General features: G+C 62.5%; 54 protein-coding genes, 1 tRNA gene and 1 riboswitch (1 of these 56 running past the window's edge). Of the genes, 21 read left to right on the top strand and 34 right to left on the bottom strand.

Annotation, left to right across the window (positions count from 1 at the left end):
* Positions 1–532: the 3' end of a heme biosynthesis protein HemY gene (locus BM177_RS02760; RefSeq protein ID WP_091677164.1), read on the top strand. 1,034 nt of this gene lie to the left of the window's left edge; 532 of the gene's 1,566 nt are visible here — the last part of the coding sequence; the start codon falls outside the window, past its left edge; it ends in the stop codon at positions 530–532.
* A 279-nt stretch (positions 533–811) separates the two neighbouring features.
* Positions 812–887 (top strand) — tRNA-Thr (locus tag BM177_RS02755).
* A gap of 395 nt (positions 888–1,282) precedes the next feature.
* Here BM177_RS02755 and BM177_RS02750 read toward each other — a convergent pair.
* Positions 1,283–1,612 (bottom strand): DUF1476 domain-containing protein, encoded by a 330-nt coding sequence (locus BM177_RS02750; RefSeq protein WP_091677161.1) that lies wholly within the window; start codon positions 1,610–1,612, stop codon positions 1,283–1,285.
* A 406-nt stretch (positions 1,613–2,018) separates the two neighbouring features.
* On the opposite strand from BM177_RS02750, the gene purC reads away from it, so the two are divergent.
* From purC to grxD, 6 genes are all read left to right on the top strand, one after another.
* Complete coding sequence (gene purC, locus BM177_RS02745; protein WP_091677157.1) at positions 2,019–2,825, top strand: phosphoribosylaminoimidazolesuccinocarboxamide synthase; 807 nt, start codon at positions 2,019–2,021, stop codon at positions 2,823–2,825.
* A 238-nt stretch (positions 2,826–3,063) separates the two neighbouring features.
* Positions 3,064–3,303, top strand: a complete 240-nt coding sequence (purS, locus tag BM177_RS02740; protein WP_091677613.1) for a phosphoribosylformylglycinamidine synthase subunit PurS — start codon at positions 3,064–3,066, stop codon at positions 3,301–3,303.
* Between the two features lie 34 nt (positions 3,304–3,337).
* Entirely contained in the window at positions 3,338–4,027 is a 690-nt protein-coding gene (gene purQ / locus BM177_RS02735) for a phosphoribosylformylglycinamidine synthase subunit PurQ (RefSeq protein ID WP_091677154.1), read from the top strand.
* Positions 4,024–6,222, top strand: coding sequence for a phosphoribosylformylglycinamidine synthase subunit PurL (purL, locus tag BM177_RS02730; RefSeq protein WP_091677149.1), 2,199 nt, complete (start codon positions 4,024–4,026; stop codon positions 6,220–6,222). Before purQ ends, purL begins: the two co-directional genes overlap by 4 nt.
* A gap of 115 nt (positions 6,223–6,337) precedes the next feature.
* A complete protein-coding gene (locus tag BM177_RS02725) occupies positions 6,338–6,571 on the top strand; it encodes a BolA/IbaG family iron-sulfur metabolism protein (RefSeq protein ID WP_091677144.1) in 234 nt (77 codons plus the stop codon).
* A 68-nt stretch (positions 6,572–6,639) separates the two neighbouring features.
* Positions 6,640–6,978 carry a Grx4 family monothiol glutaredoxin gene (gene grxD / locus BM177_RS02720; protein ID WP_091677140.1) on the top strand — a complete coding sequence of 113 codons (339 nt, stop codon included), beginning with the start codon at positions 6,640–6,642 and terminating at the stop codon, positions 6,976–6,978.
* A gap of 113 nt (positions 6,979–7,091) precedes the next feature.
* Here the strand turns inward: grxD and tlpA are convergent, their stop codons facing one another.
* Positions 7,092–7,787, bottom strand: a complete 696-nt coding sequence (gene tlpA, locus BM177_RS02715; protein WP_091677609.1) for a thiol:disulfide interchange protein TlpA — start codon at positions 7,785–7,787, stop codon at positions 7,092–7,094.
* A gap of 26 nt (positions 7,788–7,813) precedes the next feature.
* Here tlpA and argH point away from each other — a divergent pair, with 26 nt between their 5' ends.
* A complete protein-coding gene (gene argH / locus BM177_RS02710) occupies positions 7,814–9,208 on the top strand; it encodes an argininosuccinate lyase (RefSeq protein WP_091677136.1) in 1,395 nt (464 codons plus the stop codon).
* A gap of 282 nt (positions 9,209–9,490) precedes the next feature.
* Here argH and BM177_RS02705 read toward each other — a convergent pair whose 3' ends face one another.
* The 13 genes from BM177_RS02705 to BM177_RS02640 form a co-directional block, all read right to left on the bottom strand.
* Positions 9,491–9,727, bottom strand: coding sequence for a thioredoxin (locus BM177_RS02705; RefSeq protein WP_091677604.1), 237 nt, complete (start codon positions 9,725–9,727; stop codon positions 9,491–9,493).
* A 137-nt stretch (positions 9,728–9,864) separates the two neighbouring features.
* Positions 9,865–10,539 carry a MarR family winged helix-turn-helix transcriptional regulator gene (locus tag BM177_RS02700; protein ID WP_175492473.1) on the bottom strand — a complete coding sequence of 225 codons (675 nt, stop codon included), beginning with the start codon at positions 10,537–10,539 and terminating at the stop codon, positions 9,865–9,867.
* A gap of 195 nt (positions 10,540–10,734) precedes the next feature.
* The gene (locus BM177_RS02695) at positions 10,735–11,553 is read right to left on the bottom strand and encodes a transglutaminase-like domain-containing protein (protein WP_091677133.1); all 819 of its coding nucleotides are present in this window, start codon (positions 11,551–11,553) and stop codon (positions 10,735–10,737) included.
* A 176-nt stretch (positions 11,554–11,729) separates the two neighbouring features.
* Complete coding sequence (fabZ, locus tag BM177_RS02685) at positions 11,730–12,209, bottom strand: 3-hydroxyacyl-ACP dehydratase FabZ (protein WP_091677124.1); 480 nt, start codon at positions 12,207–12,209, stop codon at positions 11,730–11,732.
* A 110-nt stretch (positions 12,210–12,319) separates the two neighbouring features.
* A complete protein-coding gene (locus tag BM177_RS02680; RefSeq protein WP_091677121.1) occupies positions 12,320–13,282 on the bottom strand; it encodes a UDP-3-O-(3-hydroxymyristoyl)glucosamine N-acyltransferase in 963 nt (320 codons plus the stop codon).
* Between the two features lie 103 nt (positions 13,283–13,385).
* Entirely contained in the window at positions 13,386–15,821 is a 2,436-nt protein-coding gene (gene bamA, locus BM177_RS02675) for an outer membrane protein assembly factor BamA (RefSeq protein WP_244532045.1), read from the bottom strand.
* 270 nt (positions 15,822–16,091) lie between these two features.
* Entirely contained in the window at positions 16,092–17,237 is a 1,146-nt protein-coding gene (gene rseP / locus BM177_RS02670; RefSeq protein WP_091677115.1) for an RIP metalloprotease RseP, read from the bottom strand.
* 204 nt (positions 17,238–17,441) lie between these two features.
* Complete coding sequence (gene dxr / locus BM177_RS02665; protein ID WP_091677111.1) at positions 17,442–18,677, bottom strand: 1-deoxy-D-xylulose-5-phosphate reductoisomerase; 1,236 nt, start codon at positions 18,675–18,677, stop codon at positions 17,442–17,444.
* 212 nt (positions 18,678–18,889) lie between these two features.
* Positions 18,890–19,900: a phosphatidate cytidylyltransferase gene (locus tag BM177_RS02660; protein ID WP_244532044.1), complete on the bottom strand. Its 1,011-nt coding sequence runs from the start codon at positions 19,898–19,900 to the stop codon at positions 18,890–18,892.
* Positions 19,897–20,670: an isoprenyl transferase gene (locus BM177_RS02655; RefSeq protein ID WP_091677595.1), complete on the bottom strand. Its 774-nt coding sequence runs from the start codon at positions 20,668–20,670 to the stop codon at positions 19,897–19,899. Before BM177_RS02655 ends, BM177_RS02660 begins: the two co-directional genes overlap by 4 nt.
* Positions 20,671–20,885: 215 nt before the next feature.
* On the bottom strand, positions 20,886–21,446 hold the full coding sequence (frr, locus tag BM177_RS02650) for a ribosome recycling factor (RefSeq protein ID WP_091677591.1): 561 nt from the start codon (positions 21,444–21,446) through the stop codon (positions 20,886–20,888).
* A gap of 220 nt (positions 21,447–21,666) precedes the next feature.
* Positions 21,667–22,401, bottom strand: coding sequence for a UMP kinase (gene pyrH, locus BM177_RS02645; RefSeq protein WP_091677107.1), 735 nt, complete (start codon positions 22,399–22,401; stop codon positions 21,667–21,669).
* Between the two features lie 116 nt (positions 22,402–22,517).
* Positions 22,518–23,315, bottom strand: coding sequence for an invasion associated locus B family protein (locus BM177_RS02640; RefSeq protein ID WP_091677104.1), 798 nt, complete (start codon positions 23,313–23,315; stop codon positions 22,518–22,520).
* Between the two features lie 397 nt (positions 23,316–23,712).
* Between BM177_RS02640 and BM177_RS02635 the strand changes: the two genes are divergently transcribed.
* From BM177_RS02635 to BM177_RS02620, 4 genes are all read left to right on the top strand, one after another.
* Positions 23,713–25,503 (top strand): extracellular solute-binding protein, encoded by a 1,791-nt coding sequence (locus tag BM177_RS02635; RefSeq protein ID WP_091677587.1) that lies wholly within the window; start codon positions 23,713–23,715, stop codon positions 25,501–25,503.
* 269 nt (positions 25,504–25,772) lie between these two features.
* Positions 25,773–26,003: a hypothetical protein gene (locus BM177_RS02630; protein WP_244532042.1), complete on the top strand. Its 231-nt coding sequence runs from the start codon at positions 25,773–25,775 to the stop codon at positions 26,001–26,003.
* Positions 26,004–26,228: 225 nt separating this feature from the next.
* Positions 26,229–26,609 carry a hypothetical protein gene (locus BM177_RS02625; RefSeq protein WP_175492465.1) on the top strand — a complete coding sequence of 127 codons (381 nt, stop codon included), beginning with the start codon at positions 26,229–26,231 and terminating at the stop codon, positions 26,607–26,609.
* A gap of 216 nt (positions 26,610–26,825) precedes the next feature.
* Positions 26,826–27,182, top strand: coding sequence for a redoxin domain-containing protein (locus BM177_RS02620; protein ID WP_091677095.1), 357 nt, complete (start codon positions 26,826–26,828; stop codon positions 27,180–27,182).
* Here BM177_RS02620 and BM177_RS02615 read toward each other — a convergent pair.
* Complete coding sequence (locus BM177_RS02615) at positions 27,157–27,777, bottom strand: DUF502 domain-containing protein (protein WP_091677091.1); 621 nt, start codon at positions 27,775–27,777, stop codon at positions 27,157–27,159. The two genes, BM177_RS02620 and BM177_RS02615, sit on opposite strands and share 26 nt — an antisense overlap.
* Before the next feature lie 814 nt (positions 27,778–28,591).
* Here BM177_RS02615 and BM177_RS02610 point away from each other — a divergent pair.
* Complete coding sequence (locus BM177_RS02610) at positions 28,592–29,146, top strand: thioredoxin family protein (protein ID WP_091677580.1); 555 nt, start codon at positions 28,592–28,594, stop codon at positions 29,144–29,146.
* Positions 29,147–29,179: 33 nt separating this feature from the next.
* Positions 29,180–29,986, top strand: a complete 807-nt coding sequence (locus BM177_RS02605; RefSeq protein ID WP_244532041.1) for an SPFH domain-containing protein — start codon at positions 29,180–29,182, stop codon at positions 29,984–29,986.
* A 194-nt stretch (positions 29,987–30,180) separates the two neighbouring features.
* Here the strand turns inward: BM177_RS02605 and BM177_RS02600 are convergent, their stop codons facing one another.
* The 4 genes from BM177_RS02600 to BM177_RS02585 all read right to left on the bottom strand — a co-directional run bounded on the left by BM177_RS02600 (position 30,181) and on the right by BM177_RS02585 (position 33,352).
* Positions 30,181–30,822: a Spy/CpxP family protein refolding chaperone gene (locus tag BM177_RS02600; protein WP_091677085.1), complete on the bottom strand. Its 642-nt coding sequence runs from the start codon at positions 30,820–30,822 to the stop codon at positions 30,181–30,183.
* Positions 30,823–31,151: 329 nt separating this feature from the next.
* Positions 31,152–32,096 carry an ATP-grasp domain-containing protein gene (locus BM177_RS02595; RefSeq protein WP_091677081.1) on the bottom strand — a complete coding sequence of 315 codons (945 nt, stop codon included), beginning with the start codon at positions 32,094–32,096 and terminating at the stop codon, positions 31,152–31,154.
* Positions 32,093–32,818, bottom strand: a complete 726-nt coding sequence (locus BM177_RS02590) for a hypothetical protein (protein ID WP_091677077.1) — start codon at positions 32,816–32,818, stop codon at positions 32,093–32,095. Before BM177_RS02590 ends, BM177_RS02595 begins: the two co-directional genes overlap by 4 nt.
* Before the next feature lie 6 nt (positions 32,819–32,824).
* Positions 32,825–33,352: a hypothetical protein gene (locus tag BM177_RS02585; RefSeq protein WP_091677072.1), complete on the bottom strand. Its 528-nt coding sequence runs from the start codon at positions 33,350–33,352 to the stop codon at positions 32,825–32,827.
* Between the two features lie 530 nt (positions 33,353–33,882).
* On the opposite strand from BM177_RS02585, the gene smc reads away from it, so the two are divergent.
* The 6 genes from smc (at position 33,883) to BM177_RS02555 (ending at position 40,937) form a co-directional block, all read left to right on the top strand.
* Positions 33,883–37,338: a chromosome segregation protein SMC gene (gene smc / locus BM177_RS02580; protein ID WP_091677068.1), complete on the top strand. Its 3,456-nt coding sequence runs from the start codon at positions 33,883–33,885 to the stop codon at positions 37,336–37,338.
* Positions 37,339–37,582: 244 nt separating this feature from the next.
* Complete coding sequence (locus tag BM177_RS02575; RefSeq protein WP_091677577.1) at positions 37,583–38,017, top strand: AtpZ/AtpI family protein; 435 nt, start codon at positions 37,583–37,585, stop codon at positions 38,015–38,017.
* 242 nt (positions 38,018–38,259) lie between these two features.
* Positions 38,260–39,000, top strand: a complete 741-nt coding sequence (locus BM177_RS02570; RefSeq protein ID WP_091677064.1) for a F0F1 ATP synthase subunit A — start codon at positions 38,260–38,262, stop codon at positions 38,998–39,000.
* A 50-nt stretch (positions 39,001–39,050) separates the two neighbouring features.
* The gene (locus BM177_RS02565) at positions 39,051–39,278 is read left to right on the top strand and encodes a F0F1 ATP synthase subunit C (RefSeq protein ID WP_026607288.1); all 228 of its coding nucleotides are present in this window, start codon (positions 39,051–39,053) and stop codon (positions 39,276–39,278) included.
* A 64-nt stretch (positions 39,279–39,342) separates the two neighbouring features.
* Positions 39,343–40,443, top strand: coding sequence for a F0F1 ATP synthase subunit B family protein (locus BM177_RS02560; protein WP_244532040.1), 1,101 nt, complete (start codon positions 39,343–39,345; stop codon positions 40,441–40,443).
* Between the two features lie 11 nt (positions 40,444–40,454).
* Complete coding sequence (locus BM177_RS02555) at positions 40,455–40,937, top strand: F0F1 ATP synthase subunit B family protein (protein WP_091677058.1); 483 nt, start codon at positions 40,455–40,457, stop codon at positions 40,935–40,937.
* 165 nt (positions 40,938–41,102) lie between these two features.
* Here BM177_RS02555 and gcvPB read toward each other — a convergent pair whose 3' ends face one another.
* The 14 genes from gcvPB to BM177_RS02485 form a co-directional block, all read right to left on the bottom strand.
* Positions 41,103–42,659: an aminomethyl-transferring glycine dehydrogenase subunit GcvPB gene (gcvPB, locus tag BM177_RS02550; protein WP_175492464.1), complete on the bottom strand. Its 1,557-nt coding sequence runs from the start codon at positions 42,657–42,659 to the stop codon at positions 41,103–41,105.
* Entirely contained in the window at positions 42,659–43,999 is a 1,341-nt protein-coding gene (gene gcvPA / locus BM177_RS02545) for an aminomethyl-transferring glycine dehydrogenase subunit GcvPA (RefSeq protein ID WP_091677053.1), read from the bottom strand. The genes gcvPB and gcvPA overlap by 1 nt, the downstream gene beginning before the upstream one ends.
* Positions 44,000–44,067: 68 nt before the next feature.
* The gene (gene gcvH / locus BM177_RS02540; protein WP_091677050.1) at positions 44,068–44,445 is read right to left on the bottom strand and encodes a glycine cleavage system protein GcvH; all 378 of its coding nucleotides are present in this window, start codon (positions 44,443–44,445) and stop codon (positions 44,068–44,070) included.
* Positions 44,445–45,611 carry a glycine cleavage system aminomethyltransferase GcvT gene (gene gcvT / locus BM177_RS02535; protein WP_091677047.1) on the bottom strand — a complete coding sequence of 389 codons (1,167 nt, stop codon included), beginning with the start codon at positions 45,609–45,611 and terminating at the stop codon, positions 44,445–44,447. The genes gcvH and gcvT overlap by 1 nt, the downstream gene beginning before the upstream one ends.
* 186 nt (positions 45,612–45,797) lie before the next feature.
* A riboswitch (glycine riboswitch) is annotated at positions 45,798–45,897 on the bottom strand.
* Positions 45,898–46,009: 112 nt separating this feature from the next.
* Positions 46,010–46,621: a hypothetical protein gene (locus BM177_RS02530; RefSeq protein ID WP_091677044.1), complete on the bottom strand. Its 612-nt coding sequence runs from the start codon at positions 46,619–46,621 to the stop codon at positions 46,010–46,012.
* A gap of 335 nt (positions 46,622–46,956) precedes the next feature.
* Positions 46,957–48,273 (bottom strand): glycosyltransferase, encoded by a 1,317-nt coding sequence (locus BM177_RS02525; RefSeq protein WP_091677040.1) that lies wholly within the window; start codon positions 48,271–48,273, stop codon positions 46,957–46,959.
* A 407-nt stretch (positions 48,274–48,680) separates the two neighbouring features.
* Positions 48,681–49,484, bottom strand: coding sequence for an SDR family NAD(P)-dependent oxidoreductase (locus BM177_RS02520; RefSeq protein WP_091677035.1), 804 nt, complete (start codon positions 49,482–49,484; stop codon positions 48,681–48,683).
* Between the two features lies 1 nt (position 49,485).
* Positions 49,486–49,920 carry a MaoC family dehydratase gene (locus tag BM177_RS02515; protein ID WP_091677031.1) on the bottom strand — a complete coding sequence of 145 codons (435 nt, stop codon included), beginning with the start codon at positions 49,918–49,920 and terminating at the stop codon, positions 49,486–49,488.
* Entirely contained in the window at positions 49,917–50,363 is a 447-nt protein-coding gene (locus tag BM177_RS02510) for a hypothetical protein (protein ID WP_091677027.1), read from the bottom strand. Before BM177_RS02510 ends, BM177_RS02515 begins: the two co-directional genes overlap by 4 nt.
* A complete protein-coding gene (locus BM177_RS02505) occupies positions 50,360–51,583 on the bottom strand; it encodes a beta-ketoacyl-[acyl-carrier-protein] synthase family protein (protein ID WP_091677023.1) in 1,224 nt (407 codons plus the stop codon). Before BM177_RS02505 ends, BM177_RS02510 begins: the two co-directional genes overlap by 4 nt.
* A 1-nt stretch (position 51,584) precedes the next feature.
* On the bottom strand, positions 51,585–51,854 hold the full coding sequence (locus BM177_RS02500; protein ID WP_091677019.1) for a phosphopantetheine-binding protein: 270 nt from the start codon (positions 51,852–51,854) through the stop codon (positions 51,585–51,587).
* A gap of 264 nt (positions 51,855–52,118) precedes the next feature.
* Positions 52,119–52,652 carry a L,D-transpeptidase gene (locus BM177_RS02495; RefSeq protein WP_091677015.1) on the bottom strand — a complete coding sequence of 178 codons (534 nt, stop codon included), beginning with the start codon at positions 52,650–52,652 and terminating at the stop codon, positions 52,119–52,121.
* A gap of 161 nt (positions 52,653–52,813) precedes the next feature.
* The gene (gene acs, locus BM177_RS02490) at positions 52,814–54,751 is read right to left on the bottom strand and encodes an acetate--CoA ligase (protein WP_091677012.1); all 1,938 of its coding nucleotides are present in this window, start codon (positions 54,749–54,751) and stop codon (positions 52,814–52,816) included.
* Between the two features lie 221 nt (positions 54,752–54,972).
* Positions 54,973–55,692 (bottom strand): invasion associated locus B family protein, encoded by a 720-nt coding sequence (locus tag BM177_RS02485; RefSeq protein WP_175492463.1) that lies wholly within the window; start codon positions 55,690–55,692, stop codon positions 54,973–54,975.
* Positions 55,693–55,806: the final 114 nt, after the last annotated feature.

The following is a 55,806-nucleotide window of genomic DNA, read 5'->3' as shown; positions in this document are numbered from 1 at the left end:
GCGCGACGCCATGCAGCCCTTGATCGAGGGGCCGTCGAAGCCGACGATCCGGATGTGCCATATCATGGCGGACCTCGAGGAGGCTGAACATGGTTCGGCGGGCTATGTGCGGGAATGGCTGGCGCGCGGCGCTCGCGCCCCTCATGACCCCGTCTGGGTCGCGGACGGGCTCGCCTCCGATCACTGGCTGCCCGCTTCGCCCGTGACCGGCAAGCTCGACGCGTTCGTCTGGCAGCGGCCTATCGAGCGCTTACGGCCCGATTCGGGGACTGAAGACGCGGTGTTCGCGCCTCTGGCGTCGCCCGAGCCGCGGCTTCAGCTGGAGGAGGCCAAGGGCAAGGTTGCAGGCGCCACACAGGGCGAACCTCCGGCGCCGCCGTCTCAATCCGCTTCCACGAGTCCGGCCGGGAGCGAACCGGGGGCGGCTGACCGGACGATCCCGCATCCCGTGATCTTTCCCCTGCCTGGGGCGCCTGACGATCCGGGGCTGGACGAGCGCTCCGCCTCGAGGGGCGCACCACCCGCTTTGTGACCCTCCGGCCTATTGAATCCGTGGAGGAGGGAGTTTTCATAGGGATTTGGGCGCGGGCCAAAGCGTTCGGCGCCGAGGATGGCGGTTGCGAAACCCTGCTCGTAAGGCTAAGAAGTGCCAGTCTTTTCGCTGCGCGCGCAATAAGGCCGCAATAACTCAGCTCGTAGAGCGCGTCATTCGGCATAAGCGGGGCAGCCGCTGAAAGCGAAGGTGGATCAGGGACTGGCGCGGGCGTGAGTAAAATAGTAGGGGATGAGTAGGGCGCAAGCCCAAACAGACGCCGCCTTAGCTCAGCTGGTAGAGCACCTCATTCGTAATGAGGGGGTCGTAGGTTCGAATCCTATAGGCGGCACCATTTTTTCCTTCGGGGAAGAAAAGCCTGTTTCCCTTCGGGGAAAAAAGCAAAGGGCTTGATCGCCGCTCCATACGACGCCAGGTTCCACAGCAAATCTGGATCAACAGCAAATCCGATGCTCTTTGAAGCCGGCCGATCTAATTAATCTGTCCCCTCGCCAATCCCGCCGTTCAGACGCTGCTCCATTTTGCTCATGGCCTTCATCCGAGCGAAAATCGCCTTTCGTCACCGGATCTTTCAAGCCACTTGAGCTTTCAAGTCACCGGATATTTCCAAGGCGCGGCGGGGCGGCCCGGTTCATCCTTCCATCCACACGGCGTTTCGTGCGGCGGGAGCTGAACCGATCACGTTTCGTACGCTTTACGGCCTCGCCGTAGAAACAGCAGGAAGGGATTCTAGTCGCGGACTCCGGTCTTGACCTCCTCGACGGCCTCGGCGAAAAATTCTTCCATCTTGCGGCGGATCTGGTGATCGGACTGCTCGACTTTGGCCTGATCGAAATCGGCGCGGAGTTTTTTGAAAACGCCGTCGTCCCCGGACGCGGCGACGTCGGCGGAAATCAGCGAGGACGCATATTCCTCGGCCGCGGCTCCTGACTTGGCAAGCTTTCCGGCGGCCCAAAGACCAAGCTTTTTGTCGCGACGCGCGCTGGCCTTGAACTTGAGTTCTTCGTCATGCGCAAGTTTGGCTTCAAAGGCGTTCTCGCGCTCGTCGAAAGTGGTCATAAGTCTCCCCTTTGGCGTGTCCGCGCCCCCGCAATGACGCGAAGGTCGCTATGATAGCGGCGGTTTAGCGGAAACGCCATGGCCGGAACAGCCCCCGCAAGCGCCATTTCTTTACACTGTATCGTGAGGCGAATCTCTGTTAGAATTAATCAAATTGGATCTGATGGGAGGTTCTATTTTCGCCGCTTTTCTAGTTTAGGGCTCTATAAAGAGGGAATTTGGTGTCTTAGCCGCGTTCCGCTGGTTGGGTTGTCTCCCGTTTCGGAATACGCTAGTCCTCGTTGCAATGGCGACCGAGACAGTGGCGACGCCCCCAAGCAAAGCCTACGCCTGCCCCGCCCCATTTCGCAGAAAAGTTGCTTCTTGGTCGCGGGCCCTAGGACGTTCACAGGAGCCACGGCCGCCTATGGATCATCTCAAGCCACGGTTAATCCCCATGAATCGCCGCCGGCGCATATACGAAGGCAAGGCCAAGGTTCTTTACGAAGGCCCGGAGCCGGGGACGCTCATCCAGCATTTCAAGGACGACGCGACCGCCTTCAACGCCAAGAAACACGAGGTCATCGACGGCAAGGGAGTCCTGAACAACCGGATCTCCGAGTTCATCTTCCAGAACCTCAACGACATCGGCGTTCCCACGCATTTCATCCGCCGGCTCAATATGCGCGAGCAATTGATCCGCGAGGTTGAGATTGTTCCGCTTGAAGTCGTCGTCCGCAACGTCGCCGCCGGCTCCCTTTCGACCCGGCTCGGGCTCGAGGAAGGCACCCAGCTGCCGCGCTCGATCATTGAATTCTATTACAAGAACGACGAGCTGAATGACCCGATGGTCTCCGAGGAGCACATCACGGCGTTCGGCTGGGCGAGCCCGCAGGAGATCGACGACATCATGGCCCTCGCCATTCGGGTCAATGATTTTCTGTCCGGCCTTTTTCTCGGCGTCGGCATCCGTCTCGTCGATTTCAAGATGGAATGCGGCCGGTTGTGGGAAGGCGATATGATGCGAATCGCCGTCGCCGACGAAATTTCTCCCGATTCATGCAGGCTTTGGGACATCAAATCCAACGACAAGCTTGACAAAGACCGTTTTCGCCGCGATTTGGGAGGTCTCGTCGAGGCCTACACGGAAGTGGCGCGCAGGCTCGGCATCTTGCAGGATAACGAACAGCCGCGCGCAGCGGGGCCCAAACTCGTTGAGACGGCAAAAGACTGAATTGACCCGCGTAAGCGGCGTCTCCGTTGAACCTTCACGGCCTTACCGCGAAGGCGACCCAAGCGGCCATCGTGCTTCCCCCCCGATGCGCATGGCTTGATCGAAGGGCATGATCTGCGGTCAAACGCCGATCAAACTAGACGGAGGCTTCGGCCTCCGTTTTTATTTGTTCGAATGGGCGCTCTTTTTCGCCCGCGGCGCCCGCAACGTCCGGAGCCCTATCAATCGGGAGCTTAAAATGAAGGCCCGCGTCGTCGTTACGCTTCGCAATGGAATTCTCGACCCCCAGGGCAAGGCCATCGAGGGCGCCCTGAAGTCGCTCGCCATCGAGGGAATCGAAAGCGTGCGTCAGGGCAAGGTCTTCGACATCGAACTCGCCGACGCCGATCGCGCCTCAGCCGAACTTGTCCTGCGCGAGGCCTGCGAAAAGCTGCTGGCGAACCAGGTGGTCGAGAATTTCGCCGTAGAAATTCTGTAAGAGCAAAAGCTCTGGAACGGCAGAGGCGAAACCTTTGAACGCCGCAATCATCCTTTTTCCGGGCTCCAATCGCGAAGGCGACGCGTTCCGCGCGCTCGCGGCGAGTGGCGCTAGGCCCGCCCTCGTCTGGCATCGAGAAACGCATCTGCCGCCGAAGACCGATCTGGTCGTCCTGCCGGGCGGCTTCTCTTATGGCGATTACCTGCGCTGCGGCGCGATCGCCGCGCGAGAGTCCATCATGGACGCTGTCCGCGCTCATGCCGCGCGCGGCGGCCTCGTCCTTGGAATCTGCAACGGCTTCCAGATCCTCGTCGAAAGCGGCCTGTTGCCGGGTGTCCTGATGCGCAACGCCAAACTGCGTTTCATCTGCCGGATGCAGCATCTACGGGTCGAGCGCAACGACACGCCCTTCGCCTCGGCCTATGCCAGGGGGCAGATCATCAAGGTGGCGATCGCCCATGGCGAGGGCAATTACATTGCCGATTCGGAAACCATCGCGCGGATCGAGGGCGACGGCCGCGTCGCGTTCCGCTATTGCGGCGCGAATGGCGAGGCGGATAATCCCAACGGGTCAATCAACGACATCGCCGGGATTTATTCCAAAGGCTTCAACGTCCTCGGCCTGATGCCGCATCCCGAAAATCTCGTTGACGCGCTTGTCGGCGGAACTGACGGGCGGGGCCTGTTCGAGAGCCTGGCGACTTTCGCGAGGCCGGCGGCATGAGCGCGAGCGAGCCTTCCGTCACCCCCGAACTCGCCGCCGCGCATGGTCTCAAGCCGGACGAATATCAGCGCATCCTCGACCTGATCGGACGCGCCCCGACCTTCACCGAGCTCGGGGTGTTCTCCGCGATGTGGAACGAGCACTGCTCCTACAAATCCTCGCGGCTGCATCTGCGCCGTCTGCCGACCAAGGCGCCGTGGGTGATCCAGGGCCCAGGCGAAAACGCGGGAATCATCGACATCGGCGACGGCGACGCCTGCGTCTTCAAGATGGAGAGCCACAACCATCCTTCCTATATCGAGCCGTTTCAGGGCGCCGCGACCGGCGTCGGCGGCATCCTGCGCGACGTGTTCACGATGGGCGCGCGCCCGGTCGCCTGCCTCAACCTGCTGCGGTTCGGCGAGCCGGACCACGCCAAGACGCGCCACCTCGTGGCGGGCGTCGTCGCCGGAATCGGAAGCTACGGCAACAGTTTCGGCGTGCCGACCGTCGCAGGCTCGACCAATTTCGGCAAGGGCTACAACGGCAATATTCTCGTCAACGCCATGGCCGTCGGCATCGCCCGGGCGGACGAGATTTTCTACGCCAAGGCGACCGGAATCGGCAATCCGATCGTCTATCTCGGTTCGAAAACCGGCCGCGACGGCATCCACGGCGCGACGATGGCGTCGGCCTCGTTCGAGGCCGATTCGGAGGACAAACGCCCGACCGTCCAGGTCGGCGACCCGTTCACCGAGAAGCTTCTTCTCGAAGCCTGCCTCGAATTGATGCGCACCGGCGCCGTCATCGCGATCCAGGACATGGGGGCGGCGGGGCTCACCTCCTCGGCGGTGGAGATGGGCGCCAAGGGCGATCTTGGAATCGAACTCGACCTCGATGCCGCGCCCTGCCGCGAACCCGGCATGTCCGCCTACGAAATGCTGCTGTCGGAAAGCCAGGAGCGCATGCTCATGGTGCTCGACCCAGGCAAGGAAGCCGCCGCCGAAGCGGTGTTCCGGAAATGGGGCCTTGATTTCAAGATCATCGGCAAAACGACAGACACGCTGCGTTTCGTCGTCAAGCATGAAGGCGAGATCAAAGCCGATCTGCCGATCAAGGAACTGGGCGATTGCGCGCCGCTTTATGACCGGCCGCACGAAGCCTCGCCGAAGCTTCCGCGCCTTCTCGCCGTGGATGTCGAAGCGCCCGTCCCCGACGCCGAGGCGCTGCTGGCGCTATTGGGAACCCCCGATCTCTGCTCCAGCCGCTGGATCTGGGAGCAATACGATCATCTCATTCTAGGCAATACGATCGAGGCGCCGGGCGGCGATGCGGCGGTCATCCGGATCAAGGACGGTCCCAAAGGTCTGGCGCTGACGGCGGACGTGACCCAGCGCTATTGCGCGGCCGATCCTTACGAGGGAGGCAAACAGGCGGTCGCCGAGGCCTGGCGCAACCTGACCGCCGCCGGCGCGCTGCCTCTTGCCGCGACCGACAATCTGAACTTCGGCAATCCCGAAAAACCCGCCGTCATGGGGCAGTTCGTCGGCTGCATCGATGGGATCGGGGACGCCTGCCGCGCGCTCGACTTCCCCATCGTCTCCGGCAACGTGTCGCTTTACAACGAGAGCAGCGGACAGGCGATTCCGCCGACGCCGTCGATCGGCGGCGTCGGAGTCATCGCGGACGTCAGCCTCGCCGCGTCGATCGCGATCAAGCGGGAGGGCGACGCGATCCTTCTCATCGGCCCGGCCGAGGGCTGGCTTGGACAATCGCTTTACCTCCGCGACGTCTGCGGCCTTGAAGAGGGCGCGCCGCCGCCGGTCGATCTCGCGCTCGAGCGGCGCAATGGCGATTTCGTGCGTCGCCTGATCGCGCAGGGGACCGTGAACGCCGCGCACGACGTTTCGGACGGCGGCCTTGCGGTCGCGCTGGCGGAAATGGCGCTCGCCGGGGCCATCGGCGCCTCGCTCGCGCTGCCGGACACGCTCCCTTCGCATGGATTTCTGTTCGGCGAAGATCAAGCGCGATATATCGTCACCGCCGCTCCCGCCGCCGTCGACGCGATCCTGCGCGAGGCGGAACGCGCCGGCGTCGTGTGCGCGGCCCTTGGCGCGACGGGGGGCGACGCGTTGACCCTTGGCGCCGGGACGCCCATATTCCTGAGCGAGCTGAGGAAAGCCCATGAGACTTGGCTTCCCACGTTCATGGATTGATTTTGTCGCTGCGCTTATGGCTTGATTTTTGTAACTATGCTTGACGCCGTAAGGTTTACGACACGCAGACGCGCGCGGGCGAATTCACAAGACCGGTTGAACAAGGAACGACGATATGCCGATGGAGCAAGCTGAGATCGAGAGGCTGATCAAGACGGGCATACCCGACGCGACGATCGAAGTGAAGGATCTCGTCGGGGATAAGGATCACTGGGCCGCCGTCGTGACCTCCTCGGAGTTCGCCGGCAAGACCAAGCTCCAGCAGCACCAGATCGTATATAAGGCGCTTGGCGAACACATGGGCGGCGCGCTTCACGCGCTGCAACTGACGACCCTCGCCCCCAAATAAGTCGTTTACCCGTCATTCGAAGCTGTCGGAAAACCGCCACGCTCAAAAGCTCCCCGAAAGGATTTGAAATGGCCATCAAGGATGTCATCCAATCGACGATCGACTCGAACGACGTCGTTCTGTTCATGAAAGGCAACCCGACGTTTCCGCAATGTGGTTTCTCCGGCCAGGTGGTCCAGATCCTCGAGCATGTCGGCGTGCCTTACCAATCGGTGAATTGCCTCGAGAGCGACGAGATCCGTCAGGGCATCAAGGAATTCTCCAGCTGGCCGACGATCCCCCAGCTTTATGTCAAGGGCGAGTTCCTCGGCGGCTGCGACATTGTCCGCGAGATGTACCAATCGGGTGAACTGGCCTCGTTCCTCGCCGAAAAGGGTGTCGCCACCAAGCAGGGCGCCAAAGCCTGATCGGCTTTATCCTTCGGAGAGGAAGAGCCGGGACGCCGGCCTGGATAGCCCCAAACTTTTGACTTTGGAGCGATTTCTGACCGATCGCATGACGGCAGGGATCGGAAAGCGCTCTACGTCTTGGCGGCTTTCAAAAGCGCGATGGCTTCCTCCGAATCCCATTGCGCAGGGCCGGCCATGGTTCCAAGTTCGCACCCGTTGCCGTCGATGAGAATCGTCGTCGGCAGGCCGATCACCTTGCCGGCCTGTTTCAAAGCCTGAAACAGATCGCCGCTGCGGTCCGCATAATAACCAAGATTCTTGACCCCGATCTCGGTCAGGAAGGCCTTCGGCTTCTCCAGTCTCGACGTGTCGATATTGACCGCCGCCACCGCGAAGGCGTCGTCGCCGACGAGCCCCTGCAAACGGTCGAGCGCGGGCATTTCCTTGCGGCAGGGCACGCACCATGTCGCCCACAGGTTGAACAGAACGACCTTGCCCCTGAACGCGGCGAGACCGATCGGCGCGCCGTCCGGGGCGGCGAATTTCAGGATCGGGAGCGGCTTTGGCTGCTTCACGAGGTTGAGCGCGGCGATCTCGCCGTGAACGAGACCCTGAAGCCGTGCGGTCTTTTCCGCCGACCCGTAACAATCGCCCGTCGAGGCCGCCCCCTCTGTTCCTTCCTTGCCGCCCGGCGTTCGCGTCGCGTATAGGAGGCCAGCCGCAATCAGGGCGGCGGCCAGACCGAACGGAACCGCAAGACGGCGCGCAAAGCCAAGGACGGCCTTGTCCTTATCCGGGGAGTCCTTTCCAGAAAAGTCCTGCGTCATGGCTTCGACCTCAAAGAGTACGATCAATGAGCAATAAGATGTGGGGCGGCCGGTTCGCAAGCGGCCCCGATGAGATCATGGAAGAAATCAACGCGTCGATCGGCTTTGACCAGAAACTCGCGCTGCAGGACATCGCGGGGTCGAGGGCCCATGCCGCCATGCTGGCGAAAGCCGGCATCGTCGCCGCGGAGGACGCGGCCAGCATCGACCGGGGTCTCGACGCCATCGGCAGGGAAATCGAGAGCGGGGCTTTCGCCTTTTCACGCGCGCTCGAAGACATCCACATGAATATCGAGTCCCGCCTCGCCGAATTGATCGGCCCGGCGGCCGGGCGCCTTCATACGGCGCGCTCGCGCAACGATCAGGTTGCGGTGGATTTCCGGCTCTGGGTCCGCGACGCGATCGACGGGCTCGATGTTCAGCTGCGCGGTCTGCAAACCGCCCTGGCGGAAAAGGCGCTCGCCTATGCGGGCGCCGTCATGCCGGGCTTCACCCATATGCAGGCCGCCCAGCCGGTCACGTTCGGACACCATCTCCTCGCCTATGTCGAAATGCTCGCCCGCGACCGATCACGGCTGCGCGACGCCCGTCATCGCCTCAACGAATCGCCCCTCGGCGCGGCGGCGCTGGCCGGAACCTCGTTTCCGATCGACAGGGATGCGACGGCGAAGGCGCTCGGCTTCGACCGGCCGACCGCAAACTCCCTCGATAGCGTCTCCGACCGCGATTTCGTCCTCGAAACCCTCGGCGCGGCGTCGATCTGCGCCATCCATCTCTCGCGCTTCGCCGAGGAGATCGTCCTTTGGGCGACCCCGCAATTCGGCTTCGCGGCTCTGTCCGACAGGTTTTCGACAGGCTCGTCGATCATGCCGCAAAAGCGCAATCCGGACGCGGCCGAACTGGTGCGCGGCAAGGCGGGCCGGATCATCGGCGCGCTCAACGCGATGTTCATTGTCATGAAAGGCCTGCCGCTGACCTATTCGAAGGACATGCAGGAGGACAAGGAAGGCACGTTCGACGCGCTGCAATCGCTCTCGCTGTGCCTCGCGGCGATGACCGGCATGGTGGGCGACCTCGAACCCAACCTGGAGCGCATGAAGGCGGCGGCGGGGGCCGGCTACGCGACGGCGACCGATCTCGCCGACTGGCTGGTGCGAACGCTGAAAATGCCCTTCCGCGAGGCGCATCACGTCACGGGGCGGCTCGTTGGCCTCGCCTCAGGCAAAGGGATCGGACTGGAGGAACTCTCGCTCGCCGAGATGCAGGGCGTCGCCCCCGGCATCAATTCAGAGGTCTTCGCGGTGCTGGGCGTCGACAAATCGGTCGAGAGCCGGACCAGCTACGGCGGCACGGCCCCCGCCAATGTGCGGACGCAGGCGGAAGGCTGGCTCGCGCGGCTCAAGGCGGAAGCGGCCGGGTGAGGTTTTTGCGCGGCCGCGGCGAAACTCGAACGCACGCCTGTGGCGGTGGAGTCGCGCCATAGAGCATATTCCGATTGGAGTGAATCAATCCAATCGACAAGACTATGCTCAAGCTTTTGACTCTGTAGCGATTTCTGATCGATCGCATGACTTCATGCGATCGGAAAGCGCTCTAGATTTACAGACGTCAGGAAACGAAAAAGGCCTCGCACGGGCGAACCCTGGCGAGGCAAGTTGGAGGGGTCTTCTGACTTTCAGGCGCGCCGGCTTTCGCGGGGGCGGCTATTTCAGAGCCGAGAGATCAGCTCCAAAATTGATGTGGTACGGCTTTCCCGCGAGGACCAGGGCGGGCACCGACTTGACGCCCGCGGCCTCGGCTTCACCGACACGCGTCTTGTTTGCGCCCAGATCCACGATCTCGACGTCAAAAATCTTCGGATCGAGGGACTTCGCCAAATTGGTCTCGGCGTCGACGCAAACCGAGCAACCGGCGTGGTAAAAAGTCGCTTTTTGTGCCATGCTGGAGATCCTTCTTGATCGGAGGGAATTATGAACGGTTCGCCGGCGCCAGCCGGCGAACCGTTTTCTTCGTGCGCGCTCGAACAATCCGGCCCAAACCGTCGCGGATTGCGCCGCCGCCTTGAAGAGGCTCAAAACTATGCGGACATCGGCAAGTCATAGGCGATTCCGCTGAAAGCTTTCCACGCCTGATCGAGGGCGCCCTGATCCGCCTCTCCATGCTCGTTGCAATCGAGACGCAAATGACGGCCGCCGAACGGAGCGTCGACATAGGCGCAATGATGAGGCAGTTCCGCGTCGTCATGAACGTTGGCGCGGAAATAGCGGCACGAAATGCAGACGCGCTGAGGCGGTATCGCTCCAGCGATCTGAAGGGCGCGAATGGTCTTGATGACGAGATGAAGAAGCATTGTCTGCTCCTTCGACGAGAGAGTTTCCAGCGCGCGTTCGGTCGACGTCATCGCCAAACCGATCCCTCGCACGATTTCCTGCCCGGCTCCCGTAATCTGGATGGACGCGGCGCGCGCATCGTCGGGATCGGAGGCTTTCGTCAACAGGCCCTTGCGCACCAAAGCCGCAATCGACTCCGTCGCCGTCGGTTGAGCTACGCCGAGATGTTCCGCTATGGACCGTACGCGCATTCCCTTCGCGCCTCGCCCCGCGACGAAGGCGAGCACATGCGCTTGCGTCGGACTGAGCCCCGAGTCTTCGGCGAGCCCCCATTGGTCCGCGCGCATCGCGGCGCCGATGCGGTCCAATCCTTCGCGCAATCTGCGATAAACCGGCGTGGAGAGAGCGTCGAACGGTGTCATCACATTTAAATAGGACTCCTATATATTTATGTCAAGCCATTTCATCAGCGCACATAAATCTTCCGCGTTTGCGCTGCGCTCGAGCATATTCCGATCGGATTGAATCGATCCAATCGATAAGGATATGCTCAAGCCTTTGATTCTGGAGCGATTTCCGACTGGAGAAGCGAACATTTCGTCCGATTTCTGCCGCCGCTACGCTCTTTCCTCGATGATCTCGTCCGTCCAGACCTTGAAATTCACGAGCGTATTCGGCCCGAAGGTCGTCGTGATCGCGACATCTGCGGCGTCCCGGCCCCGCGCGAGAAGCACCCGGCCGATGCGCGGAATGTTGTTGCGGGCGTCAAACGTGTGCCATTTGCCGCCGAGGTAGACCTCGAACCAGGCGGCGAAATCGCCGGGCGGATAAGGCGCGGGCGTTCCGACGTCGCCGAGATATCCGGTGCAATAGCGCGCCGGAATGTTCAGCGCGCGGCAGAAAGCGACGGCGAGGTGCGCGTAGTCGCGGCAGACGCCCCGCCCCTCCTGGTAGGCCTCGGAGGCGGATCGGGTCACGCTCGCGTGGGCATAGCCGAATTCGATTCGGGAATGGACGTAATCGCAGATCGCCTGCACCCGCGCCCATCCCGGGGGCGTATCCTTGAAGAGGGTCCAGGCCAGATCGAGCAAGCGGTCGCTGTCGCAGAACCGGCTGGCGAGGAGAAAGACGATGGCCTCCTCGGGAAGATCCTGCACCGGAACCTCGGCGGCGTCCGGCGACAATTGATCAGGCAGCCCCGAATCGGAGACGATGGCGTCGGTCGAGAGTCGCACCAGCCCGGCCGGGGCCAGGATGCGGCTGCACCAATTGCCGAAACCATCGCGGTAGCAGGAGATCGGAACCGGCGGGCTGATGACGATATGATCGGGCGCCGCGAGATCGGCGACGCGGGAAAAATGGATATTCAGCATCGCGATCAGCGGCGTCGGCTGAGGGATTTCGTACTGAAGTTCGTAACCGACTCGTAGTTTCATGGCGCATCTCCAGCAGGCCGCCGGAGACTCGCCAAGATGGCGCGGAGGAGCTTTGAAAAATCATACCACGAATAGCCGGCTGGATTGCAGGAAAGTGCGCCAGCCGCGAGGCAGGCGAATCGCCTGGAAAAACCGCGCGATGGAGCCGCTGGCGTCGCCCTTGCCCGCCGCGGCGTTCAGGCTTTCGCCGCGTCATTGACGACCAGCGCGGCGCCGATTTCCGCCTCACAGACAAGAACGCCGTCCACCAGGGCGCGCCCCGAATACCACCACATGTTCTTGCGCTGGTTCACCTTGGTCATATGGAATTCGGCCCGGTCGCCCGGCGTGACCGGCTTGCGGAACCGCGCCTTGTCGATACTCATGAAATAGGTGATCGGCCTCGAGAGCCCGCTGGCCGATGCGCTGATGCCGAGCACCGCCGCCGTTTGCGCCATGCCCTCGATCAAAAGCACCCCGGGCATGATCGGGTGGTCGGGAAAATGACCCTGGAATTGAGGTTCGTTGACGCTGACGTTCTTGATTCCGATCCCGAATTCGTCACCCCTCGCCTCAATGACGCGATCGATCATCAAAAACGGATAGCGGTGCGGCAGAAACTGCAACAAGCGCAAAATGTCGAACGATTCGATGACCGTCTGCGACGCTTCATTCATTCTTCGTCCCCTGCTCCTTGTCAGACGCCGCTTCAACGCGCCGTTTTTTCGGTCGATTCCCGCGAACCGGCCTGTGGCTCATCGGCCATGGGTCGAGAAGCCGCAGCCTCTCAAGGCCTCACTCTTTCGCCGCGCCCGATCCGCAAGCGCCGACCCACTCGCGCTCCGCCCTCGACCACGACGAAATCGCCGAGCCGCGTTTCCGCCGCGATGCTCGTCTGGCAAAGGATCATGCAGCCGCGTCCGACGGTGACGCCGGGAGAGATCTGTACAAGATTGCCAATTCGCGCGCCTTCGCCAATCACCGTATCCTGGCTGGAACCTCTATCAATCGTTGAATTTGCGCCGACCTCGACGCCGTCTTGAAGAATGACCCGCCCAACCTGAGGCGAGGAAAACCGTCTGATTTCGCCGCAATCCCTGAAATCCAACCCGGCCTGCCCGATCTTCGCGCCTTCGTGGATGATGACGCGGTCCCCGATCAGCGCATGGGTGATCGCCGCCTGCGCGCCGATAGAACAGTTGCGTCCGATCCTGACCCCGGATCCGATCACGCTGTTCGCCGCTATCATGGATCCGGATCCGATTTCGCAGCGCGCGCCGATGACGGCCCCAGGATCGACGACGACGCCGGGCTCGAGCCGGGCCTCGGGGTGGACCGAGGCGCCAGGATTAAGGCCCGCCGCGGTGAAGATGGAGGCTGGCCGCAGCGCTTCAGGGAAGATTTGCGCCAGCGCGGCGGCGAAAGCCCGGTGGGGCTCTTCGGTCACAAGCGCAAGCGTGAACCCGGCGACGAGCGCCTCGTAACACGGCTCGACAAAACAGGCGGAGGCGCGGGTGGCTTCAATTCCTTCGGACGATCCTGGAGCGCTTTCCGATGGATTCAATCCGATCGGAATATGCTCTAGATCGTCGAAATAGGTGAGTTCGCCGGCGACGGCCTCGTCAAACGGAGCCGCCCCCCCGATCAGTAAGGAAAGATCCACGCCGCCGCCAGCCCTGACGCCCGTCACGGCGACGATGTCGCCCAGCGTCAGACCGGGCGCGCGCGCAAAGAAAAACGGATCGCTCATGCGGGACTTCGGCGCACCATTGCTTCGGATCCCGGCTCGCTGCGATCGGCCTCGCGTCGGGGCCCGAAGTCCCCTGACGCGAGGTCCGCTGATCGAGCCCGGTCTAGAACGTGGTCCCACCTGTGAACCGGAAGAACTGCGTCTGATCGTATTGGTTCTTGGTGATCGCCTTGGCGAAGTCGAAGCGAATCGGCCCCAAAGGCGACGCCCAGATGATCGAGGCGCCGACGGAGGAACGGATCTGGCTCGTATTCGCGCCGAGAACCAGGCAATTGCCCTGGGTGTACAGGGGCGCGGCGTCGTTGGGCGTGCAGACGCCATTGGAGCTGAAATTGGTCTTGCCGTTGTAGCCGTAAAGCGTGCCCGCATCGGCGAAGAGGGCGCCTTTCAGGCCAAGGTCGCGCGGCAGGCCAAAGATCGGAAACTGAACTTCAAGGCTCGCTCCGAAGTAGGTCGTGCCGCCGAGCGCGTTGCCGGACGAATAACCCGAGCTGATGTCGCGCGGACCGATGCCGTTCGGAGCGAACCCGCGAACAAGGCTCGGACCCAGATTGAAGTTGTCGACGATCCGGAGCTGGTTGCCGCCGAAGCTGAAGATGTCGCCGCCCTGGACCCGTGCGATTCCGACGATCTGATCGTAGATCTCACGGTAATAGCGGATCTCGCCGGTGGTGCGCACGAACTTGGAATCGCCGCCCGCTCCCGCGATGTCCTGACGCAGTTCGGCGAAGAACCCGGCCGTGGGGCTCCTGTTGTTGTCCAGCGTATTATAATTCAGCGTGTAGCCGACCATCGAGGTCAGCGTATTTCCAGCCGCCTCTTTCAAAGCCAGCGACGCCTCGCCATTGGTCAAGCAGCTGTTGTTGTAATAGGGATCGGTTCCGTTGAACCCTGGCGTCGTTCCCCAGATCGGGTTGTTACAATCGTTATAGGGGTGAGCCGTCGTGTTCGGAATGGTGATGTTGGTGTTGTAGATCGAGTAGCGCGGCGAGAACGTCAGTTCCTCGGTGATCGGCAGACCAAGCCTGATCGTGCCGCCCGTCACATTGCTCTGGTAAAACGAATATTGGTTGACGCTCGACTGCTTGGCGTAGGCGTCGAAGCCGGCGGCGATCCTATAGCCGAGGAAATAGGGTTCCGTGAAGTTGAACTCGATGCCGCGGGCGTACTGGCCTTCGGAGACCGCAAGCTTCACATACTGGCCGCGGCCCATGAAATTCGTCTCGGTCACGGACACTTCCGCGATGAACCCGTCCGAGGTCGAGTAACCGCCCGACAGCGACAACGCTCCCGTCGGCTGGTCTTCGACATCGACGATCACGATGATGCGATCGGGCGCGGAGCCTTGCTCGTTGGTGATCTTCACCTTTTTGAAATAGCCGAGGTTATTGAGACGCCGTTCGGCCCGGTCGATCATGACCCGATTGTAGGCGTCGCCCTCTCCGATCTCGAATTCGCGCCGGATGACATAGTCCCGAGTCCGGGTGTTGCCCCGGATGACGATCCGCTCCACATAGGCGCGCGGTCCCTCGTCGATCACAAACGCGATGCTGACCGTCCGGGTCGCGGGATCGCGGTCGCCGCGCGGGCGGACCTGGCTGAACGCATATCCGTGTTTGGCGATTTCCTTCGTCAAAGAGTCGACGGTCTTTTCGACCATTTCGCCATTGTAGATTTCTCCGGTCGAAAGCCGCACCAGGGGACGGAGCGATTCACCGTCGATATCGCGTAGATGCGATTCCACCTCCACGGGGCCAACCGTGTATTGAGGGCCTTCCTCGACCGTAATCGTAATGACGTAGCCGCCGAGAGCCGGGTCAAATTGCGCGTCGGACCCGACGACGCGGAAATCCGCATAGCCGTTCTTGAGATAGAACCGCCTGATCAGTTCCAGATCCGCGGCGATCCGGTCCGGATCGTAGACGTCCGACGTCTTGAAGAACGACATGAAATTCATTTCCGTCGTCTGCATGAGATCGCGCAGTTTGCCGGCGGAATAGGCCTCGTTGCCGACGAAATTGATGGTCTTGACGCCGGTTTTATCGCCCTCGTCGACCGTGAAGACGACGTCAAGGCGCCCATTCGGCAGATCAACGGTGCGAGATGTGACCTTGGCCGCAGCCCGTCCGGAACGGCGATAGACGTCCTTGATCCGCTCGATATCCGCGTCGACCGTCGCCGGGCTGTAGGGTCCGTGCGACTTGGACTGAACCTCGGCGGCGAGCGTCTCGGTCTTGACCTTGCTGTTTCCCTCGAACGCGACCCTGTTGATCGTGTTGTTCTCGGTCACTACGATGACGACGCTTCCGCCGTCCCGGCGGACTTTGATATCGGTAAACAGACCGGTCGCGTAAAGATCCTTCACGCCCTTGTTGACCGCGGCCTGATCGGAGCCGGTGAAATAGGATTGGATGGTCTCGGAATCGACTCGCCGGTTGCCCTGGACGACAACTCCGGCTGCGAAAGCTGACGAGATCCCGTAGGTCAGGATCAAGAAAGCGCAAAGGAACAGGGTGAGCCGGCTGAGTAGAGTACGCATGAACTGCATCGGAAGACCGGTCCCCATATGGCTCAACGCCGGCTGCCCGAACGCCAAAATGCTTGGCTGACGTTCGTTGGGCCTCTGTCGTTGAACAAGCCCTGAGCTTCGCTTCTACAGGGTTTGCCCCCCCCTGCAAATCAAGATTCGGCTATGGCTCCTGATTTTGCGCCGCCGTTGCGAACAAGACACGCTTTGCAGTGAGAAAAGGGTTAACTCTTAGGGTTAACCCTTTGCTTCATCGTGATTTTGTTTTGCCCGGAAAGCCGATCAACCCAATCGCATCAATTGCCGCGTGAGGCGCAAGATGTCGTTGTAGGTGGCGAAAAACATCAACCCCGCCACGAGGCTGATGCCGACCCGAAAACCAAACTGCTGCGCCTTTTCGTTCAGCGCTTTTCCGCGCGCGGCTTCGACGGCGTAATAGAACAAATGGCCGCCATCGAGCAGCGGGATCGGAAGCAGGTTCAGAATTCCCACTGAAATCGACAGAATTGCAGCGAGGTTGAGCAAGGCCGCGAGGCCGATCTTCGCCATTTCCCCCGACACTTCCGCGATCCGGAGCGGTCCGGACAGCTGATCCGTGGATTCCTTGCCCATCACGAGACCGCCGAGATAGGACCCGGTCCGTGAGACGATATACCAGGTCTCCGCATTGGCGCGCAGGAAGGAATCGGCGAGGCTGTAATGTTCGACATGCCAGTTTTCAGGCTTGCCTTTCGCCTCGACGCCCAGAACTCCGACGCGGGTGGTCCCGAACGGCGTGACGACGTCCTTCCGGCGCGGCGTCGCGACGAGGTCCAGCTGTTTTCCCTCACGCTCGACCCTGAATGTCAGCATGGCGTCGCTGGAAGTCTGGACGACGCGCTGCATGTCCTCGAAGCTTTTGATCTTGTTTCCGTCGATCGCCAGGATCAAATCTCCTGGCTCGAAGCCGGCGGCGGAGGCCGCGCTCTCCGGGGCGACGTTTTCCACGACGGGCAGAAGCATGCCCCGGCCGCTGACATAAAAAATGCCGGTGAAGATCACGATCGCCAGGATAAAGTTGGCGACAGGACCGGCGACGACGATCGCGGCGCGTTTCCAGACATTCTGGGCGACGAACGTCGTCGCATGCTCTTCGGCGTTCATTGAAGCCGCCGCCGCTCCGTCAGGCATCGACGCCCCGTTCGCATCGCCGTGGAATTTGACGTAACCGCCCAACGGCAGAGCCGCCAATCTCCATCTCGTGCCGTGCCGGTCATAGAAGCCAAAAATTTCAGGGCCGAAGCCGAGCGAAAACGCGTCAATCCTGACGCCGCACCACCGACCAACGAGGAAATGGCCAAGCTCGTGAAAGAATACGACCAAGCTCAAGACGAAAATAAAAGGTATAATATAACCTGCTAGAGACGCGAAATGCGTTAGAATCGACATCGAAACTCCTATCGAGACCGGAAACTCCTGACCAAACCTTAAAATCCGAAATGAAGAGAAGGATTCTTAGCCATTGCGGACGTTTTAAACTCTCAGCAAACCCCGGGCCATACGGCGCATACGCTGCGCTCGAGGCGTTCCCTCTCGCGAGTGTCCTTCGGCGACAGGCCTGATGGAGCAAACGGCTCCGCCGGCTGCTCGCAACTAATGCCCAGAAAAATGGCGCCCGTAGGACTCCGCCAGAAGGCCCCGCGTTCGCTCCCGCACAATCCGATCGATGGCGAGCGCATCGGCGACGCACTCGGGTTCGCGAGCAACGCCATCGGACAACGCCGAATCGCACGCCTTCTCGACAAGCTTCGCAATATCGTGGAATGAGATCAGCCGATTCAAAAAGGCTTCCACGGCAATCTCATTCGCTGCATTTAAAACAGTGGGGAGGCCCCGCCCGGTTCGCAAGGCCTCCAGCGCGACGCGCAAGGCCGGAAAGCGGCCAAAATCCGGTTTTTCGAATGTCAATTGCCCGACGGTGGCCAGATCGAGACGCCTTGCCGCGGTCTTGATGCGGTCCGGATAGGACAGGCAATGCGCGATCGGCACCTTCATGTCCGGCGCGGCGAGTCCCGCCGAGACCGATCCATCCGTGAACGCGACAAGGCCATGCACGACGGATTGGGCGTGGATCAGAATATCGAGGCGCGCCGCCTCGACTCCGAACAGATAATGAGCCTCGATCACCTCAAGGCCCTTGTTCATCAGCCCGGCCGAATCCACCGTGACTTTGGGACCCATGGCCCAGTTGGGATGATTGAGCGCCTGCTCGGGCGTCGCCCTGGCGATGGCTTCGCTGGTCCAGGTCCTGAACGGGCCGCCGGACGCCGTCAGCGTGATCATTTCGATCGAGTCCAGCGTCGCGTCGCCCATCGCCTGGAAAATGGCGTTGTGCTCGCTATCGACAGGCAGCAGCCTCGCCCCGGAAATCGCGGCCTGGCGCATGAACGCCGGCCCCGCGCAGACGAGGCATTCCTTGTTGGCGAGCGCGACGGTCCGCCCCGCCGAAAGCGCGGCATAAGTCGGCTCCACCCCGGCGCTGCCGGCGATCGCGCCGATCACGACGTCCGCCGGCCGCAACGCCGCCTCGACGACCGCGTCCGCTCCCGCCGCGGCCTCGATCGAGGTCCCTGCCAGAGCGTCCTTGAGATCGCCAAATCCAGCGGGATCGGCGAGCGCCGCGAATTTTGCCCCGAGTTTGCGGGCGACGCGGGCAAGGGCTTGCGGATCGCGGCCTCCGGCGACCGCCTCCACCCGAAAGTCGCCGTCGGCGCCCGCAATGATATCGGCCGTCGAGGTTCCAATGGAGCCGGTGGCGCCGAGGATCACGACGCTGCGCGGCTCACAATCGGACGCCTTCGCGCGCCGGAACTCGAGGACTGTCTCCATAGAGATAAATTCACTTTTCTGTCTTTTGGAGCCATTTCAGCCGACGCCTGCCGGGATCTGGAACGCACCCGGAGACGCGGCGCAGACAATGACGACCAATTGGACGACCAACTGGGACGGCGAACTGGCGGGCGGGCAAGCATGGCGGAGCCACCGCGCCAAGCTATCGCAAAACGCGCCCGACGCAAATCATCCCAATCCAAACATCCCGATCACAGCATATGTCGCGACGCCGCGACCAGGGCCGCGCAGGCGGCCGCCGCGGCGAATCCGTCAAGCCGGTCCATGAATCCGCCATGACCTGGAATAAGGACGCTGGAATCCTTGACGCCGAAGTAACGCTTCACCCACGATTCGAAAAGGTCTCCGCCTTGCGAGACGAGCGCTGTGAGAAGGCCAAGACCAAACAATTGCGGGGTCGCGATCGAATGGCCAATTCCGCCGAACCCGACCGCCGAGCCGATGAGCGCCCCGGCGAACACGCCAAGCAACGTCCCGGACCAGGTTTTGGAGGGGGAGATCTGCGGCCACAATTTCGGTCCGCCAATCATCCGGCCGCCGAAATAGGCGAACACGTCCGTCCCCCAGACGGTGGCGAAGAGCCAAAGGATAAATCCGGCTCCGAAAGCCGCGGAATGATAGAGCGCCGTGACTGAAACCAGCAGGGCGCCCGCATAGGCCAATCCCGCGAAAGCCCAGATCCGACGCCCCTGCCCGGCCGTTGACGCGGCGAACACGCCGCCGAGGGCGATAATGTAGCTCGCGAAGCCAGGCGAACCCTTGCTGGCGAACTGACCCGCAAGAACCAGCGCGAGGCCGGCGATCAGGATGCGCGGAAGCAGCCGGGCCGTGGCGATGATGCTTTGCCATTCGTAAACGATGGCGAAGGCCGCGGCGAGCCATATGACCGAGAAGGCCTCTCCTCCCAGCCAAACCGATCCCAGAGCGAGCGCCATCAGAACCAGGGACGAGGCCGCGCGCGGGAGCAAATCGGACATTTTTTTCGACGTGGAGAGATCCTGCGTCGGAGCATAGTGGGCGGAATATGGCGGAGCCGCTGTCGTCAGCGCCGCATGCAGCTTCTCGGCAGGCGCGTCGCCGGTCTCGTTCCCTGTCTGCGCGGCGGACGTGGCCGTCGGCTTGCCGTTCGGCAAGCTCGCTTTTGCGCCGGACTTGCCGTTCGCGTTGGAGAACCGGACCGGTTTCCCTCGTGCCTTGCTCATGATTTGACTTTATCAGCTTGACCGCGCGCCGTCACCCCGCCGAAGCGGCGCTCGCGCTCTGAAAACACATGAAGCGCGGACGCGAACGCGCGCCGGTCGAAATCGGGCCAATGCATCGGCAGGAACACGAATTCGGAATAGGCCGCCTGCCACATCAGGAAATTCGAAAGACGCTGTTCGCCCGAGGTCCTGATGATGAGGTCGGGATCTGGAAGCCCGGCGGTGTCGAGCCGCTGGGCGAGGAGAGTTTCATCGATGTCGGACGCCTTGACGCGGCCAGCCAGGACGTCTTCGGCCAGAGCCCTGGCCGCCGCCGCGATTTCCTGCCGGCTGCCGTAATTGAAGGCGACGATCAGGGTCAGGCCCGTGTTGGCTCGGGTCATGTCCTCGGCCTCGACCAGCAAGGCCCGGATGTCGGGTTTCAGATTATCGCGCGCGCCGATCACCCTGACCTTCACGCCAGCCTTATGTAAATCCTTGAGATCATTGCGAATAAAGCGCTTCAGGAGGCCCATCAGATCGGTGACTTCCTCAATCGGCCGGTTCCAGTTCTCCATCGAGAAGCTGTAGACCGTCAGATAGTCGAGCCCGAAATCGATTGCTGCCCGAACCGTCTCCCGCAGAGCCTCAAGCCCGCGCCTGTGCCCTTCGATGCGCGGCAGGCCACGGCTCGCCGCCCATCGGCCATTGCCGTCCATGATGACGCCGACATGAGCGGGAATTTCCGAAAGGCGCGGCCGCAGTTCGAGCCCCCCTTCAGCCGTGAGCATGCTTGCTGTCGTGATGGCCCGGTGGCCCGCAGCCGTTGGCATGATTCTCCGCCGCCTCTCTAAATCTTCAACAGACTTTCCCGCGGCCGCTCTCGGTTCGCAGGATGGACTATGATCGTTCGTTTCCGGAGCGCAATGAAATTCAACTGTCGCAGATCGCCAGTCAACATCGGCCCGCAATCGGCGGCGCGATGATTATCGCAAATCTTCATGAATCAAACCTGCATGATTTCCTTTTCTTTTGCCGCCAGCGCCTGGTCGATCTCGTTGACGCTCTGATCGGTCAATTTCTGGACTTCGCCTTCGTGCCGCTTTTCATCGTCTTCGCTGATGATTTTGTCTTTGAGCAGTTTCTTCAACGTGTCGAGTCCGTCGCGGCGGACGTGGCGAACGGAGACGCGGGCGTCCTCGGCGTATTTATGGGCGACCTTGGCCATTTCCTTGCGCCTCTGCTCATTCAGTTCTGGAATGCGAATGCGCAGAACCTGGCCTTCGACGGTGGGAGACAAGCCGAGATTCGCATTGCGGATCGCCTTGTCGACGGGACCGACCATGGCTTTGTCCCAGACCTGTACGGAAAGCATCCGCGGTTCGGGGACGCTGATCGTGGCGACCTGATTGAGCGGCATCGACTGCCCATAGGCGTCGACATGAACCGGTTCGACAAGACTGGCCGTGGCGCGGCCGGTGCGCAGCCCTCCCAGATCATGTTTCAAGGTCGAGATCGCGCCTTGCATGCGCCGCTTCAGGTCGGGAATATCGAATTCTGCGCTCATCATGAAACCCTTATCGAAATCGTGCGGTTCCCGCTGCGCCCAGACTGCCGCAGGCATGTTTCAGCACTTGCGCTTCGGCCGACGCCCGGGCCCCGACAGTCCGCCGCGCCTCTCCCCGGACGTCGCTGCGGCGAAAGGCCGAAGGCAAGACCTCATCTTCCTGAAAAAGCAAGCCCCTGCTCTTGAAAAATCCCTCCTGGGCCCCGCCGCCCCCCGGAATTCAAGGCGAAACGAACGTCGCTCTTCCTTTTCCCTGAAGCGCGGCGCAAATGGCCCCGGCGTCCAGGATGGAGAAAACGAGTATCGGAATTCGGTTCTCCCGCGCAAGCGCGAAAGCGGCCGTGTCCATGACAGCGAGGTTTTTGGCGATCGCCTCGTCGTGGGTCAATTTTTCATAACGGGTTGCGGTCGGATCGCGCTTCGGATCGGCCGAATAGACCCCATCCACTTTCGTCGCCTTCATGATGAGATCGCAGGAGAGCTCGGCGCCGCGCAAGGCGGCCCCTGTGTCGGTCGTGAAGAAAGGGTTTCCGGTCCCTCCGGCAAGAACCACGATCCGGCCCTTGGCGAGATGGTGCAGCGCGGCCTGCCGCGAATAGGCCTCGCAGAGCGAGGGCATCGGCACCGCCGACAGGGCGCGGGCGCTCTGGCCCTGTTTTTCGATGGCGAATTCCAGCGCCAGCGCATTCATCACGGTCGCAAGCATGCCGATGGAATCCGCGCGCGCCCGCTCGATGCCCTTGTCGGCGCCCGCGATCCCCCGGAAGAAATTGCCGCCGCCGACGACGACCGCCACCTCGACCCCGAGCGCGGCGGCGTCGGAAAGATCAATTGCGATCCGGGTCAAAGTCGAGGAATCGAGGCCATGGCTTTCGCCGCCCATCAAGGCCTCGCCCGACAATTTGACGACAATTCGTCGCCAAGGCTCGGCCTTGCTCCGATCGGGTCCGGTCATATTGAGCAGCCTCTGTCCTTAAGCAAGCCGAACATGTCCTCAAGCGTGCCAAACAGGCGAAGCGCGAGCCGCAACGGCGCGCGCCCCGGATTCATGGGGTTCAGGCGCGGCGAAGCTTATGGCTTCGCGGGAGCCGCCGGCGCCGCCGGAGCAGGATTGGCCGCGTCGGGCTTCGCCGCTTCAAGGCGTTTGCGCTCGTCTTCCGCGCGCTTCTGCAATTCGGCCTGAAGTTTCTTTTGCTGCTCTTCAAGCACCTTCGGATCGATCGGCGGCCCGTCGAAAGCCTTGCCGAAACCGGCCAGCGGAACCGTGAAGGTGATCTGGTTGCCGACCTGATTCTTCACAGCGACGCCCAGCAGCGTCCCCTTTTTCAGCTCGTCGATCGTCGGTCCCTTGACTTTTGATTCCGCGAAACAGCCATTGGGAAAGCAGATTTCGAAGGCGCCTTCCTGCGGCTGGCCTTTATCCACGAAGAACCGGAAGCCGGGACGCAGCATCAGACCGACCGGAAGCAGCAAACGGACGACGCGGGTATCGTCGCCTTTGACGTCATAAACCGCAAGAGCGAGAACCGGCTGCTGATCGGCCTGGGCGCTGAAATCGCGCGTCGTGTAGCAAATTTCCTTGTTGGCGGCCTGATCCTTGCCGCAAACCTTCGTCCAATCGTTCTGGGTTGGCTGCAGATCGACCCGGAGGGGACCCTGCGGCGCCTGCCCCTGGGCCGCGTCGCCCTGCGCAGGCTGGCCTTGAGCAGGCTGGGCCTGGGCCGGTTGAGCTGCCGGAGCTTTTGGCGCGGCCGCGGGCGCCGCCGGCTTTTTCGCGGGAGGAGCCGCTTGCGCGAACGCTTCCCCACCGCCAAGAAGGACTACGCCGGCCAGAACAGCCGCGACACCACGCTTCAACGAAAACGGCATACGATATCCTTTCAAACGATCGATCTTGAAAAGGCCGGGCAGGAAATCGACGCCGACCGGCGGAGGTCCTCGTTCAAGAAGCGCCGCAGTAACCGCGAGGAGACAAAGCCGACATTCCAGGCCGCGTCAAGAACGCCATATGCTTCACGCTTTGAAATGTCACAGATTTGACTGCTGGTCTGGGTTACGCCGCTGGAATTGCGCTTGTTCGGCCGGTCGCACGGCGCTTGAGTTCGGGAAAAAAATGCGCAACAGCATTCCAGGATTTCCAATTTGCCCCGGAGCGGCCGCCAAAGGCGACGGCGGCGGCGGCGCAGCGGGCGCTGACCGAGCGATGAACACGCAATTGATTCGGGCCGCCCGCCGCATCTTGCGCGCGATATTCGTTTTCTGCGCGATGTTCGTGGTCTTCGCGGCGGGCGTGAATGGCGCCGGAGCGGAACCCGCCGCCCTCGAGGGCCCCCGTCCGGCGATCGCGATGCATGGCGAACCGGCCCTGCCGGCCGATTTCGATCACCTTCCCTACGCCAACCCGAACGCGCCGAAAGGCGGGCGGCTCGCGATCGGGTTTCTCGGCGCGTTCGACAGCCTCAATCCGTTCAACCTCAAAGCTGGGTCAACGGCTCAAGGGCTCAACGGCAACGTGTTCGAAACCCTGATGACCCGCTCGCTCGACGAGCCTTTCACCCTTTACGGCCTGATTGCGCAATCGATCGAGACCGGCCCCGACCGCTCGTCCGTCACGTTCAGGCTCAACCCGCGCGCCCATTTTTCCGACGGCGCGCCGATCACCTCGGCGGACGTCCGGTTCACATTCGAACTCCTCAAAACGAGGGGGCGCCCGCAGCAGCGCGCGGCCTATTCCCTGGTGAAGTCGATCGACACGCCCGACCCGCAGACGGTGCATTACGAACTCGGCGGGGCGAGAGACCGGGAAATGCCGCTGACGCTCGCGCTGATGCCGGTCCTGGCGCGCCACAAAATCGATCCGGTCAAATTCGACGACGCAAGCCTCGACATCCCGACCGGCTCCGGGCCTTACAAGATCGTCTCCGTCAAGCCGGGCGAACGCCTGATCCTGCGCCGCGATCCTGATTACTGGGCGAAGGATCTGCCGATCCGCCGCGGCCTCTTCAATTTCGACGAGATCGACATCGAATATTTCCGCGACTCGAACAGTCTGTTCGAGGCGTTCCGCACCGGGCTGCTCGATTTTCGCGAGGAGACGAATCCCGGGCGCTGGACGACCGGATACGATTTTCCCGCCATGCGCGATCATCGCATGACGCGCGCCGCCCTGCCGAGCGGCGGCCCCAAGGGCATGGAAGGCTTCGTCTTCAATATGCGCCGGCCCCTTTTCGCCGACGTGCGTGTCCGCGAGGCGCTCGGGCTTCTGTTCGACTTCGAGTGGATCAACGCCAATCTCTACGACGGTCTCTACAGACGGACGAAAAGCTTTTTCGACGAATCCGAACTCGCCTCGACCGGGCGCCCCGCGAGTTCAGCCGAGACCAAGCTTCTTGCGCCTTTTCCAGGAATTGTCCGCGAGGATATTCTCAAAGGCGAGTGGAGTCCCGCGCAAACCAGCGGGTCGGGACAGGACCGAGTGGAGCCACGGCGCGCCCTCGAACTCCTGCAGACGGCCGGATACGCCCTCGACGGCGGACGCCTCGTCAAGGACGGCGAGCCTCTCGCCTTCGAGATCATGGTCAAGGACCGCAATCAGGAGCGCCTCGCGCTGAATTACGCCGATTCGCTCGCCCGCATCGGCGTCGGCGTGAAAGTCCGGCTCGTCGACGAGGTCCAGTACCAGCGGCGGCGCCAGAAATTCGATTTCGACATGATGATCGGCTCCTGGCTGGCCTCGGCCTCGCCCGGCAACGAACAACGCTCGCGCTGGGGCTCGGCCAGCGCGTCCCAGGAAGCCTCGTTCAATCTCGCCGGGGTCAGGTCGCCGGCCGCCGACGCGATGATCGAGGCGATGCTGTCGGCGAACAGCCGGGAGGATTTCATCGCCGCCGTGCGCGCCTACGACCGGGTGCTCCTGTCAGGCTTTTATATCGTGCCTTTGTTCCATTCGCCCGATCAATGGGTGGCCGCGTCGACAGCGCTCGGGCGGCCGGAGCAGCTGCCGCATTACGGGCCGCCCACCGGCGGGGCGACGCTGGATACGTGGTGGCGGAAGTAGGCTGGGGCGTCTCCAGACGCTCCGCGCCCCACTTGGACGGCGAACCGGGGACATGAGTTTCCCTTTTTGAGTATTCCGCCCGGATTGTCACAGATCCTTGTTTCGACGCCCCCGAAGGCGGGTCCAACAGGCCGTCTGGATCATTTTCATCCTGCGACATTCAGCATTCACACGCCGCGGCGCCTTTCATCGGCGAACGCGCAAGCAGGAATAGTTTCGAACCGAAACGCTCGTCGATCGTTAGCTCCACGTTAACTGGAGACGAAAGCATGGCTAACGCGACAATGAACCCAACAGTGAACTCAAAGGAAAACGCAAAGGAAAACGAAGGTGAAGGCAATCGCTCGGCGGCGCGACGATACAACGAGGAAACCGAAAAATTTTCGCATTCCGGCAAAGTGAAACCCGCCGCCGACGAGGCGAAGAGAGCGATCGAAGGCGATGAAAAGGAAGAGTTGAAGCAGGCCGAAAAAATCGGCGAATCCCACGCGAAGCGATGATTTCGCGTTATGAAGAAAAATTTGGCGCAACGAAGTTACGAGCGAGCGGATCACTGAGAGCTCGCCTTATTCCCCTCATGGCGAAACATGTTGTCTCGCATAGCCGGGGTTTCAATTCATTCCGCGCAACAGACCAAATTTCTTATCATAACCAATCTCTCAACCTGGTGATTGATGCAGAACACTATTTCCAAGGCCAATCAGAGAAAAAATAGGGGGTCGATGATGAAGTTTACGCCAATCCTTGCCGCGATTTCGATAAACGCGATGATCGGCTTCGCGCTCATGCAAGGGACAGCGCTTGCGCAAGACAGCTCGAATTCATCGGGGTCTGAAGACAAATCTCTCGCCCCAGAAATCGAAGTGTGCCGGGCGAGCGGCCTGATTGCGCTGAAGGAACGCTCTTCCGCCGTCAAGGATGTGACTCTCGACCTCGATAGTGTGAGACTGATCAAGGTTAATTCGAAGATCGCCAGCACCGACGTCAAGGCGATCGTTCTCGCGGACGTCAACGTCGAAAAAAAGAAATCCGACAAATCCCAGAATTTCATCTGCATCGTCGGTGAAAAGGGAAAAGTTCTGCTGACCGTTTTCAGCGATCAATGATTCCGCGGCGGTAAGCTGATCCTGCGGCGACAGGAATTCTTCTCTCCGCAATAACTCCAAGATACAACCAAGATACAACAATGCGCGCGCCCTGACGCTGGCGCGCGCCTTCCCTGCAACCACACGCTCCCAGTTTGCAACCATCCTACCGGCGATGTAAGCTGCATCTCGCTTGGTGGGTAGGCGAGCCCGCCCGCCGCAGGAGAATGCCGAGCCATGGCTGCGACCGTCACCTCGATTGTTCTCGACACGCCCGCGCCGGATTTCACCCTGCCCGCCACGGACGGAAAATCCTATTCGCTCGCCGACATCGCGGGTAAAAATGGCGCGGTGATCGTCTTCATCTGCAATAATTGCCCTTACGTCAAAGCCGTCATCGACCGGCTTGTGACGGACGCAAGCGCGCTGATCGCGGAAGGAATCGGCTTCGCGGCGATCTGCTCCAATGACGTCGCAAGCCATCCTGAGGATTCCTTCGCCATGCAGGCCTTCGCCAAGGCGCACGGCTTTCCCTTCCCCTATCTGCACGATGAATCAGGGGAGCCTCTCAGTCAATTCTGTTTTTCAAAGTAAGATCTTTTGGCAAGAGATTGGCGAGGCCGCGCCCGGACTGTTCAAGGCAGGCAAGTGCGTCTTGATAAGATATATTGAGCAGGCTGACGTGGTCGGCGCTGACAATCCACACCACTCCTGACAAAGGGTCAGGCGCGCCGGGCATAAACACGGCAACTTGGCCGTCGTTGAAGGCGTCGGCAAGGAACCCAACCTGCCATCCATTCTGCATGCGCACCAGGACCGGCTTGAGGTCTTCATTTGTCTTCGCCTCCAACCCCGCCAAGCGATCAGTGTATTTACGAACCGCGACGTAGGGAGGCAGTTTGTTCAGGACTTTGTCTTCGAGGAACGATACTGCATCCTTTTTAATCGACAAAGATTGCGCCAACAGCCCTGCGGCGAACGCCGCCAGCACCAGCAATGAAGCCCCGATTACATAGACGGCGATAACCGCCTCGCCTTTGGGGAGAGGAAGTTTTTCCGCCAATGGCGCCACACTGTCGACAGCGATCTTGCCAGCCTTGACGACTATGACGAGAACTGCCGCGAAGGGGAGCAAAAAAATAGCTCCTCCGAGCACCGTTGTTTTCACAAAGTCGAAAATTTGCCTCATGACACCTGCGTGTTTGGCGAGGCTTGCTTTCCTTACAACCGCAAAATACCCCGCCGACGGGACCCCACGATGAACTCGAAGGCTGGTCGTTGGAGTGGCTGCGGGCGCTCGCCCGCAACCATCTGATACACTCGACACTCGCTTTGGAAATTGCCGCGTTCGGCAGTTACCATCGTCACGGTTCAGTAGGTGTGGCGACGGACTGTCCGGCGAGCGGTGCGGCGCGCTGCACGACGGGCATACAGCGCTTTCTCAACGAAGCTGGGGGATGCGTCAACTGACGCGACCGCTTCCGTGCAGGCTCGCGAATAGTTGGCGGGGACGACGGCTTGAGCGTGTGTTGCAAACATTCCTACTAGCACTGCTCCTGATGCCGCAAGTGCAAATCTGTAAATGATCAGTTTCTTCATTTCTTATCTCCTCCCTTTCACGACCAATTCCAGAAGAAAGAACCGTGAACTTGGCTTTACTTGGCCATTTTGGCGCGTCGCGCTACACAATTAAGACAGAATTTTGAGTGCATGACCAGTTGTTATTTTTGTCATCACTGTGAGTGAAAATAGATATCGCACGGCTCTAGATATCTGGATGGTTCCGGGATTAAGTTTTCGCAAAGAGCACCTTTGCAGGAGTAATTTTGAATACTGTGCTTTTTCAAGAATTTTGCGCGCGCGACCATATCGATGGAAAAACAGGTAACTCGTGCGGAGATCAGGAAAAATTCCTCGCGGTAATCGCCCTAAAATTCAAGCTGAGCCTTAAGTCGGACGGGAAATATCGGATATATTGGAGACTGACCCAAGGGATCCTCACCATGGCCGCAACCGTTGCCTCGACCATTCTCAACATTCCCGCGCCGGACTTCCGCCTGCCCGCTACGGACGGAAAGACCTACGCCCTCGCCGATATCGCGGGCGAAAAAGGGACCGTGATCGTCTTCATCTGCAACCATTGCCCCTATGTCAAAGCCGTCATCGACCGGCTCGTGGCGGACGCCCGGACATTAATGACTGAGGGAATCGGCTTCGCCGCGATCTGCTCCAACGACGCCACAACGCATCCCGAGGATTCCTTCGCCAACATGCAAAAATTTGCGAAAGCGCATGAGTTTCCGTTTCCCTACCTTCACGATGAATCACAGAAAGTCGCGCATGCCTATGGCGCGGTCTGCACGCCGGATTATTTCGGCTACGGCCGCGACCTGAAACTGAAATATCGCGGCCGTCTCGACGAAGGCCGGATCGACCCGCCTCCCCCTGGCGCCCGCCGCGAACTCGTCGAGGCCATGCGCGCCATCACTCGCGGCGAGGCGGCACCGGATCAGCATGCCTCCATCGGCTGTTCGATCAAATGGAAAGCCCACATGTAGCGCGGCGGCGCAAGGCGAGCCCGGCGGGAGGCGATGATGTTCCACAACGACGGTTTTGCCTCTGCCTATGAGATGGGACCTGGCGTTCCCTTGCAGTGGATCGCGCTGGCCGCGCTCGTCGTGCTTCTCCTGTTCGGCCTGCGCATCGCCAACCAGTACGAGCGGGCGGTTGTCTTCCGGCTTGGCAAATATGTCCGCACCGCGGGGCCGGGTCTGTTCTTTTTGATCCCGTTCATTGAATGGCGCTGGCGGGTGGACCTGCGCACCATGACGACCGAGGTCGCGCAGCAGGAGGCGATCACCCTCGACAATGTTCCGGTCAAGATCAACGCCGTGATCTGGCGCAAGATCGTCGATCCGAGCCGCTCGGTGATCGAGGTCGCCAATGTCGGCGAATCGGTCGTGCTCGTCGCCGTGACCGCGCTGCGCAACGTCATCGGCCAGCATACGCTCGACGACGTGCTGAAGGATCAGGACTCGATTTCAGCCGCTCTCGCCGCCTCGATCGACGCCGTCACCGAACCCTGGGGCGTCAAGGTCGAACGCGTGCAGATGCGCAATGTCGAGATCCCTGATTCGATGCAGCGGGCGATGGCGCAGGAGGCCGAGGCGCAGCGTGAGAAACGCGCGCGCCAGATCAAGGCGCAGGCCGAGGTCGAGGCGGCGGCGCTGCTGCGTCAGGCGGCGGAGACGATCATGCAAAGCCCGGCCGGGCTTGAACTTCGCCGGATGCAGATGATCACCGAGGTCGGCGCCGAGCAGAACACGATGACCATCATCATGATGCCGAGCGAATTCGTCGAAATGGCGCGGGCGTTGGGGGCGAAGGGAAGCGGGTGAGCGGGTTATTTGCTATAATCAGGACAGCGAGCCATCTACGATTTTTGAGCATGGCCCCGCCCTTACAACACACGTATTCAACACAAGGATTCAGAATGTTGGTCGCCATCCTGCGGCCCATGCGGATGGCGAGCGCGCCATCCGTGGTCATCTTCCGCAGTCATCTATTGAACTGAATCGTCTATTGAAGAGATTTACTCATCGTCGTCCGGCCCGTCGTCCCCGTGGCGCGGCCCGCCTTCCATCATCCCTTCATGCCCATGCATGCCGTCGTGGCCGGGACCTTCCATTCCCTCATGGCCGCCGCGCATTCCCATATGATCGCCCATATGCTCGCCCATCGGGCCGGCGCGATGGCCGTCCATCATCGCGAAGCGATGAAAGCCGTGCCCCATTCCATGCATCAGCACCGGCAGCCGATGTTTCTGGTCTTCCGTTAAAGTCGCATAGAGCGGCGCCGCGGCGGCGGCGATCGCCTGCATGTTCTGGCCGCGCTCGACGGCGCCTTCGCCGTGCTTGCGCAGACGGTCGATCATATTGTCCGACTGTGGCGCGTTGCCCCATTTCTCGCGCCGCTCCATCGCGGCTTTGGCGGCCGCGCGAACGGCGGCTTCAAGCGGCGGCCAGAGCTTCTCCTGGTCGGGCGTCAGCTTCAATCCGGTATGGATCGCCGCGACGCGGGCGTCGAAAAAGGCGGCGCGGTCAGCCGGCGTGAACTCGAAATGATTTTCCGACTTTGCCGGGGCGGAGGATTGCGGATCATTGGCCGCAGCGATGGCGAGGCCGGAGCCGGCGAACGCCAGAAGAGCCAGGGCGAAAGGCAAACGGGTTTTCATGGAAAAGCTCCTGATGTGGAATGCCCGATCGCATGACCAGCCCCCACCTTTGTCATGCCGGTCAGCGCCTCAGGGTTAGAGGAGGCGCGGGCGACCTTCAAATGAAGCTTTCGTCATTTTGCGGCGGCGGGAGCCGAACCTTGGCCGTCTCAGTTCGTCCCCTATCCTTATCGGCGCTCATGTCAGGATCGCCGGAGCCGTTGTCGTTGTCGTTGCATGTCTTGAGCGAGAGCGCTTTCGAGTCGATGCGGGAATGGCGTCGAGACAATCGTGTTGACGTTGAGGATCGCCGCCGCAAATGATGAACGCAATGTCGCGCGACGTCCCGTTCATGTCGATCGTGCGGGCGTAGCGCCAAGTCCCGCCAGATAATGCGCGAGGCTCGTCGCGATGGGCTGGTCGGCGTTGGCCTGATAATAAGAATAGGCGGGCGAGGGATTGACCTCGAAACAGGTGGCTTCGCCGTCCGGTCCGATGCGCAGGTCGATTCCCGAAAACGCAAGCCCGAGCCCCGCGGTCAGCGCGACGCACCGGTCCGCCAGTTCATCGGGGAGCGTTCGCGCGCGCAAGGTGGCGACTGAGCCGGAGCGGCGGGCGTAGCGGTAGTCGGTGACGTCGCTGAGGATTTCGGTCGCGTGAACGTCCTCGCCGACCACATGGACGCGCACGTCGACGCCGGGCACGAGCGCCTGGAACTGGACCGGGCACCAGCGGATGCTGTCGAGCCTGTCCAGGTCTTCATCGTCGAGAGTCTTCACGATCGAGCGCACGCCGCTCATCGACTTGTAGATGATGGCGCCGTGCTCCCTTCGGAATTCGAGGACCTCGCCGGGATCGTTGCTGATCAGGGTTTCGGGCACGCGGAAGCCATGGCTGGCGATCAGCTGGGCCTGATAGGGCTTCGAGCCGTTGGAGCCTTGTGGATCGGAGCGGTTGACGACGCGGGCGTCGGCGACTTCGAGCCAGCGGTAGAGCGTGTCGTGGATGGCGCGGGCATGGCGGCGGGCCGGCGAATCTTCAGGTTCGCCGTCCAGCTCCGGCAGCAGCCGGTCGTCCATGAGCCGGAAGTAGATCGCCGTGATCTCGCCGAGCCGGAACGTTTCGCCATGAAGTTGTAGCTCGCCGTCCACCCCGCCCCCGTCGATGCGCAGATCGATCGCGCAATCGGCGCATTTGCGCTGGTTGAACAGGCGATACTCGGCGCCGAGTTCGTCAAGCGCCTCGGTGAGGAGGACGAGCGGGCTTTCGCTCGGGATGCCGCCAAGGAGGATCATGACGTCAAAGCCTCCGCAAGCGAGTCGGCGAGGTCAGCGCCGCCGCCGGCGAGATCGGGGGTCACCGAGGCTCTCGTCATCCGCCAGGCCGCATCGACGTCGCGCGCGAACTCGACGCCAAGCAAGGTCGCGCCCGCCGCCCTTGCAAGCCGCAGACAGGACTCCTTGTAGGACCGGACGAGCTCGCCCGGTCCGACGACGCGGGAGCCAACGACGTGCAGCGTCGCGGCCGCCGGACCGGCCTGCCTTCGCCATGGCGCGGCCGGATCGTCCTCGCTGGTCTGCCTGTAGGGGGCGACCGGCAATCCGGCGGCGGAGGCGAGCGCCGCCCAGGCGGACGGATGACGCCAGTTTCCGCCAAGCCCTTGCGGCGTCGGAGGATTGAGTTTCGGGCCGGGCAACGCATGCAGCCAGCTCAGGTAAAACGCGAACATTTCCTGCAAGGCGTACTCGCAGTCCGGGCCGCCGATCGAACGCCGCCACGCCGCCGGCACGAACGACAGGCGGTTGAGCACGCCGCCCGTCTCCTTGCCGCGAAGGCGACCCCCGCCCTTGAAATGAAGCTCGCAATCGGCGCCCGCCGCTCCGACGCTATGGCGCCATCTCGTGACCGCGGCGAAATCCGCGCCTGTGAGCAGGAGGGGAGACAGCCCTCGCGCGCGCAGCGCCTCGGCGGCCCAGAACGCCGAGTGATCGGCTTCATCGCAAAGGACGAGGATCATCGGCGGCTAGCCTCCGGATTTCTTGGCGCCGGGCTCGGACGCCAGCGCGCCGCGGCTGAGATCGGGACGTTGCTGCGTCGAAATGAAATGCTGCAGCGAGGCGACGCTTTGCTCCAGCGCGCCGACGCGCTGATCGATCGGATCGCTCGGATTGAACGGTCCCTGGTTCTCGACGATATCCTTGGGATTGCCCTCGAAGATCTGCTTTTCCGGATTTTCGAGCTTCTGATTGATCTTGTCGAAATCCTTCTGGATTTTTTCCAGCTCCTTGTGCTCGTGCTTCTCGGGTTTTTCCTTGTGCTCGAATTTTTCGGGCTTTTCCTTGTGTTCGTGCTTCTCGGGCTTTTCCTTGTGTTCGATCTTTTCCGGTTTTTCCTTGATCTCCTTCTCAGGCTTTTCGAGTTTTTCCGGCTTTTCCTTGTGCTCGTGCTTTTCGATCTTTTCGAGTTTTTCCGGCTTCTCGATCTTGAAGGACTGTTTCTCGATCTGATCCTTCAGTTTCGGCGAGGCGGGCGTATTCGGAGCGTCGGGCATTTTTCTCTCCCTTTGCTGTTGTGTCGGGCCAAAGGCGTCCTGGCTTTCGCTGGCGCGAACCAGCGGCCTAGAGCGCTTTCCGATCGCATGAAGTCATGCGATCGATCAGAAATCGCTCCAGATTCAAAAGCTTGAGCATAGTCTTGTCGATTGGATTGATTCACTCCGATCGGAATATGCTCTAGCCAAGACGCGCCCGGTCAAAGTACGGGCGGCGGGAGAGCCGGTCGTCATTCATTCGAACGAGAAGCGCGCGTGGAAACAAAAAATCGCGAGGCCAATCGGCGGTCGCTTGCCGGCGGCGCGAGGCGCTTCTCCCCAGCTAAATCGGCGCCGCGCCTTGCCTTCGCCCCAAGGCCTGCGCCGTAATCGGTTCGAATCGAATCATCCGGCGATTCTTCGCCGACGGCGGAATTGGTTAACCGGACGTTAACGCGAATGGCGTAAAGAGGCTCTTGATCTAAAATGCGAAAATGGGCGCAAGGGCGGACCGGGGTCCGCCGCGAGAGAGTCAGCGCGAGAATTTCACCATGAAATTCACGAAACTCCGCATTGCGGGCTTCAAGACCTTTGTCGAGCCGACCGAGTTTTTGATCGAACCGGGCCTCACCGGAGTCGTCGGACCGAACGGCTGCGGCAAGTCCAATCTCGTCGAGGCCATGCGCTGGGTCATGGGCGAGAGTTCGTCGAAGAGCATGCGCGCGTCCGGCATGGACGACGTGATCTTTTCGGGCGGCGGCAACCGCCCCGCGCGGAACATGGCGGAAGTCTGCCTCGTCCTCGACAATACGAGCCGCACCGCCCCCGCCGCCTTCAACGAGTCAGAGATCATCGAAGTCTCCCGCCGCATCGAGCGCGAGGCGGGCTCTACCTACCGCATCAACGGCCGCGAAGCCCGCGCCCGCGACGTGCAATTGCTCTTCGCCGACGCGTCCTCCGGCTCACGCTCCCCCGCCATGGTGCGGCAGGGGCAGATCGGCGAAATGATTTCCGCCAAGCCGCAGGAGCGCCGCCGCATTCTCGAGGAGGCGGCCGGGGTCGCCGGGCTTCATTCGCGCCGGCACGAGGCGGAGTTGCGCCTGAAGGCGGCGGAGGACAATCTGGTCCGCATCGAGGACATCCTCCAGCAGATCGACTCCCAGGCGAAGGGCCTCGAACGGCAGGCGAAACAGGCCGCGCGCTACCGCAATCTCGCCGCTGAGATCCGCCGGCTCGAAGCCTTGCTGGCCCTCATCAACCACGAGGAAGCCACTCTGGCGCTCGGCCAGGCCGAAGCCAAGCTGACGGCCGACGCGCGTCTGGTGATGGAACGCGCCGAGGTTCAGGCGGGGGCCGCGAAGGCGCAGGCGGTCGCCGCCTATCATCTGCCGGGCCTGCGCGACGCGGAGGCCAAGGCAGGCGGGGAATTGCAACGTCTGATCATCGCCCGCGAGGCGCTCGAGGGCGAGGAGCGCCGCGCCAAGGCGAGGGCCGCGGAGCTGGAGCGCCGGATCGCGCAGATGACCGCCGATCTCGCCCGCGAGACCGCCCTGGTCGAGGACGCGGCCGGAGTGCTGGCGCGGCTCGACTCGGAAGCGCTGGAATTGACCGAAGCCTCCGCCGCCGAAGCCGGGATAGAGGTTGGCGCCCGCGCCCGGCTCACCGAGGCGGAGGCCGCACTCGCGATGGCGGAAAAGGCGCTCGCGGCGGCGCAGGACCGGCGCGCGGCGATGGAGGCGCGGCGGGTTTCCCTCGAGAGCGCCTTGCGGGACGAGTCCGTGCGTCTGGCGCGGATCGAAGACGGCCTGCGCAAAGCCCAGGACGAGCAGGACGCGCTCAAGGCGGCGTTGAGCGGCGAAGACGACCGCGCGATCCTCGAAGCCGCGCTCGAAAACGCGATCGAGACGGCCGAGACGCTCGAGGAGGAGGCGACCGAGGCCGAGGCCGCCCACGCCGCGGCCCGCAGCGCCGAAATCGAGACGCGGGGGCCGCTCGCCGAGGCCGAGCGCCGGGCGCAGAAACTCGCCACCGAGGTCCAGACCCTCTCGAAACTGCTTAACGCCGGCGCCGGCGGCTTCTGGCCGGCGGTCACCGAAGAAATCAGCGTGGCCAAAGGCTTCGAGGCGGCCCTCGGGGCGGCGCTCGGCGACGATCTCGACGCCTCGACCAATCCCGCCGCGCCCTCCCATTGGGCCAAGACCGACGCCGAAGGCGACCCCGCCCTGCCGCCCGGCGTCGAGACGCTGTCGAAGCGGGTCAGCGCGCCGCCCGCGTTGACGCGAAGGCTCGATCAGATCGGAATCGTCCTGCGCTCGGAAGGCGCGTCGCTGAGCCGCCTCTTGAAGCCCGGCCAGCGCCTCGTCTCGAAGGAAGGCGATCTTTGGCGCTGGGACGGATTCATTCAGGCCGCCGAGGCCCCGACTCCGGCGGCGCGGCGCCTCGCCGAAAAGAACCGTCTCGGCGACCTTGAGATCGAGGCCGAAGAAGCGCACGAGGCCGCCCTCGCCTTCAAGGACGCGGCGCAGGTCAAGCACGATCAGCTCGCCGCGGCGGCCGCGGCCGAGACCGAAGCCCGGCAACGCCACAAGAACGCGCTGCGCGATGTCGAAACCGCGCGTGAAAGAGCGGCGGCGGCGGAACGCAGCCAGGCGGCGGCGGCGGCCCGGCTTGCCGCCCTGGACGAAGCCTTGCTCCGCCTTCGCGCCGACCGCGACGAGGCGATGACGAAACAGGGCCAGGCCGAGATCGCCCTCGCCACCCTCGACGATTCGGCCGAACTGACCGCGAGCCTCGAAGCCGCCCGCGCCCTGGCGGCGCAGGAACGCGCCGCGGTGGCCGAAGCGCGGGGCGACGCGCAGACCCATGCGCGCGAGTCGCAGAACCGGGCCAAACGGCTGCAGGCGATCGAGGAAGAGCGCAAGTCCTGGCGCGTCCGGAGCGGCGGCGCCGGCGGCCAGATCGAAGCCCTTCAGGCGCGGCTGGAGGAAGCGGCGCAGGAAAACGAAAAACTGACAGAGGCGCCTGCCGCCTTTCTCGCCGCCCGCCGCCGCCTCTTGAGCGAAATCGAGGACGCCGAAGCCGCCCGCAGGGCCGCCGCCGACGCCCGGGTTGCGGCCGAGGCGGTTCTGGCCGCGACGGATCGCGACGCGCGCGCGGCCCTCGACGCGATGGGCGCGGCGCGGGAGGAAAAAGCGCGCAGCGAAGCGCGGGTCGAATCCTGGCGATTGCGCTGCGACGAGGTCTTGCGCGCGATTGCGTCCGAACTGAATTGCGGGCCGCAGGATCTCGCCGCCCTCGCCAAGGTGAACCCAGGCGACGCTCTTACGGGGATAGACGAGACCGCCAAACGCCTCGACGGACTGAAGCAGGAGCGCGAACGCCTCGGCGCCGTCAATTTGCGCGCCGAGGAAGAACTCAGCGAAATCGAGACCTCGAAGTCGAACCTCTCGACCGAACATTCCGATCTGACAGAGGCGATCCACCGCCTGCGCCAGGCGATCCAGAGCCTCAACCGCGAAGGCCGGGAAAGGCTCCTAAGCGCGTTCACCACCGTCAACGGACATTTTCAGCAATTGTTCACGAGCCTGTTTGGCGGCGGCTCCGCCGAGCTTCAGCTGATCGAATCCGACGATCCCCTCGAGGCTGGACTGGAAATTCTCGCCCGTCCTCCAGGCAAGCGGCCGCAGGTCATGACGCTTTTATCCGGCGGCGAGCAGGCGTTGACCGCGATGTCGCTGATTTTCGCGATCTTCCTGACCAATCCGGCTCCGATCTGCGTGCTTGACGAGGTCGATGCGCCGCTCGACGACGCCAATGTCGAGAGATTCTGCGACCTTCTCGACGAAATGCGGCGCAAGACCGAGACGCGGTTCATCACCATCACGCACAATCCGATCACCATGGCGCGCATGAACCGGTTGTTCGGAGTGACCATGGCCGAACGCGGCGTCAGCCAGCTGGTCGGGGTTGATCTTGGCGACGCCGAGCGCTTCCTCGAGGCCGGCTGAGGCCCAGGCGCCGCCGGATTTCGCCTTCACTTAGATCAAAACATTCAAAGGGTTAGAAGCGCCGGCCTAAGTCTTGACAGGGGCCGCCCCCGCACTTATGGTGCGCCGGTCCTAAAGCGCAAGCCTTTTCGTTCTTCGTTTTTCAGCCATCTTCCCCAAGGCCTCCCACTCGCTTTTGGCGGCGGAGCGGCCTATAGCGTTGTCCGTGTTTCTTACGAGGCCGGCCGACGATCGGGAGCGGGACGTGACGAAGCGAGACGAACAAACCGGCGATCGTCGGCAAGACCAAGAAGAAAACCAGACACGCCCAGAAAAAGAAGAGCGCCGGGACGAACGGCGCCGTTCAGAGCCCCGCGACGACGATGGGTTGAAAGCCCGACTCGACAAGCTTTCCAATGCGCTCGATGCGCAGCAGGACGCACGCGGAGCAAGCGAACCGGGCGGCGATCCCTTGCAAAGCGGGTCGCTCGGAGGCGCGATGAGCCTTGGCTTTCGGGTCCTCAGCGAATTCGTCGCGGCCGTCGTCGTCGGAGCCTTCATCGGATGGCAACTCGACGCATGGCTCAAGACGACGCCTGCGTTCCTGTTGATTTTCCTGCTGTTCGGAACGGCCGCAGGTTTCTGGAACGTGTACAGGATCGCTGTCAAACCTCCGGGTTCCAAAGGCGGCCTGATCTAGAGCATATTCCGATTCTGATCGATCGCATGACTCCATGCGATCGGAAAGCGCTCTAGGCAAATCCGGGAGGCGCAGCCGCAGCGACGAACGCGGCCGATTTTTTCCCGCGGCTCTTTCATGCCGGCGGCAAACATGCAATGAGCTTCCGCGAGCGGCGCGGAGGCTCCGGGCGGACAACATGGCTCTTGAAAAAGAGCTTCGGACTGAGGCGGGAGATTTCAGCAGTGGCGGAAGAACAGACCATGGATCCGATCCACCAGTTCAGCATCGAACGGATCGTGCCCCTTCATGTTTTCGGCGTCGACGCGTCCTTCACCAACGCCTCGCTGTTCATGCTGATCGTCGTCCTTGCGGCCGCCGCCCTGATGATCGTCGGAACGAGCTCGAAGGCGATCGTGCCGGGCCGGCTCCAGTCCGCCGCCGAAATGGCGTATGAATTCGTCGCCTCCACCGTTCACATGTCCGCAGGACGCGAAGGCATGAAGTTCTTCCCCTTCGTGTTCTCGCTGTTCCTGTTCGTCCTGTTTTCGAATCTCATCGGCCTTGTCCCCTACACGTTCACGGTGACGAGCCAGATCATCGTGACCTTCGCCCTCGCGGCGCTCGTGATCGGCACCGTCCTTGTCTACGGGTTCATTCGCCACGGAACGCATTTCCTCAATCTGTTCGTTCCCTCGGGCGTCTCGCCGGCCTTGCTGCCCTTCCTTGTGATGATCGAAATCATCTCGTTCATCTCGCGGCCGATCAGCCTCTCCGTCCGTCTGTTCGCGAACATGCTGGCCGGCCACATCACCTTGAAGGTGATGGGCGGCTTCGTCGCGGCCTTGCTCGGCGCCGGCGCCTATGCCGTCATCGCGCCTCTTCCTCTCGCCGCGACCGTCGCGTTGACGGCGTTCGAACTTCTGGTGGCCTTCTTGCAGGCCTATGTCTTCGCCATTCTCACTTGCGTCTATCTCAACGACGCAATTCATCCGGGCCACTGAATAAATATTTGAACAACAGATCGGTGCCCAATTTCGCTAGGAGTTAAGTAATGGATCCTGTTGCAGCCAAGTTCATCGGGGCGGGTCTCGCCGCGATTGGCATGGGCGCCGCCGCTATCGGCGTCGGTCTGATTTTCGGTAATTTTCTCTCGGGCGCCTTGCGCAACCCGACCGCATCCGACGCGCAGTTCGGTCGCGCGTTCATCGGCGCGGCGCTGGCCGAGGGTCTCGGCATTTTCGCCTTCCTCGTCGCGATCCTTTTGCTTTTCGTGAAGTAAAATTGGGTTCCGTTGCGCCCGGGATTCGTTCCGGGCGCATTCGGCCCCTGTCCGGGAGACTGCCGTGACCGACGTCAATGATCGATTGGTGGCCCTCGCAAAATCGCTTGGCCAGCGCGCCTCCGAAACGCTGAGCAGGATCGCCAAGACCGCCGCGGCCTATGCGCAGGCCGATACCCCGGCGTCCTCGGATCATTCTTCTTCGAAATTCTCCACCTCCCCCCTGCCTCACGCCAGCCATCCGGCTCCTCCGGTGTGGCCGGTCCTCGCCGCGAGCGCCATTCTCGCCGCCGGCCTGGCGATAGGACTTCAATCCTCGGACGGTTCCAGAACCGCCATCAGCGAGATGAAAGAACAGATTGTCGTTATGAAGTCGCGATTTGATTCATTTGAACAATCAAGCAAGGTCACCGAACAGGCAAGCAAGGCCCTGCTGACCGATCTCGATCATCGCTTCGCCGCCGCCGAGAGCGTCAGCAACTCGACCCTCGCCGAAGTGAAGAAACTCGCCGCCAACCAGCCGACAACCCGTATTCTGGCGCCCGGCGAGACTGTCGTCGCGCTGCCAAATCTCGGCCCGCTCGAACAGCGCCTCGCCCAGCTCGAAGAGAAACTCAATCCGCACGTCGCAGCCGCCGAAGGCTCCGAACACGAAACCGGAACGGAACATGCGCCCGGCGCCTTTCCTCCGTTCGAATCCGCCAATTTCGCGCCCCTAATCATCTGGCTCGTTCTGAGCTTCGGGCTGCTTTACCTGCTGATGTCAAAAATCGCCCTGCCCCGGGTCGAAGGCATTCTTCACGCCCGGGCGGGGAAGATCCGCACCGACCTCGCGGAGGCGCACGCTTCCAGGGCCAGGTCGCAGGAGGCCGCCGAGGCCAATGACAAGAAGATCGCCGACGCCAAGGCCGCGGCCCAGGCCGTCGCCCAGGAAACCCAGACCAAGCTCAACGCCGAATCGGAGGCGAAGCGCCATGCTCTCGAAGCCGACCTGAACGGCAAGCTCGCGGCGGCCGAGACCCAGATCGCTCAGAAGAAAGCCGAAGCGATGTCACATGTCGGCGACATCGCGCAAGATGCAGCCGCTGCCATCGTCGAACACATAACAGGCAAGCCCGCCGACGCCAGCGCCGTCGCCGCGGCGGTCGCCGCGGAAAAAGCCTGAGGAGCCGGACCATGTTCAACGAAGAGTTCTTTGTCGCTCTCGGCTTTGCGATTTTCGTCGCGCTCCTTGGCTATCTCGGCGTCCACAAGAAGCTCAACGCCGCCCTCGACAAGAGGGGCGACCGGATCAAGGCTGAACTCGACGAGGCGTCAAAACTGCGCGCCGAGGCCGAGGCCGTTCTGGCCTCGTTCGAAAAGCGCCGGATCGAGGCCGAAGCCGAGGCCGCAGCCATGATCACGCAGGCGAAGGCGGAGGCCGAGCTTCTCGCCAAGGAAGCCCACGCCCGCATCTCGGATTTCATCGAGCGCCGCAAAAAGCAGGCGGAAGAAAAAATCGCCAACGCAGAGGCTCAGGCGACCGCCGAAGTCCGCGCGGCAGCCGCCGAGGCGGCGACTAAAGCGGCGGAAACCGTTCTGAAGGTCGAAGCCAAGGGCGCTTTCGGCGAGGAACTGATCGGCAAGAACATCGCCGATCTCGGCAAGCTGCTGCATTAGAGCGCTTTCCGATCGCATGAAGTCATGCGATCGATCAGAAATCGCTCCAGAGTCAAAATCTTGAGCATATTCTTGTCGATTAGATTGATTCAATCCGGTCGGAATATGCTCTAAACAATCGCTTCCAAACCTTCTGCACACACCTGCGTCTTCGGTTTTACCGGCTCAGACCGGCTGCGGCGGCGGGCGTGTCCATTTCAGCACCGGATTGCGCGCCGCGCGGGTTTCATCAAGGCGGCGGCGCGGCGCGTAAACCGGCGCGCCAAGGAAGCGCTCCGTCTCGCCCCGCCGCGCGGCCATGGCGAGATCGCGCATGGTCGCGATGAAGAGATCGAGCGAGGCCTTCGATTCGGATTCGGTCGGCTCGATCAGCATGGCCCCGTGCGCGACCAGCGGAAAATAGATCGTCATCGGGTGGTAGCCCTCGTCGATCATCGCCTTGGCGAAATCCAGCGTCGTGAGGCCCGTCGGCTTCAGCCAGGCGTCGTCGAACAGGACTTCATGCATGCAGGGCCGGTCGCCGAAGGGCTGCGACATTAGATCGTTCAGACTGGCGCGAATATAATTCGCGCTCAGCACCGCGTCCTCCGCCGCCTGCCGCAATCCGTCCGCGCCATGCGAGAGCATATAGGCGTAGGCGCGCACGAACATGCCCATCTGGCCATGAAACGCGGCGAGGCGTCCAAGCGAATACGGAGCCTCATCGAGGCGTTCGACCAGCCGGAGGCCGTTCTCGTCCCTGCGAAGAAAGGGCGCGGGGGCGAAGGGCGCGAGGCGCCCCGACAGCACGACCGGGCCTGCCCCGGGGCCGCCGCCGCCATGGGGGGTCGAGAACGTCTTGTGCAGATTGAGATGCATGGCGTCGACGCCGAGGTCGCCCGGCCGGGTCTTGCCCATGATCGCGTTGAAATTCGCCCCGTCGCAATAAAAATAGGCCCCGGCGTTCCGGGTCGCGGCGGCGATTTCGACGATCTCTTTTTCGAAAAGGCCGCAGGTGTTGGGATTGGTCAGCATGATCGCCGCCACATCCGGGCCAAGCAGGCGTTCGACCTCCGCGGCGTCGACTGTACCGTCGGCGCGGGCCGGGATGGAGCGGACCTCGAAGCCGAGGCGGGCCGCCGTCGCCGGATTGGTGCCATGCGCGCTGTCGGGCGCCAGCACGATTCTGCGGGTCTCGCCCTCACCCTTGGCCTCGATCGCGGCCTTGATCGCCATCATGCCGCAGACTTCGCCATGAGCGCCCGCCTTCGGGGTCATCGCCACCGCATCCATGCCTGTGAGGGTCATGAGCCAATGAGCGAGGTCCTCGATCAGTTCGAGCGCGCCCGGAACCGTGGATTGCGGCTGAAGCGGATGGATATCGGCGAATCCCGGCAGCCGAGCCACGGCCTCGTTGAGGCGCGGATTGTGTTTCATCGTGCAGGAGCCGAGCGGGTAGAGCCCGGAATCGATCGAATAGTTTTTCTGCGACAGACGGACATAATGGCGAAGCGTCTCAGGCTCGCTCAATCCCGGCAGGCCGATCGGATCCTTGCGTTCGAGGCCGCCGAGGCGCGGCTCGAACGGCGCCGGTTCGTCGAGATCGACGCCGGTCACTTCGGCGCGTCCGATCTCGAAGATCAGCCCTTCCTCGAGCGCGAGGCCGCGATTGGAGGTGAAGGTTTCGACCTCCAGCCTGGCTGAATCTCCCGCTGTTGTGGCGCGAATCTGTCGATTGAGCATCAGAGCGCTCCCCTTAAAGCCTGCGCGTAGGCCGCGCGGTCGTCTGGCGTATTGACCTCGCTCGAGGCGACGAGGATCAGATCGTCCAGCCCCCGGCCCGGCAGCAGCCGCGAGACCGGAACGCCGCCGAGCACGCCTTTTTCCGCCAGACGCTCGATGAGTTCCGCGCCATCGCAAGGAACCCGAATCGTGAACTCGTTGAAAAACGTCTTGTTGAGCACTTCGACGCCGCTTACGGCGCCGAGCCTGTCCGCAAGATCGACGGCGTTGGCATGGTTGATCCGGGCGAGGCGGCGCAGCCCGGCCTCGCCGAGGAGCGTCATGTGAATCGTGAAGGCGAGGCAGCAGAGGCCGGAATTGGTGCAGATGTTGGAGGTCGCCTTGTCGCGCTTGATGTGCTGTTCGCGCGTCGAGAGCGTGAGGACGAAGCCGCGCCGCCCTTCCGCGTCCAATGTCTCGCCGCAAAGACGCCCCGGAATCTGGCGCAGATATCTGGCCTTGGCCGCGAACAGCCCGACATAGGGGCCGCCGAAGTTCAGCGAATTGCCGATCGACTGGCCTTCGCCGGCGACGATGTCGGCGCCCATCGCGCCCGGCGGCGTGACGAGCCCCAGCGAGACGGCCTCCGTGAACACCGCGATCAGCAGCGCGCCCTTCGCCTTGCAGATCTCGGCGAGAGGCGAGAGATCGCGCAGATTTCCGAAGACGTCCGGCGTCTGAACCACGACGCAGGACGTGTCCGCGTCGATCATGGCGCCCATGTTTTCCGTGGCGAAAACATCCGGCGGCAGCGCGGTGGAGGCGTCGCCGGTCATATGCGAAAAGGTCCGCACCGTTTCGGCATAGTGCGGGTGCAGGCCGCCCGAGAGCACGGCCTTGCGCTTGCCGGTGATGCGGTGCGCCATCAGGACCGCCTCGACGGTCGCGGTCGAGCCGTCGTACATCGAGGCGTTGGCGACATCCATCCCGGTCAGCGCCGCGACCTGGGTCTGGAACTCGAAAATATATTGGAGCGTGCCCTGGGCGATTTCAGGCTGATAGGGCGTATAGCTCGTCAGGAATTCGGAGCGCTGGATCAGATGATCGACGCTCGCGGGGATATGGTGCTTGTAGGCGCCTGCCCCGACGAAAAAGGGAACCGAACCCGCCGCCGTATTTTTGGCACCGAGGCCGGACAACAGGCGCGAGACTTCCATTTCGCTCTTGCGCAGCGGCAGATCGAGCGTCTGCGCAAGGCGTTTTTCGGCCGGGATGTCGGAGAAGAACGCGTCGACGCCAGACGCGCCGATGCGCGCCAGCATGTCCGAGCGATCCTCTGAAGTCAGGGGAAGATAGCGCATCGCCGCTCCATGTGACCGTTCATGATGTGATCGTTCATTGGCCCGCCTTCGCCTACCTGACGAAGCGCTCAGCCCAAGGTCTGCACGTAGGCCCCGTAGGCGGCTTCATCCATCAAGGCGTCGAGTTCGGACGGGTTGCTCAGTTTGAGCTTCATGAACCAGCCCTTGCCGGCAGGGTCTTCGTTGACCACGGCGGGAGTTTCCTCGAGCGCGCGATTGATTTCGATCACCTCGCCAGAAACCGGCGCGTTGACGCCGCTCGCGGCCTTGACGCTTTCGACGACGGCGGCTTCGGCGCCCTTGTCGACGTTCTTGCCGATCAAGGGAAGTTCGACAAAGACGACGTCGCCCAATTGCGATTGAGCGTAATCGGTGATCCCGACAATTCCGGTGTCGCCGTCGACGCGGATATATTCGTGGTCTTTCGAATAGAGAATTTTCGGCATCACACTCCCCCGTAATATCTGTGCGGCACAAACGGCATGGGCGTCACTTTGGCCCCGACCGGCCTGCCGCGGATCATGACCTCAACGCTCTCGCCGGTCGCGGCGTGAGCGGCCTCGACATACCCCATCGCGATCGGGCGCCCAAGACTGGGGCTGAAGCCTCCCGAGGTGAGGCGCCCGACGCTCTTGCCGCCATGCATGATCTCCGCGCCTTCGCGCGCGGGAGCCTTGCCCTCGATCAGAAGGCCGACGCGACGGCGCGAGGGGCCCTCGGCGACGGCGCGCGCGATCATATCGGCGCCGGGAAATCCGCCATCCTGGCGGCGGCGCTTCGAGATCGACCAGAGCAGGCCGGCTTCGACCGGATCGGTCGTCGCGTCAATGTCGTGGCCATAGAGGCAGAGGCCGGCTTCCAGCCGGAGCGAATCGCGGGCGCCAAGGCCGGCCGGCAAGACATCCAGATCCTCGAGAAGCGCCTGCGCGAACGAGGCCGCCGCCTCCTCCGCAAGCGAAATCTCGAACCCGTCCTCCCCGGTATACCCCGAGCGCGAAACGCCGAGGCGCAAACCGTCGAGATCAAAGTCGCGCGCGGACATGAACGGCATCTGCGCAAGGGCCTCGTCCGTGGCGCCGCCCGCTTTCGATCCGCGCAGCCGCCGTCCGAGGACGGCGGCCGCCTTCGGCCCCTGCAATGCAAGCAGCGCCCGCCCGGTCAAGACGGTCAGCGTCAGGTCAGGCAGCAATTCCGCAAGATGAGCGAAGTCGGCGGCCTTGACCGAGGCGTTGACGACCAGAGCGAGGCGCTCGCGGCCTCCCTCGTCAGGAAGGCGCGTGACGATCAAATCATCGAGGATATGGCCGTCTTGATCGAGAAACTGGGTGTAGCGCATCCGGCCGGGCGCCAGTCCCTCGATGTCGCCCGGAACCAGCGTTTCAAGGCGCGCAGAGGCGGCGGGACCTTCGAGGAGCGCCTGCCCCATATGCGAGACGTCGAACAGCCCAGCGCTGGCGCGGGTGTGGAGATGCTCGCCGATGATGCCGAGGGGATATTGCACCGGCATCGCATATCCGGCGAAGGGAACCATGCGCGCGCCACGGGCGCGATGCACAAAATCCAGCGGAGTCCGCGCCAGATCGGGAGCCTCGGCGGCGTGAGCGTCGGACATTGGGCCTCGTCAGACTTGGGCGCCTTCGGGCGCCTCGGCAAAGGTCTGGCGCATCCGGCCAAGTCCCGGGCGCGCCGCGCTTCACCCCCTCTGTCTTGGAACCTGAGAGAGTTCCTCCACCCTTGAGGGCGAAGTTACCTCCGTCGGTGGGCTTTCGCGAAGACGAAAGCCGCTTTCCAGAGTGTCATCCCCCATGCGGTCCATGGGCCTGAGCGTTTCCGGGGCGGTTGCGCCTTCGGCGCCGAGCCGCGAATGATCGCGAATCGGTCTCTTCCGCTGGGGATCTTGATCTGACAATGCAATAGATAACCCGCAAAGCGCTCAAGTCAATGGCGCGGACGCCCGGAAGGAAAGCGGCGATCGCGGCCAGATAAGCTAAGTTCAAGCCCAAAATATCGTCATTTGCCGCTCTTCCCAGCGGATTTTTCGGCGCCCGAACCTTCGTCGATGCCGACCTTGATGCTGTAGTCGTCTTCCGCATGGTCATGAATGAACGGGACTGACAATGTGTCCGAGACCATTGTGAAACTCGCCTGCGTCTGTCCCGCGCCGATCGTCGCCGGAGCGCGGTAGAGCTTCGAGACGACGGGTTTTTCGTCGCTTTGTCGAATGACCGCGACCCGAAGCGGCACGCTGAAACTGCCGGGGCTCCCGGCCGGCCCAAGCAGTACGTTGCCGCTCAACCCCACCTTGATCGTCAACTGATCGCCCTGCAGCGCGCATTCGCGCGCGACCTCGCCCAGAGAGAATTGATGCCGCAAATTGGAGTTGGAGGGCGGATTGCCGGAATGGAACTGGCTGGCGGCGGCGCCCTCGAGGACGACGATTTCCGGACAATAGACGTGCGGGGCGTCCGCCGCGGGAGCCTTTCCGGAGGCGTCGAGCGCAAGCGGATTACTCGGTTTTGCTGCGCCCGCGTCGGGAACGTCGAGCTTTCCCCCGCAGCCGCCTAGAGCCGCGACCGCGAGAAGACAAAACGCTATTCGCCGGGCGAGTCCGCGCCGATGCATCAAGGATCACTCCCAATCGTTCCGCGTATCAAGCTTGAGCTTACACCGGATACGGGCGGACCTCCAAGACGGGGCCTGATCCTGACGCGCCGCGCCTCCCGAAGCCGACATGAGGCTTGGAAAATCGCCTGGGGTCGATTTGGTCTCGCCGGAAATCCGGGGATCGGGAGATGAAGCGTCGAAGCGCTCGTGCCCGGCCTCATATCGGAAGATGTCGGAGACGTCAGCGCCTCCCTGATCGCCCGGGCTAGAGCATATTCCAAGAATACGCTCAAGCCTTTGACTTTGGAGCGATGTCTGATCGATCGCATGACTTCATGCGATCGGAAAGCGCTCTAGAAGCCGTCGACCTGATTCGACGGCCCGATCGCGGGAAGCGGAGGGGCTTTGGGGGTGCGCTTCCACGTTTCCGTGGCGCCAAACAACGATTTCAAAATTGACGGCGCATTGGAAACGCTCAGATAGATCATCAGAGGCGTCAGCGAGGCGATGGTCGCAAGGAAACTCAGCAACGAACCGCGGCGCAACGTCCGATAAGGCGCCAGAGTCATTCCGATGGCGACGATCGCGATCAGAACGCCGATGGCGTTGATCACCGGCATATAAGCCGCCGGATCGCCGCTCTCGAGAAGGACGCAGGCCAGCAACGAGACGATCGCCACCGCGGCGCAGGGAAAGAAGGCCTGAATAAGGATGAGAAAGCTCGCCGACAGTTTGCGCTCGATCGTCCAGTCCGCCAGCCAGATCGCTCCCAAAAGCTTGCGGGCGACCTGAACGAATCCGGTCGACCAGCGCCTTTGCTGGACGCGCCAGTGATTAACCTGATCGGGAACGAGGCCAGGCACGGGAGGATTCATCGAGAAAAGGCCGTGCCAGCCGGCGATCTCGGCGCGCACGGTGATGTCGAGATCCTCGCAGAGCGAATCCGACGACCAGCCGCCGGCGGCGGAGATCGCCGCGCGGCGCCAAACGCCGCCGGTTCCGTTGAACTGAAACAGCCATCCCGCGCGGTAGCGCGTCGCCTGCTCCATTGCGAAATGAGCGTCGAGCATAAGGCCCTGGGCCCGTGTCAGCCAGTTCGTGCGGTAATTGGAGAACTCGCACCGCGACTGGATGAAGCTCGCCCGCGGATCGGCGATCAGGCAGGGCACCACGGCGCGCAGCCAGTTCGCCGGAGGACGGAAATCGACGTCCAGAATGGCGACATAGGGCGCGTCCGAATGCGTCAGACCGGCGGCCAGGGCGCCGGCTTTGTATCCGCCGCGATCGTCCCGGCGCAAATGAAGGATATCGAAGCCCTGCGCCTGCAGTTCGGCGACGACGATCGAGGCGATCGAGGTGGTTTCATCCGTGCTGTCATCGAGCAGCTGGATGTGAAGCCGGTCTTTCGGCCAATCCAGCGCGGAAGCGGACCGCAGGCAGTCGGCCACCATATAAGGTTCGTTAAACACAGGAATTTGAACGAGGACGTCGGGCAGTTTCGCGTCCGCGATGACCAGCGAGCGCAATGGCCGCCCCCATTTCTCGCCGCTGAACCGCTCCCAGACATTGATTCCGATGAGGATCAGAAATCCGCCGCCGACAAAGAGGAGGCCAAAGATCGAAACCAGCAGGCTGGACTCGAAAATCAGTTTGAGAAGATCGAAGCCCAATTGTCCGTCCCCGCCGTAAAATTACCGCCCTCGTTCCGCACCCCCCCGGCGCTGTCGCAGACTCCCGGAGGGCCGCTTGCCGGCTCTCTGAGGACTGCTCCAGCAACGCGGCGTTGGCTTCCCGTTCAGGCGATCACCGCACGACCTAGCGTCAGACGCTTGGCATGGGCGGCGGCGCGAACGATCCGCGGCGGACCGACTTGCTCTAGTTTCAAAGTTGACGAAAAACTGGGGAGAGACAACAAACGAATTGCAACGGTTTGTTACCGGAATTGAGAAAACTTTCTCAATTCTTGTAGTCGCCCGAAGGTCTTACAAAAGTCTTAATCTTTTATATTGAGTGGAGGCGGATCTATGACCGTCGGCGAACATCGCGTTGCCGTCGGTCCCAGTCGATTCGTTCACCATCAATTCGCGCGATCTTGCGTTTCCGGGACTTTAACTTGGAAACGGGTCATAATCTTATCCACAAGCCGTGACGGCAGCAGCTGGGAAAGACGAGCGGCGAAATAAAGCGGCCAGGGGAACGCGATGACCGCCCGGCCCCGGTCCAGTCCGGCCTGAATGATCCTCGCGGCCTCGACATCCGTGATCTCGAAAGGCTTGACCGCCTCGATGCTGTCGTTCAGCGGCGTCTTTACGAATCCCGCCACAATCAGACTGACGGTGACGCCGCAGGGTTCGAGGCGCCCGCGCAACGATTCGGAATAGGCGTGAACGGCGGCCTTCGTCGCGCTATAGGCCGGCGCATAGGGCAGCCCCCGAAGGCCGGCGATCGAGCCGATGAAGGCGAGCTGGCCGCGCCCCCGCCCGCACATCCGACCGATCAGGGGTTCGACCGTATTCAGAACCCCGATCAGATTGGTCGCGAGAATTGCCCGCACGGCTTGCGGCGATTCGGCGATGTCGCCCGGCCCAAGCCCGGTGGTGATCCCGGCGTTGGCGATGCAAAGGTCAATCGGCTGGCTGGCGTCTCGGGCGGCGATCCATCGCGCCATGGCGTCCTGATCGCGCACGTTCACCAGGCCTATTTCGGCTTCGGCGCCGTTTCCTCTCGCCGTGGCGGCGACTGCCTCCAGCCGCTCTTCGTCCCGGCCGATGAGAGCCAGCGCGACGCCGGGACGCGCATAGGCGAGGGCGAGCGCACGGCCGATTCCGCTGGAGGCGCCAGTAATGAGGATCGAGCGGGGCGCTTGCGGAGGAGCGCGCATGTCAAGCGGGCGCTTCAGCTGAAACCAGCGTCGCTTCCGCGAGGATGGCGAGGTCTCCGCCAAAGCCGCGGGCGATGAGCCGCATGGTGAGTTCGGGCCGTCCGTCTGCGCTCGCGCGGACGACGCGCCCGGAGATCTCGACCCCCTCGCCGACGAGAATCGGCTTGAGGAATTTGCCAGCAAGCCTTGCGACGACGAGATCGCCGCGCCAGACCCGGAGAGCGGGTTCAAAACAACTCATCAAGAGCATGCCGTGAACCGGAGGCGCCTCAAGACCAGCCGCACAGGCGAGATCCCGGTCGAGATGAAGCGGATTGTCGTCCCCGGAGGCGGCGGCGTAGCGCAGGAGCTGCGATTCCCCGAACGGCCCGAATTTCGCGGGATCGATCTCGTCGCCCGCCTTCGGCCAGTTCGCCGGCGCGTTCAAGCTGGTCATGGCGCCGGCAGGGGCGCGAGGGAGACGATGCGCAGGACGGTTTCGAACCGCACGCAGACATCTCCCTGAAGCGTCGAAACGACGCCTTTCAACGTCAGCCTCGGCGGTCCTTCCGACCGCTTCGCCTCGATCGCGAGCTGGTAGTCCGAATCAGGTTCGAGCGCGCGTTCGTAATCGAACTTCTGCGCCTCGTGCACCGGCAAAACGCCCTCGGCGCCGATCGCCTCAAGGATCGCGGACCGGATCACCGGAAGGGTCAGCCAACAAAACGGAAATGTCAGCGGAACAAAATCGCCGGAAAGCGGCGCGGTGGACTGAACGAACGCCGCGATCGCGGCCCGGTCGGTTCTGACCTTGATCGGCGGGAGCGAGAACATGCCTGCCGGCGCGGCGTTCGCCAGCGAACCGGCGGCGGGCGAAGCGTAGCCGGCGGCGTCCGTCATGCCGCCTCTGCGCGCCGCACGACGAGACTGGCGTTAATCCCGCCAAAGGCGAAGGAATTGGTGAGCGCGACCCGGATAGGCATGGGCCGGGCCTCGTTGGGCACGGCGTCGACGGGACATTTGACGTCGGCTTCGCGCCAGTTGATCGTCGGCGGCGCAATGCTCTCGCGCACCGCGCCTATCGTGACGAGGAGTTCGAGCGCGCCCGCGGCGCCAAGGCCATGGCCATGGATCGGCTTCGTCGATGAAACCGGGACGGAGGCCAGCCGGTCCCCGAACACCATGGCGAGGGCGGCGGATTCCGAGATGTCATTGACCGTCGTTCCGGTTCCGTGCGCGTTGACGTAGTCGATCTCCTCGATCGAGACGCCAGCGTCTTCAAGAGCGTTGCGCATGCAGGCGGCCGCTCCCTCGGGGTCGGGCCGGACCTGATCCTTAGCGTCGCTCGACGTTCCGTAGCCAGCCAGCTCGACCAGGGCGGAGGCTCCGCGCGCGCGGGCGAATTCGGCCTCTTCGAGAATGAACACCGCCGATCCCGCGCCAAGCACCATGCCGTTGCGCCCCTTGGAGAAAGGACGGCACAAATCGGGGGTCAAAACACGTAAAGCCTCCCAGGCGAGCATCGTGCTGTTGGTCACGCAATCCTCGGTGCCGCCGACAATGGCGCGATCGACGAGGCCGGAGCGGACAAGATGGGCGCCGATTCCGATCGCCTGCGTCGCCGACGAGCACGCGCTCACCACGGCGAAGCAAGGGCCCTGGGCGCCGAAGCGGATGCTGACATTGGAGGGGCACGAACTCGGAATGAGCCGCGGCACGGTCAGCGGATCGGGGCGCCCCTGCTCGACAAGGGACAGATAAAGCCCGTCCTCGATCGTATGCATGCCGCCGATGCCGGTGCCGATGATGGTGGCCGTTCGCGGCCCCAGCCTTTCGGCGCGCGACAAACCGGCCTGCGCGATCGCTTCGTCGGCGGCCGTCAGCAGATATTGGGTGACCGGATCGCAAAAGGGGAGAACGCTGGGTTCGAGATGCGCGCCGGCGACGAAGCCTTGCACCTGCGCCGCGATCTTGATCCGCCCGCGATAGGGGCGATTGAACACCGCCTCGCCGACACAGGAACGACCGTCGCGCGCGGCGGTCCATAATGCGTCCGCGCCGATTCCGGCGGCGGAGACGGCTCCCATGCCTGTGACGACGACGCGCCGCGATGGAGCCATGTCAGCTTTTTTCTTTGACGATATACGCCGCGATCGCGTCAATCAGGCTCTTGATGTCCTTGGCCTCATGAAAAGGCCCGTCCATCGGAATATAGACGTCGAACTTCTCTTCGATCGCCGTCAGGATCATCACGATGTCGATCGATTTCAAATCGAGGCTTTCTATTGTGGCGTCCGGAGTGACCTTGTCGCGGTCAACCATTCCCTCTTTAACGATCACATCGATGATTTGATTGACAAGATCGGTATGGTCGAGAGCCTTCGTTTCCACCGATTACTCCCCCTTCGATCCCTCTTGGCAGGGCCTGTCTGCGCCAGGGCCAGATTGCATCAAGCGCGCCCATGCACTCATAGTCCATGCACGCTCATAGTCCATGCGCGCCGATAGTCAATGCGCTCAAAGTCAACGTCATCTCCACGTTATCCAAAGCGCCAAGCGCCGGCAAGCTCCACGGAAAGGGAAGCTGGGGACGGCGGGCGCTTTGGAGAGGGGTCACGGGCGGCCGCCAAAATCTGGCGGCCGCCCGCGAAGAGCTTAAGGGATCGCCACGACCCGGGTTCCGACCTGGACCCGATGGTAGAGGTCCAGAACATCTTCATTGTACATGCGGATGCAGCCGTAGGACGCCGCAGTGCCGACGGATCTTCGCATCGTCTGCGTCGTGCCGTGGATTGCGACCTCGGACATGTTCAGCGTCAGCGCCGCCGCACCCATGGGATTGCGCGGCGAGCCGCCGGGAATCAGATGGGTCAGGCCCGGATGGTCCTGCCGGACGACCGCCGGCGCGACCCAGGCCGGCTGGACATATTTGCCCTGGACGAACGTCTCGCCCTGCCACGCCATGCCGGCCTTGCCAATGGCGACGGGATAGCGCACCGCCATGCCATAGCCGGTTGTGAAATAGAGCGCCCGCTCCCGCTGCCGGATGACGATCATTCCAGGCGGATACGATTGGGTGAAGGCGACGCCCTCACGCGCGTTCGCCGATGTTGCAAGCGGCGCCGCGGCGCCTGAAAAAAGACATAATCCGGAAAAAACTGAAGCGACGGCTCGAAAAATGATGTTCATTTCACGCCCCTGTCTCAAATGCCTGTTGGTGCTTAACACGCTGATCTCGAAGGAGATGTGCGCAAAGATACCAAACACGGCGCAGGCTGAGGCGGAAACCTTCCGGCTAAGTTAAAATGTGGTGAAACCGTGGCGCCGCCTCAACAAGGCGAGAACTTCGATCACGGGTTCCGGTTGCGTATCAGATCCTCCACCACGGACGGATCGGCGAGGGTCGAGATGTCGCCGAGCGCGGAAAACTCCTGCTCCGCGATCTTGCGCAGGATGCGCCGCATGATCTTGCCCGAGCGGGTTTTCGGCAGGCCGGGCGCGAAATGCAGGATATCCGGCGACGCGATGGGGCCGATATCCTTGCGCACCCAGGCCACGAGCTCGGAGCGAAGCGCGTCGCTCGGCTCCACCCCCATCATCAGCGTGACATAGGCGTAGATGCCCTGCCCCTTGATGTCGTGGGGATAGCCGACGACCGCCGCCTCCGACACCACGGCGTGCGCGACGAGCGAACTCTCGACTTCCGCGGTGCCGAGGCGGTGGCCCGAGACATTGATCACGTCATCGACCCGGCCGGTGATCCAGTAATAGCCGTCCTCGTCCCGGCGGCAGCCGTCGCCGGTGAAATATTTTCCCGGATAGGCGGAAAAATAGGTCTGCACGAAGCGCTCATGGTCGCCGTAGACCGTGCGCATCTGTCCCGGCCAGGACTCCGCGATGACGAGATTGCCGGAGCAGGCGCCCTCGACGACGCGGCCCTCGGTGTCGACCACCTCGGGCCTGATTCCAAAGAAAGGCAGGGTGGCCGAGCCTGGCTTCAGATCGGTCGCGCCCGGAAGCGGCGTGATCAGGATGCCGCCGGTTTCGGTTTGCCACCAGGTGTCGACGACGGGACAGCGCGAGTCTCCGACGACGCGGTAATACCATTCCCAGGCTTCCGGATTGATGGGTTCGCCGACCGAGCCCAAAACCCTCAAGGAAGCCCGGCTGGTGGATTTGACCGGGTCGTCGCCCGCGCCCATCAAGGCGCGGATCGCCGTCGGCGCCGTGTAGAAAATGTTGACCTTGTGCTTGTCGACGACCTGCCAGAAACGCGCCATCGTCGGATAATTCGGGACGCCCTCGAACATCAAGGTCGTCGCGCCGTTGGCGAGCGGCCCATAGACAATATAACTATGGCCGGTGACCCAGCCGACGTCGGCCGTGCACCAGTAGACGTCGCCTTCGTGATAGTCGAAGACGTATTGATGCGTCATCGACGCATAGACGAGGTAGCCGGCGCTGGTGTGAACGACGCCCTTCGGCGCGCCGGTGGAGCCCGAGGTAAACAGAATGAACAGCGAGTCTTCCGCGTTCATCTCGGCGCAGGGGCAATGCGGCTCGGCTTTCGCGACCGCCTCGCCGTAGCGCACGTCGCGGCCGTCGGTCCATTCGATCGCGCCGCCGGTGCGCTCGACGACCAGCATGGTTTTTACGAGGCCGCCGCTTTTTTTGGCGGCGGCGTCGGCATTGGCCTTCAGCGGCACTTTGCGGCCGCCGCGCAACCCTTCGTCAGCCGTGATCAGGACCTTCGAATTGCAGCCCTCGATCCGGCCGGCGAGGGAATCGGGCGAAAAGCCGCCGAACACCACCGAGTGGATCGCGCCGATCCGCGCGCAGGCGAGCATGGCGTAAGCCGCCTCGGGAATCATCGGCAGATAGATCGTGACGGTGTCGCCTTTCTTGACGCCATGCGCCTTGAGAACGTTGGCGAGACGGCAAACCTGGTCGTGAAGCTCACGATAGGTGATGTGCTTCGATTCGGCCGGATCATCGCCCTCCCAGATGATGGCGGTGCGATCCCCCGCGGCGGAGAGATGCCTGTCGATGCAATTGTAGGCGACGTTCGTGGTGCCGTCCTCGAACCATTTGATCGAGACCTCGCCCGGACCGAAGGCCGCATTCTTGACCTTGGTGAAGGGTTTGATCCAGTCGATGCGCTTCGCCTGTTCGGCCCAGAACAGATCAGGATCGGCGATCGAGCGGGCGTAGAGATCCTTGTACGTCGCCGCGTCGATAAAAGCGCGCTTGGTCCATTCGACCGGAACCGGATGAATATTGCCCGACATCGCATTTCCTCCTGAGCATCATCCTTGTAAGATGACGCTCCATTCAATTTTTGGGCTCCGACGACGAGGCTCGCCCGGCCTCGACGAGGAGCGCCCCGGCGTCGCGTTTTCGTGCTCGCCGAAACATATATCCATTATGCGCATGCATCCGCGTCCAAACAAGATGGACATGTCCCGCATGCGCCCGGAAAATCAGCCGTTTGCGGGACAGCGCTCCGGCGTCATGGGCATTCCTTTTGAACCCGCTCCAGAGCCTGCGACAAACCCGAGAGGGAATAACTGTCGGTCGTCACGTTTCCCTTCGCCGAAGGCGCCTTGACGATGAGTTTCGAGCCTTTCTTGAGAGCGTCGACGAACTGGCCTTCCTCTGCGGTATTTTTGATCCAGGCGTTGCTTCCCTTCGGAACGAAGTCAAAGGCCGCTCCGCCGATGTCGGTCTTGACGTCGGCTCCGGGCTTCACCGCAAATCCCATGATGACGGAGACTTCGCTGCGAACGCTCTCGCCCGGGCGGTTCGAGATAAAGACATAGGCAGGGTCGCGTTTGAGCTTCGCCGGCGCCCGCTCCTTGGGCGTCGCGAGGGCGTAACAGGTTTTCTCTTTCCCCCCTTGCGCGACAAAAACGCCCCAGTCGCCGTAAGTTCCGACCTGCGAGGGTTTGCCGGGCTTCTTCGCGTCGCCGGAGCTTTTCTCGCTCGAGTTCTTGTCGGAGCTCTTGGCGTCCGGCGCCTTGGCCGTCCCCTTCCTGGAATCGGCCTTTTTCGCTTCGAGCCGCCAATCGGGGTGGGAAGGTCTCGTTTCCGCTGGAGCCTCGCGCCAACCGTTCGCCAGGGCGGCGTTTTCCGGCCCGGGTGAGGATGTCGCCCAACCTGTCGCCGGCGCAAGGCATGCAGCGGAGGTCAAGACGGCGGCGGCGGGCGTAAGATAAAGGCGAAGATTCATCAGCTGCATTTGCTCCTCTCATGCCGCCTTGCGCAAAAGGGGACATCTCCGCAAGCTGTCAAGCTGTATAAAAGGACAGGAGAGGACGCGAAAGGGCCAGAGCGCGTCCGCGGC

It is taken from the genome of Methylocapsa palsarum (genome assembly GCF_900114285.1).
Lineage (GTDB): Bacteria > Pseudomonadota > Alphaproteobacteria > Rhizobiales > Beijerinckiaceae > Methylocapsa > Methylocapsa palsarum.
This window is presented reverse-complemented; position numbering and strand designations above follow the sequence as displayed.

Excerpts from the sequence above, each read along its gene's own strand:
- BM177_RS02750 (WP_091677161.1), bottom strand. The coding sequence starts at position 1,612 with ATGACCACTTTCGACGAGCGCGAGAACGCCTTTGAAGCCAAACTTGCG.
- purC (WP_091677157.1), top strand. The coding sequence starts at position 2,019 with ATGGATCATCTCAAGCCACGGTTAATCCCCATGAATCGCCGCCGGCGC.
- purS (WP_091677613.1), top strand. The coding sequence starts at position 3,064 with ATGAAGGCCCGCGTCGTCGTTACGCTTCGCAATGGAATTCTCGACCCC.
- purL (WP_091677149.1), top strand. The coding sequence starts at position 4,024 with ATGAGCGCGAGCGAGCCTTCCGTCACCCCCGAACTCGCCGCCGCGCAT.
- BM177_RS02725 (WP_091677144.1), top strand. The coding sequence starts at position 6,338 with ATGCCGATGGAGCAAGCTGAGATCGAGAGGCTGATCAAGACGGGCATA.
- grxD (WP_091677140.1), top strand. The coding sequence starts at position 6,640 with ATGGCCATCAAGGATGTCATCCAATCGACGATCGACTCGAACGACGTC.
- tlpA (WP_091677609.1), bottom strand. The coding sequence starts at position 7,787 with ATGACGCAGGACTTTTCTGGAAAGGACTCCCCGGATAAGGACAAGGCC.
- argH (WP_091677136.1), top strand. The coding sequence starts at position 7,814 with ATGAGCAATAAGATGTGGGGCGGCCGGTTCGCAAGCGGCCCCGATGAG.
- BM177_RS02705 (WP_091677604.1), bottom strand. The coding sequence starts at position 9,727 with ATGGCACAAAAAGCGACTTTTTACCACGCCGGTTGCTCGGTTTGCGTC.
- BM177_RS02700 (WP_175492473.1), bottom strand. The coding sequence starts at position 10,539 with ATGACACCGTTCGACGCTCTCTCCACGCCGGTTTATCGCAGATTGCGC.
- BM177_RS02695 (WP_091677133.1), bottom strand. The coding sequence starts at position 11,553 with ATGAAACTACGAGTCGGTTACGAACTTCAGTACGAAATCCCTCAGCCG.
- fabZ (WP_091677124.1), bottom strand. The coding sequence starts at position 12,209 with ATGAATGAAGCGTCGCAGACGGTCATCGAATCGTTCGACATTTTGCGC.
- BM177_RS02680 (WP_091677121.1), bottom strand. The coding sequence starts at position 13,282 with ATGAGCGATCCGTTTTTCTTTGCGCGCGCGCCCGGTCTGACGCTGGGC.
- bamA (WP_244532045.1), bottom strand. The coding sequence starts at position 15,821 with ATGCGTACTCTACTCAGCCGGCTCACCCTGTTCCTTTGCGCTTTCTTG.
- rseP (WP_091677115.1), bottom strand. The coding sequence starts at position 17,237 with ATGTCGATTCTAACGCATTTCGCGTCTCTAGCAGGTTATATTATACCT.
- dxr (WP_091677111.1), bottom strand. The coding sequence starts at position 18,677 with ATGGAGACAGTCCTCGAGTTCCGGCGCGCGAAGGCGTCCGATTGTGAG.
- BM177_RS02660 (WP_244532044.1), bottom strand. The coding sequence starts at position 19,900 with ATGAGCAAGGCACGAGGGAAACCGGTCCGGTTCTCCAACGCGAACGGC.
- BM177_RS02655 (WP_091677595.1), bottom strand. The coding sequence starts at position 20,670 with ATGCTCACGGCTGAAGGGGGGCTCGAACTGCGGCCGCGCCTTTCGGAA.
- frr (WP_091677591.1), bottom strand. The coding sequence starts at position 21,446 with ATGAGCGCAGAATTCGATATTCCCGACCTGAAGCGGCGCATGCAAGGC.
- pyrH (WP_091677107.1), bottom strand. The coding sequence starts at position 22,401 with ATGACCGGACCCGATCGGAGCAAGGCCGAGCCTTGGCGACGAATTGTC.
- BM177_RS02640 (WP_091677104.1), bottom strand. The coding sequence starts at position 23,315 with ATGCCGTTTTCGTTGAAGCGTGGTGTCGCGGCTGTTCTGGCCGGCGTA.
- BM177_RS02635 (WP_091677587.1), top strand. The coding sequence starts at position 23,713 with ATGTTCGTGGTCTTCGCGGCGGGCGTGAATGGCGCCGGAGCGGAACCC.
- BM177_RS02630 (WP_244532042.1), top strand. The coding sequence starts at position 25,773 with ATGGCTAACGCGACAATGAACCCAACAGTGAACTCAAAGGAAAACGCA.
- BM177_RS02625 (WP_175492465.1), top strand. The coding sequence starts at position 26,229 with ATGAAGTTTACGCCAATCCTTGCCGCGATTTCGATAAACGCGATGATC.
- BM177_RS02620 (WP_091677095.1), top strand. The coding sequence starts at position 26,826 with ATGGCTGCGACCGTCACCTCGATTGTTCTCGACACGCCCGCGCCGGAT.
- BM177_RS02615 (WP_091677091.1), bottom strand. The coding sequence starts at position 27,777 with ATGAGGCAAATTTTCGACTTTGTGAAAACAACGGTGCTCGGAGGAGCT.
- BM177_RS02610 (WP_091677580.1), top strand. The coding sequence starts at position 28,592 with ATGGCCGCAACCGTTGCCTCGACCATTCTCAACATTCCCGCGCCGGAC.
- BM177_RS02605 (WP_244532041.1), top strand. The coding sequence starts at position 29,180 with ATGATGTTCCACAACGACGGTTTTGCCTCTGCCTATGAGATGGGACCT.
- BM177_RS02600 (WP_091677085.1), bottom strand. The coding sequence starts at position 30,822 with ATGAAAACCCGTTTGCCTTTCGCCCTGGCTCTTCTGGCGTTCGCCGGC.
- BM177_RS02595 (WP_091677081.1), bottom strand. The coding sequence starts at position 32,096 with ATGATCCTCCTTGGCGGCATCCCGAGCGAAAGCCCGCTCGTCCTCCTC.
- BM177_RS02590 (WP_091677077.1), bottom strand. The coding sequence starts at position 32,818 with ATGATCCTCGTCCTTTGCGATGAAGCCGATCACTCGGCGTTCTGGGCC.
- BM177_RS02585 (WP_091677072.1), bottom strand. The coding sequence starts at position 33,352 with ATGCCCGACGCTCCGAATACGCCCGCCTCGCCGAAACTGAAGGATCAG.
- smc (WP_091677068.1), top strand. The coding sequence starts at position 33,883 with ATGAAATTCACGAAACTCCGCATTGCGGGCTTCAAGACCTTTGTCGAG.
- BM177_RS02570 (WP_091677064.1), top strand. The coding sequence starts at position 38,260 with ATGGATCCGATCCACCAGTTCAGCATCGAACGGATCGTGCCCCTTCAT.
- BM177_RS02565 (WP_026607288.1), top strand. The coding sequence starts at position 39,051 with ATGGATCCTGTTGCAGCCAAGTTCATCGGGGCGGGTCTCGCCGCGATT.
- BM177_RS02555 (WP_091677058.1), top strand. The coding sequence starts at position 40,455 with ATGTTCAACGAAGAGTTCTTTGTCGCTCTCGGCTTTGCGATTTTCGTC.
- gcvPB (WP_175492464.1), bottom strand. The coding sequence starts at position 42,659 with ATGCTCAATCGACAGATTCGCGCCACAACAGCGGGAGATTCAGCCAGG.
- gcvPA (WP_091677053.1), bottom strand. The coding sequence starts at position 43,999 with ATGCGCTATCTTCCCCTGACTTCAGAGGATCGCTCGGACATGCTGGCG.
- gcvH (WP_091677050.1), bottom strand. The coding sequence starts at position 44,445 with ATGCCGAAAATTCTCTATTCGAAAGACCACGAATATATCCGCGTCGAC.
- gcvT (WP_091677047.1), bottom strand. The coding sequence starts at position 45,611 with ATGTCCGACGCTCACGCCGCCGAGGCTCCCGATCTGGCGCGGACTCCG.
- BM177_RS02530 (WP_091677044.1), bottom strand. The coding sequence starts at position 46,621 with ATGCATCGGCGCGGACTCGCCCGGCGAATAGCGTTTTGTCTTCTCGCG.
- BM177_RS02520 (WP_091677035.1), bottom strand. The coding sequence starts at position 49,484 with ATGCGCGCTCCTCCGCAAGCGCCCCGCTCGATCCTCATTACTGGCGCC.
- BM177_RS02515 (WP_091677031.1), bottom strand. The coding sequence starts at position 49,920 with ATGACCAGCTTGAACGCGCCGGCGAACTGGCCGAAGGCGGGCGACGAG.
- BM177_RS02510 (WP_091677027.1), bottom strand. The coding sequence starts at position 50,363 with ATGACGGACGCCGCCGGCTACGCTTCGCCCGCCGCCGGTTCGCTGGCG.
- BM177_RS02505 (WP_091677023.1), bottom strand. The coding sequence starts at position 51,583 with ATGGCTCCATCGCGGCGCGTCGTCGTCACAGGCATGGGAGCCGTCTCC.
- BM177_RS02495 (WP_091677015.1), bottom strand. The coding sequence starts at position 52,652 with ATGAACATCATTTTTCGAGCCGTCGCTTCAGTTTTTTCCGGATTATGT.
- acs (WP_091677012.1), bottom strand. The coding sequence starts at position 54,751 with ATGTCGGGCAATATTCATCCGGTTCCGGTCGAATGGACCAAGCGCGCT.
- BM177_RS02485 (WP_175492463.1), bottom strand. The coding sequence starts at position 55,692 with ATGAATCTTCGCCTTTATCTTACGCCCGCCGCCGCCGTCTTGACCTCC.